54 protein-coding genes, 21 tRNA genes, 1 pseudogene, 1 riboswitch and 1 other annotated feature (1 of these 78 running past the window's edge) are annotated in these 54,171 nt (G+C 47.5%); of the genes and pseudogenes, 52 read left to right on the top strand and 24 right to left on the bottom strand.

What is annotated here, in order from left to right; translation table 11 throughout:
* Nucleotides 1-58: 58 nt before the first annotated feature.
* The 21 genes from GBH70_RS02065 (at nt 59) to GBH70_RS01965 (ending at nt 2,058) form a co-directional block, all read left to right on the top strand.
* A tRNA-Val gene (locus tag GBH70_RS02065) sits at nt 59-134 on the top strand.
* A gap of 27 nt (nt 135-161) precedes the next feature.
* Nucleotides 162-237, top strand: a tRNA-Thr gene (locus tag GBH70_RS02060).
* A gap of 144 nt (nt 238-381) precedes the next feature.
* A tRNA-Lys gene (locus tag GBH70_RS02055) sits at nt 382-457 on the top strand.
* Nucleotides 458-462: 5 nt separating this feature from the next.
* Nucleotides 463-544, top strand: a tRNA-Leu gene (locus GBH70_RS02050).
* 6 nt (nt 545-550) lie between these two features.
* A tRNA-Gly gene (locus tag GBH70_RS02045) sits at nt 551-625 on the top strand.
* Nucleotides 626-633: 8 nt separating this feature from the next.
* Nucleotides 634-719, top strand: a tRNA-Leu gene (locus GBH70_RS02040).
* Nucleotides 720-739: 20 nt separating this feature from the next.
* A tRNA-Arg gene (locus GBH70_RS02035) sits at nt 740-813 on the top strand.
* 14 nt (nt 814-827) lie between these two features.
* Nucleotides 828-904: transfer RNA gene (locus tag GBH70_RS02030), tRNA-Pro, on the top strand.
* Between the two features lie 13 nt (nt 905-917).
* Nucleotides 918-993, top strand: a tRNA-Ala gene (locus GBH70_RS02025).
* 17 nt (nt 994-1,010) lie between these two features.
* Nucleotides 1,011-1,084 (top strand) — tRNA-Met (locus tag GBH70_RS02020).
* A gap of 7 nt (nt 1,085-1,091) precedes the next feature.
* Nucleotides 1,092-1,168, top strand: a tRNA-Ile gene (locus GBH70_RS02015).
* A 25-nt stretch (nt 1,169-1,193) separates the two neighbouring features.
* A tRNA-Ser gene (locus GBH70_RS02010) sits at nt 1,194-1,286 on the top strand.
* Between the two features lie 20 nt (nt 1,287-1,306).
* A tRNA-Met gene (locus GBH70_RS02005) sits at nt 1,307-1,380 on the top strand.
* A 3-nt stretch (nt 1,381-1,383) separates the two neighbouring features.
* Nucleotides 1,384-1,456 (top strand) — tRNA-Asp (locus GBH70_RS02000).
* 10 nt (nt 1,457-1,466) lie between these two features.
* Nucleotides 1,467-1,542: transfer RNA gene (locus GBH70_RS01995), tRNA-Phe, on the top strand.
* 31 nt (nt 1,543-1,573) lie between these two features.
* Nucleotides 1,574-1,646: transfer RNA gene (locus tag GBH70_RS01990), tRNA-His, on the top strand.
* A 7-nt stretch (nt 1,647-1,653) separates the two neighbouring features.
* Nucleotides 1,654-1,727 (top strand) — tRNA-Gly (locus GBH70_RS01985).
* Between the two features lie 4 nt (nt 1,728-1,731).
* Nucleotides 1,732-1,805, top strand: a tRNA-Ile gene (locus tag GBH70_RS01980).
* Between the two features lie 6 nt (nt 1,806-1,811).
* A tRNA-Asn gene (locus GBH70_RS01975) sits at nt 1,812-1,886 on the top strand.
* 3 nt (nt 1,887-1,889) lie between these two features.
* Nucleotides 1,890-1,981, top strand: a tRNA-Ser gene (locus tag GBH70_RS01970).
* A 5-nt stretch (nt 1,982-1,986) separates the two neighbouring features.
* Nucleotides 1,987-2,058, top strand: a tRNA-Glu gene (locus tag GBH70_RS01965).
* A gap of 78 nt (nt 2,059-2,136) precedes the next feature.
* On the opposite strand, the gene GBH70_RS17730 is transcribed toward GBH70_RS01965, so the two are convergent.
* Nucleotides 2,137-2,481 carry an IS3 family transposase gene (locus GBH70_RS17730; RefSeq protein ID WP_151679458.1) on the bottom strand — a complete coding sequence of 115 codons (345 nt, stop codon included), beginning with the start codon at nt 2,479-2,481 and terminating at the stop codon, nt 2,137-2,139.
* Nucleotides 2,482-2,596: 115 nt separating this feature from the next.
* Entirely contained in the window at nt 2,597-3,265 is a 669-nt protein-coding gene (locus tag GBH70_RS01955) for a helix-turn-helix domain-containing protein (protein WP_151679457.1), read from the bottom strand.
* Between the two features lie 413 nt (nt 3,266-3,678).
* Here GBH70_RS01955 and GBH70_RS17580 point away from each other — a divergent pair, with 413 nt between their 5' ends.
* On the top strand, nt 3,679-3,993 hold the full coding sequence (locus GBH70_RS17580) for a response regulator (RefSeq protein WP_216643874.1): 315 nt from the start codon (nt 3,679-3,681) through the stop codon (nt 3,991-3,993).
* On the top strand, nt 3,990-4,370 hold the full coding sequence (locus GBH70_RS01945; protein WP_172967438.1) for a response regulator transcription factor: 381 nt from the start codon (nt 3,990-3,992) through the stop codon (nt 4,368-4,370). Before GBH70_RS17580 ends, GBH70_RS01945 begins: the two co-directional genes overlap by 4 nt.
* On the opposite strand, the gene GBH70_RS01940 is transcribed toward GBH70_RS01945, so the two are convergent.
* Nucleotides 4,367-5,290 (bottom strand): 1,4-dihydroxy-2-naphthoate polyprenyltransferase, encoded by a 924-nt coding sequence (locus GBH70_RS01940; RefSeq protein WP_151679464.1) that lies wholly within the window; start codon nt 5,288-5,290, stop codon nt 4,367-4,369. The two genes, GBH70_RS01945 and GBH70_RS01940, sit on opposite strands and share 4 nt — an antisense overlap.
* A 248-nt stretch (nt 5,291-5,538) precedes the next feature.
* Here GBH70_RS01940 and GBH70_RS01935 point away from each other — a divergent pair, with 248 nt between their 5' ends.
* The 6 genes from GBH70_RS01935 (at nt 5,539) to menC (ending at nt 13,066) form a co-directional block, all read left to right on the top strand.
* Nucleotides 5,539-6,906: an isochorismate synthase gene (locus GBH70_RS01935; RefSeq protein ID WP_253693338.1), complete on the top strand. Its 1,368-nt coding sequence runs from the start codon at nt 5,539-5,541 to the stop codon at nt 6,904-6,906.
* Nucleotide 6,907: 1 nt separating this feature from the next.
* Nucleotides 6,908-8,653 carry a 2-succinyl-5-enolpyruvyl-6-hydroxy-3-cyclohexene-1-carboxylic-acid synthase gene (gene menD / locus GBH70_RS01930; protein WP_151679454.1) on the top strand — a complete coding sequence of 582 codons (1,746 nt, stop codon included), beginning with the start codon at nt 6,908-6,910 and terminating at the stop codon, nt 8,651-8,653.
* On the top strand, nt 8,650-9,453 hold the full coding sequence (gene menH, locus GBH70_RS01925; protein WP_151679453.1) for a 2-succinyl-6-hydroxy-2,4-cyclohexadiene-1-carboxylate synthase: 804 nt from the start codon (nt 8,650-8,652) through the stop codon (nt 9,451-9,453). The genes menD and menH overlap by 4 nt, the downstream gene beginning before the upstream one ends.
* Nucleotides 9,454-9,493: 40 nt before the next feature.
* Nucleotides 9,494-10,312, top strand: a complete 819-nt coding sequence (gene menB, locus GBH70_RS01920) for a 1,4-dihydroxy-2-naphthoyl-CoA synthase (protein ID WP_151679452.1) — start codon at nt 9,494-9,496, stop codon at nt 10,310-10,312.
* 199 nt (nt 10,313-10,511) lie between these two features.
* On the top strand, nt 10,512-11,966 hold the full coding sequence (locus GBH70_RS01915) for an o-succinylbenzoate--CoA ligase (protein ID WP_151679451.1): 1,455 nt from the start codon (nt 10,512-10,514) through the stop codon (nt 11,964-11,966).
* Nucleotides 11,963-13,066 (top strand): o-succinylbenzoate synthase, encoded by a 1,104-nt coding sequence (gene menC, locus GBH70_RS01910; protein WP_151679450.1) that lies wholly within the window; start codon nt 11,963-11,965, stop codon nt 13,064-13,066. The genes GBH70_RS01915 and menC overlap by 4 nt, the downstream gene beginning before the upstream one ends.
* A gap of 163 nt (nt 13,067-13,229) precedes the next feature.
* Here menC and GBH70_RS01905 read toward each other — a convergent pair whose 3' ends face one another.
* The 4 genes from GBH70_RS01905 to yidD form a co-directional block, all read right to left on the bottom strand.
* A complete protein-coding gene (locus GBH70_RS01905) occupies nt 13,230-13,385 on the bottom strand; it encodes a DUF1540 domain-containing protein (protein ID WP_151679449.1) in 156 nt (51 codons plus the stop codon).
* A 67-nt stretch (nt 13,386-13,452) separates the two neighbouring features.
* Nucleotides 13,453-14,307 carry a metal ABC transporter solute-binding protein, Zn/Mn family gene (locus tag GBH70_RS01900; protein WP_371862160.1) on the bottom strand — a complete coding sequence of 285 codons (855 nt, stop codon included), beginning with the start codon at nt 14,305-14,307 and terminating at the stop codon, nt 13,453-13,455.
* Between the two features lie 169 nt (nt 14,308-14,476).
* A complete protein-coding gene (locus tag GBH70_RS01895) occupies nt 14,477-14,611 on the bottom strand; it encodes a DUF4021 domain-containing protein (RefSeq protein ID WP_151679447.1) in 135 nt (44 codons plus the stop codon).
* A gap of 64 nt (nt 14,612-14,675) precedes the next feature.
* The gene (gene yidD, locus GBH70_RS01890) at nt 14,676-14,912 is read right to left on the bottom strand and encodes a membrane protein insertion efficiency factor YidD (protein ID WP_151679446.1); all 237 of its coding nucleotides are present in this window, start codon (nt 14,910-14,912) and stop codon (nt 14,676-14,678) included.
* 117 nt (nt 14,913-15,029) lie between these two features.
* Here yidD and GBH70_RS01885 point away from each other — a divergent pair, with 117 nt between their 5' ends.
* Nucleotides 15,030-15,479, top strand: coding sequence for a Dps family protein (locus tag GBH70_RS01885; RefSeq protein ID WP_151679445.1), 450 nt, complete (start codon nt 15,030-15,032; stop codon nt 15,477-15,479).
* A gap of 127 nt (nt 15,480-15,606) precedes the next feature.
* Here GBH70_RS01885 and GBH70_RS01880 read toward each other — a convergent pair whose 3' ends face one another.
* Nucleotides 15,607-15,855 carry a DUF6154 family protein gene (locus GBH70_RS01880; protein WP_151679444.1) on the bottom strand — a complete coding sequence of 83 codons (249 nt, stop codon included), beginning with the start codon at nt 15,853-15,855 and terminating at the stop codon, nt 15,607-15,609.
* A 169-nt stretch (nt 15,856-16,024) separates the two neighbouring features.
* Between GBH70_RS01880 and ytkD the strand changes: the two genes are divergently transcribed.
* On the top strand, nt 16,025-16,489 hold the full coding sequence (gene ytkD / locus GBH70_RS01875) for an RNA deprotection pyrophosphohydrolase (RefSeq protein ID WP_151679443.1): 465 nt from the start codon (nt 16,025-16,027) through the stop codon (nt 16,487-16,489).
* Nucleotides 16,490-16,522: 33 nt separating this feature from the next.
* Here ytkD and GBH70_RS01870 read toward each other — a convergent pair whose 3' ends face one another.
* From GBH70_RS01870 to GBH70_RS01860, 3 genes are read right to left on the bottom strand one after another with little or no spacing between them, the layout of a single operon-like run.
* The gene (locus tag GBH70_RS01870) at nt 16,523-17,329 is read right to left on the bottom strand and encodes an ABC transporter permease (protein ID WP_151679442.1); all 807 of its coding nucleotides are present in this window, start codon (nt 17,327-17,329) and stop codon (nt 16,523-16,525) included.
* The gene (locus tag GBH70_RS01865) at nt 17,316-18,086 is read right to left on the bottom strand and encodes an ABC transporter ATP-binding protein (RefSeq protein WP_151679441.1); all 771 of its coding nucleotides are present in this window, start codon (nt 18,084-18,086) and stop codon (nt 17,316-17,318) included. Before GBH70_RS01865 ends, GBH70_RS01870 begins: the two co-directional genes overlap by 14 nt.
* A gap of 41 nt (nt 18,087-18,127) precedes the next feature.
* Nucleotides 18,128-19,144 carry an ABC transporter substrate-binding protein gene (locus GBH70_RS01860; protein WP_151679440.1) on the bottom strand — a complete coding sequence of 339 codons (1,017 nt, stop codon included), beginning with the start codon at nt 19,142-19,144 and terminating at the stop codon, nt 18,128-18,130.
* A 178-nt stretch (nt 19,145-19,322) separates the two neighbouring features.
* Here GBH70_RS01860 and GBH70_RS01855 point away from each other — a divergent pair, with 178 nt between their 5' ends.
* Nucleotides 19,323-20,651: a GntT/GntP/DsdX family permease gene (locus GBH70_RS01855; RefSeq protein ID WP_151679439.1), complete on the top strand. Its 1,329-nt coding sequence runs from the start codon at nt 19,323-19,325 to the stop codon at nt 20,649-20,651.
* Nucleotides 20,652-21,052: 401 nt separating this feature from the next.
* Complete coding sequence (locus tag GBH70_RS16615) at nt 21,053-21,196, top strand: hypothetical protein (protein ID WP_172967439.1); 144 nt, start codon at nt 21,053-21,055, stop codon at nt 21,194-21,196.
* An 8-nt stretch (nt 21,197-21,204) separates the two neighbouring features.
* On the opposite strand, the gene GBH70_RS01850 is transcribed toward GBH70_RS16615, so the two are convergent.
* From GBH70_RS01850 to gntK, 6 genes are all read right to left on the bottom strand, one after another.
* Nucleotides 21,205-21,681 carry a (2Fe-2S)-binding protein gene (locus GBH70_RS01850; RefSeq protein ID WP_253693334.1) on the bottom strand — a complete coding sequence of 159 codons (477 nt, stop codon included), beginning with the start codon at nt 21,679-21,681 and terminating at the stop codon, nt 21,205-21,207.
* A gap of 5 nt (nt 21,682-21,686) precedes the next feature.
* Nucleotides 21,687-22,520: an FAD binding domain-containing protein gene (locus GBH70_RS01845; protein ID WP_151679438.1), complete on the bottom strand. Its 834-nt coding sequence runs from the start codon at nt 22,518-22,520 to the stop codon at nt 21,687-21,689.
* Nucleotides 22,507-24,834, bottom strand: a complete 2,328-nt coding sequence (locus GBH70_RS01840) for a xanthine dehydrogenase family protein molybdopterin-binding subunit (protein ID WP_172968266.1) — start codon at nt 24,832-24,834, stop codon at nt 22,507-22,509. The genes GBH70_RS01845 and GBH70_RS01840 overlap by 14 nt, the downstream gene beginning before the upstream one ends.
* A gap of 75 nt (nt 24,835-24,909) precedes the next feature.
* The gene (locus GBH70_RS01835) at nt 24,910-25,767 is read right to left on the bottom strand and encodes an XdhC family protein (protein WP_253693331.1); all 858 of its coding nucleotides are present in this window, start codon (nt 25,765-25,767) and stop codon (nt 24,910-24,912) included.
* A 320-nt stretch (nt 25,768-26,087) separates the two neighbouring features.
* The gene (locus tag GBH70_RS01830) at nt 26,088-26,318 is read right to left on the bottom strand and encodes an aromatic acid exporter family protein (protein ID WP_151679437.1); all 231 of its coding nucleotides are present in this window, start codon (nt 26,316-26,318) and stop codon (nt 26,088-26,090) included.
* A gap of 63 nt (nt 26,319-26,381) precedes the next feature.
* Nucleotides 26,382-27,929: a gluconokinase gene (gene gntK, locus GBH70_RS01825; protein WP_151679436.1), complete on the bottom strand. Its 1,548-nt coding sequence runs from the start codon at nt 27,927-27,929 to the stop codon at nt 26,382-26,384.
* Nucleotides 27,930-29,044: 1,115 nt separating this feature from the next.
* Here gntK and GBH70_RS01820 point away from each other — a divergent pair.
* The 3 genes from GBH70_RS01820 (at nt 29,045) to GBH70_RS01810 (ending at nt 30,591) form a co-directional block, all read left to right on the top strand.
* Nucleotides 29,045-29,824, top strand: coding sequence for an alpha/beta hydrolase family protein (locus GBH70_RS01820; RefSeq protein ID WP_151679435.1), 780 nt, complete (start codon nt 29,045-29,047; stop codon nt 29,822-29,824).
* Between the two features lie 31 nt (nt 29,825-29,855).
* Nucleotides 29,856-30,098 carry a DUF2584 domain-containing protein gene (locus GBH70_RS01815; protein ID WP_151679434.1) on the top strand — a complete coding sequence of 81 codons (243 nt, stop codon included), beginning with the start codon at nt 29,856-29,858 and terminating at the stop codon, nt 30,096-30,098.
* Between the two features lie 97 nt (nt 30,099-30,195).
* Nucleotides 30,196-30,591: an NUDIX hydrolase gene (locus GBH70_RS01810; RefSeq protein WP_151679433.1), complete on the top strand. Its 396-nt coding sequence runs from the start codon at nt 30,196-30,198 to the stop codon at nt 30,589-30,591.
* A 67-nt stretch (nt 30,592-30,658) separates the two neighbouring features.
* Here GBH70_RS01810 and pckA read toward each other — a convergent pair whose 3' ends face one another.
* Nucleotides 30,659-32,245 (bottom strand): phosphoenolpyruvate carboxykinase (ATP), encoded by a 1,587-nt coding sequence (gene pckA, locus GBH70_RS01805; RefSeq protein WP_151679432.1) that lies wholly within the window; start codon nt 32,243-32,245, stop codon nt 30,659-30,661.
* Nucleotides 32,246-32,458: 213 nt separating this feature from the next.
* Nucleotides 32,459-32,609, top strand: a riboswitch (SAM riboswitch).
* A gap of 191 nt (nt 32,610-32,800) precedes the next feature.
* Between pckA and metK the strand changes: the two genes are divergently transcribed.
* The gene (metK, locus tag GBH70_RS01800) at nt 32,801-34,012 is read left to right on the top strand and encodes a methionine adenosyltransferase (protein WP_151679431.1); all 1,212 of its coding nucleotides are present in this window, start codon (nt 32,801-32,803) and stop codon (nt 34,010-34,012) included.
* Nucleotides 34,013-34,513: 501 nt separating this feature from the next.
* Nucleotides 34,514-36,424 (top strand): asparagine synthase (glutamine-hydrolyzing), encoded by a 1,911-nt coding sequence (gene asnB, locus GBH70_RS01795; protein ID WP_151679430.1) that lies wholly within the window; start codon nt 34,514-34,516, stop codon nt 36,422-36,424.
* Nucleotides 36,425-36,510: 86 nt separating this feature from the next.
* On the opposite strand, the gene GBH70_RS01790 is transcribed toward asnB, so the two are convergent.
* Nucleotides 36,511-37,035, bottom strand: coding sequence for a gamma carbonic anhydrase (locus GBH70_RS01790; RefSeq protein WP_151679429.1), 525 nt, complete (start codon nt 37,033-37,035; stop codon nt 36,511-36,513).
* Between the two features lie 217 nt (nt 37,036-37,252).
* On the opposite strand from GBH70_RS01790, the gene GBH70_RS01785 reads away from it, so the two are divergent.
* From GBH70_RS01785 to GBH70_RS01775, 3 genes are read left to right on the top strand one after another with little or no spacing between them, the layout of a single operon-like run.
* Nucleotides 37,253-38,059: an alpha/beta hydrolase gene (locus GBH70_RS01785; protein WP_151679428.1), complete on the top strand. Its 807-nt coding sequence runs from the start codon at nt 37,253-37,255 to the stop codon at nt 38,057-38,059.
* Nucleotides 38,060-38,071: 12 nt separating this feature from the next.
* The gene (gene tbcS, locus GBH70_RS01780; RefSeq protein WP_151679427.1) at nt 38,072-39,166 is read left to right on the top strand and encodes a tetraprenyl-beta-curcumene synthase; all 1,095 of its coding nucleotides are present in this window, start codon (nt 38,072-38,074) and stop codon (nt 39,164-39,166) included.
* Nucleotides 39,167-39,178: 12 nt separating this feature from the next.
* Nucleotides 39,179-40,183 (top strand): LLM class flavin-dependent oxidoreductase, encoded by a 1,005-nt coding sequence (locus GBH70_RS01775; RefSeq protein ID WP_151679426.1) that lies wholly within the window; start codon nt 39,179-39,181, stop codon nt 40,181-40,183.
* A gap of 2 nt (nt 40,184-40,185) precedes the next feature.
* Here the strand turns inward: GBH70_RS01775 and mnmM are convergent, their stop codons facing one another.
* A complete protein-coding gene (mnmM, locus tag GBH70_RS01770) occupies nt 40,186-40,758 on the bottom strand; it encodes a tRNA 5-(aminomethyl)-2-thiouridylate-methyltransferase MnmM (RefSeq protein WP_151679425.1) in 573 nt (190 codons plus the stop codon).
* A complete protein-coding gene (mnmL, locus tag GBH70_RS01765; RefSeq protein ID WP_151679424.1) occupies nt 40,755-41,723 on the bottom strand; it encodes a tRNA modification radical SAM protein MnmL/YtqA in 969 nt (322 codons plus the stop codon). The genes mnmM and mnmL overlap by 4 nt, the downstream gene beginning before the upstream one ends.
* Nucleotides 41,724-41,871: 148 nt before the next feature.
* On the opposite strand from mnmL, the gene GBH70_RS01760 reads away from it, so the two are divergent.
* From GBH70_RS01760 to GBH70_RS01730, 7 genes are all read left to right on the top strand, one after another.
* Complete coding sequence (locus tag GBH70_RS01760; RefSeq protein WP_151679423.1) at nt 41,872-42,147, top strand: YtzC family protein; 276 nt, start codon at nt 41,872-41,874, stop codon at nt 42,145-42,147.
* Nucleotides 42,148-42,163: 16 nt separating this feature from the next.
* Nucleotides 42,164-42,337, top strand: coding sequence for a glycogen biosynthesis protein GlgD (locus GBH70_RS01755; protein ID WP_151679422.1), 174 nt, complete (start codon nt 42,164-42,166; stop codon nt 42,335-42,337).
* A 313-nt stretch (nt 42,338-42,650) separates the two neighbouring features.
* Nucleotides 42,651-43,850 carry an MDR family MFS transporter gene (locus GBH70_RS01750; protein WP_151679421.1) on the top strand — a complete coding sequence of 400 codons (1,200 nt, stop codon included), beginning with the start codon at nt 42,651-42,653 and terminating at the stop codon, nt 43,848-43,850.
* A 47-nt stretch (nt 43,851-43,897) separates the two neighbouring features.
* Nucleotides 43,898-44,109: a binding site (T-box leader), on the top strand.
* 70 nt (nt 44,110-44,179) lie between these two features.
* A complete protein-coding gene (gene leuS, locus GBH70_RS01745) occupies nt 44,180-46,594 on the top strand; it encodes a leucine--tRNA ligase (protein WP_151679420.1) in 2,415 nt (804 codons plus the stop codon).
* A 134-nt stretch (nt 46,595-46,728) separates the two neighbouring features.
* Nucleotides 46,729-47,202, top strand: coding sequence for a hypothetical protein (locus tag GBH70_RS01740; RefSeq protein WP_151679419.1), 474 nt, complete (start codon nt 46,729-46,731; stop codon nt 47,200-47,202).
* Complete coding sequence (locus GBH70_RS01735) at nt 47,192-47,695, top strand: hypothetical protein (protein WP_151679418.1); 504 nt, start codon at nt 47,192-47,194, stop codon at nt 47,693-47,695. Before GBH70_RS01740 ends, GBH70_RS01735 begins: the two co-directional genes overlap by 11 nt.
* A gap of 48 nt (nt 47,696-47,743) precedes the next feature.
* Nucleotides 47,744-47,926, top strand: a complete 183-nt coding sequence (locus GBH70_RS01730) for a sporulation protein Cse60 (RefSeq protein ID WP_151679417.1) — start codon at nt 47,744-47,746, stop codon at nt 47,924-47,926.
* Nucleotides 47,927-48,020: 94 nt separating this feature from the next.
* Here the strand turns inward: GBH70_RS01730 and GBH70_RS01725 are convergent.
* Nucleotides 48,021-49,288, bottom strand: a pseudogene (locus GBH70_RS01725) (BaiN/RdsA family NAD(P)/FAD-dependent oxidoreductase).
* Nucleotides 49,289-49,510: 222 nt separating this feature from the next.
* On the opposite strand from GBH70_RS01725, the gene GBH70_RS01720 reads away from it, so the two are divergent.
* A complete protein-coding gene (locus tag GBH70_RS01720; protein WP_151679416.1) occupies nt 49,511-51,136 on the top strand; it encodes a putative polysaccharide biosynthesis protein in 1,626 nt (541 codons plus the stop codon).
* A 36-nt stretch (nt 51,137-51,172) separates the two neighbouring features.
* Here GBH70_RS01720 and GBH70_RS16610 read toward each other — a convergent pair whose 3' ends face one another.
* Nucleotides 51,173-51,331 (bottom strand): hypothetical protein, encoded by a 159-nt coding sequence (locus tag GBH70_RS16610; protein WP_172967441.1) that lies wholly within the window; start codon nt 51,329-51,331, stop codon nt 51,173-51,175.
* A 99-nt stretch (nt 51,332-51,430) separates the two neighbouring features.
* Here GBH70_RS16610 and GBH70_RS01715 point away from each other — a divergent pair, with 99 nt between their 5' ends.
* Nucleotides 51,431-51,673 (top strand): pseudouridine synthase family protein, encoded by a 243-nt coding sequence (locus tag GBH70_RS01715; RefSeq protein WP_151679415.1) that lies wholly within the window; start codon nt 51,431-51,433, stop codon nt 51,671-51,673.
* 175 nt (nt 51,674-51,848) lie between these two features.
* Here GBH70_RS01715 and GBH70_RS01710 read toward each other — a convergent pair whose 3' ends face one another.
* Nucleotides 51,849-52,070 (bottom strand): DeoR family transcriptional regulator, encoded by a 222-nt coding sequence (locus GBH70_RS01710; protein ID WP_151679414.1) that lies wholly within the window; start codon nt 52,068-52,070, stop codon nt 51,849-51,851.
* Between the two features lie 344 nt (nt 52,071-52,414).
* On the opposite strand from GBH70_RS01710, the gene pepV reads away from it, so the two are divergent.
* Both pepV and dat read left to right on the top strand, forming a co-directional pair.
* Nucleotides 52,415-53,842 (top strand): dipeptidase PepV, encoded by a 1,428-nt coding sequence (gene pepV / locus GBH70_RS01705; protein WP_151679413.1) that lies wholly within the window; start codon nt 52,415-52,417, stop codon nt 53,840-53,842.
* Between the two features lie 18 nt (nt 53,843-53,860).
* Nucleotides 53,861-54,171, top strand: partial view of a D-amino-acid transaminase gene (dat, locus tag GBH70_RS01700; RefSeq protein WP_151679412.1) — the start only. It continues 559 nt past the right edge of the window; 311 of the gene's 870 nt are visible here — the first part of the coding sequence; the start codon lies at nt 53,861-53,863; the stop codon falls past the right edge of the window.

The raw sequence follows: 54,171 nt of genomic DNA, 5'->3' as shown, positions 1-54,171 counted from the left end.
TGATGGTAGTTGGGGGGTTCCCCCTGCGAGAGTAGGACGTTGCCGGGCCTTTTCATCCGGAGGATTAGCTCAGCTGGGAGAGCATCTGCCTTACAAGCAGAGGGTCGGCGGTTCGATCCCGTCATCCTCCACCATCTATTTTTATATGCGAGTGCGAGACTGTCGGTCTAGCTCAATTGGTAGAGCAACTGACTTGTAATCAGTAGGTTGGGGGTTCAAGTCCTCTGGCCGGCACCATATTTGATGTAAAAAAGTAGAATTGGCTATGTACATATTTAACCTGATATAGTATAATCTTTTTTGTGACAAGCATGGTTTGTTGTTAAAAAAGAGATAGTGCAGGGTTAAATGTTATTTTAGGAAAATATGGCGGGCAAAAATGAGCCATTAGCTCAGTCGGTAGAGCATCTGACTTTTAATCAGAGGGTCGCAGGTTCGAATCCTGCATGGCTCACCATTTCCGCGGGTGTGGCGGAATAGGCAGACGCACCAGACTTAGGATCTGGCGCCGTAAGGCGTGGGGGTTCGACTCCCTTCACCCGCACTGTTTGCGGAAGTAGTTCAGTGGTAGAACACCACCTTGCCAAGGTGGGGGTCGCGGGTTCGAATCCCGTCTTCCGCTCCATATATCCCGCCGGGGTGGCGGAATAGGCAGACGCACAGGACTTAAAATCCTGCGGTAGGTGACTACCGTACCGGTTCGACTCCGGTCCTCGGCATCATTAACATTATAAAATATGCGCCCATAGCTCAATTGGATAGAGCGTTTGACTACGGATCAAAAGGTTAGGGGTTCGACTCCTCTTGGGCGCGTTTTAATTTCCTTCCGGGAAGTAGCTCAGCTTGGTAGAGCACGTGGTTTGGGACCATGGGGTCGCAGGTTCGAATCCTGTCTTCCCGACCATGATGACAAAAAAGGGGCCTTAGCTCAGCTGGGAGAGCGCCTGCTTTGCACGCAGGAGGTCAGCGGTTCGATCCCGCTAGGCTCCACCAAATATAGATTGGATAATGGCGGCGTAGCTCAGCTGGCTAGAGCGTACGGTTCATACCCGTGAGGTCGGGGGTTCGATCCCCTCCGCCGCTATGTTTCCGGACCTTTAGCTCAGCTGGTTAGAGCAGACGGCTCATAACCGTCCGGTCGTAGGTTCGAGTCCTACAAGGTCCACCATTTATATTTTTTTTGAATTCGTTACGGAGGAATACCCAAGTCCGGCTGAAGGGATCGGTCTTGAAAACCGACAGGCGGGTTACACCGCGCGGGGGTTCGAATCCCTCTTCCTCCGCCATATCATTGTTATCTTATTATCGCGGGGTGGAGCAGTCTGGTAGCTCGTCGGGCTCATAACCCGAAGGTCGCAGGTTCAAATCCTGCCCCCGCAATTTGGTCCCGTAGTGTAGCGGTTATCACGCCTGCCTGTCACGCAGGAGATCGCGGGTTCGATTCCCGTCGGGACCGCTTCATTTTTGGCTCGGTAGCTCAGTCGGTAGAGCAAAGGACTGAAAATCCTTGTGTCGGCGGTTCGATTCCGTCCCGAGCCACCATTTAGATATAATTTAAAATTACATGCGTATGGCGGTTGTGGCGAAGTGGTTAACGCACCGGATTGTGGCTCCGGCATTCATGGGTTCGATTCCCATCATCCGCCCTTTCATGCGGGTGTAGTTTAGTGGTAAAACCACAGCCTTCCAAGCTGTTGTCGTGGGTTCGATTCCCATCACCCGCTCCATTACGGGCCTATAGCTCAGCTGGTTAGAGCGCACGCCTGATAAGCGTGAGGTCGATGGTTCAAGTCCATTTAGGCCCATTCCATTCCGCAGTAGCTCAGTGGTAGAGCAATCGGCTGTTAACCGATTGGTCGTAGGTTCGAATCCTACCTGCGGAGCCATATGGAGAAGTACTCAAGTGGCTGAAGAGGCGCCCCTGCTAAGGGTGTAGGTCGCGATTAGCGGCGCGAGGGTTCAAATCCCTCCTTCTCCGCCATTCATGGCCCGTTGGTCAAGCGGTTAAGACACCGCCCTTTCACGGCGGTAACACGGGTTCGAATCCCGTACGGGTCATATTAGAAAATAGGGCTGTTTCAGTATTAATCTGAACTGCCCCCTGTCAAGTGGACAGTAGAAATAATAAAAAAATATCTAAACGGCTTTAGCTCTATATTCCATGAGGCTAAGGCCGTTTAGTCTTTTTTGATACCTTTCATAATTATAAAAATGGACGTACTCATCAATCGCAAGAGATAATTCTTCAAATGTCTGATACTTATGTAAATATTTCCTCTTTTTTCGAATAACAAATTGTATACCGGCAACTTTCATCAGTCTGTAAATACGTTTGTGATTGAAGAGCTGACCAAGCTTTCGATTTATATTCAAAGCCGTTCGACGGTAACCATAGATGCCGTCCACTTTCTCATGGAGAACTTTCATCTCTTTTATGATTTCTTTATTCTGAAGTTCTCGGGAGGAAGACGAACGTTTCAACCACTTATAGTAAGCAGCTCGTGAAATACCTGCGATTTCACATAATAAGATAATGCTTCGGTGCTCTTTCTCATGAAGTTCCCGGATACATACTTGTCTTCAAATCGGATTTGGTTTATTTTCGCCTCCTTTCGATTTCCTCTAACTTTTTTAAAAATAGATTCTCCGCACGTAAGCGTTCATTTTCTCTTTCTAACTTTTTCATCTCCCGTTTCATTTTCTTTTCTGGAGATAACTCTGCTTCTTCTTTTTTTCTTCCTCGTTTGTCTTTAAGCGCTTCTTCCCCACCATTTCCATACTTCTTCACCCATTGATATACTGGTTGATAAGAAACTTCATAAGTTTCTGCTGTTTTTTTATAGTCTTTTCCGTTCCTCAAACAATCAAGCACAATTTGTATCCGTTCATTCCAAGTCGTTTTTCTTCCTTTAGTCATAGAGCTTGTCTTTCCTTTCGACGTATCCTTTAATTCTCTATGGCTATTATACTCCTTAATCCATCGTTGAAGTACTGATCTACTTGAAATACCATATTTCCTAACAATCTCGTACTGTGAGAATTCACCAGATAAATAATCTTTTACAGCTGCTTCCTGAAGTTCTTTGGTATAACCTTTCCAAGTATTAGCACGTTCTAAACCCGCTTTTCCAAATTCCTTCAACCATTGTCTTAAAGAATATTTAGTAATTTTATACCTTTTACAAAGCTCTTGAATGGTACATTCTCGATTTTCATATGCAAGTAAAACTTCAAGCTTGAACTCTGTAGTATATTGCTTATACATAGAAAAACTCCCCTAAGGTAAAACAGATTTTTTATTTTTTAATCTGTCTACCTTAAGGGGAGCATATCAAACTGAGACAGTCCTTTTTTAAGATTTTATAAAGACATTTTGTTTTCTTTTTCTTGGTGAATACCAGCTCCTTTCCAAAATTATTCAAACTGTCCTTCAAAAATCCGATGAAACCCGTCACCCCGGTGCACTGTCTCCCATAGATGGCTCATATACACAGCAGCGAATTGCCTTAGAAACCAAGAGCTGATTCCCTTTGATTCGCCAAAGCCTCCGCTTTAGGATCAACCTGTGTACGTTCTTCGTATTAAGAACATTCAGATGTTTTGCGGAAAAGGAATTCGTCATCGAGGTCCTGTTTTAACGCTCGATTAGTTCCAATACCAGACAGAGATAAAGGGAGTTTGGAATGGGAAGAGTATTTGTTTACGGATGACGCCGTATTCATGCGGATGCAATTGAGAGACATGATTACAAAAGCCGTGTATGAAGTAAAAAACGGACAGACTGCGGTTGAAAAGTATGCGAAGCTGAATCCGGACCTTGTTACGATGGCGGGGGATTCCCTTATTCATTGCAGCGGCATCCAGCCTGTTTTTCGCTTAATCAATGATTTTACAGACGGAAAAATGGGCATCAGCCAACTTCTTTCAAAACTATTTGACCTTCTGCTTGGAAATATAGAAAGTTCTTGGTTATGCGGGGAAAATCGAAGATGAAGCGTATCAAATCCAAAAAACGAATATGCCTGCGCTGCTGGGAGAAACATTTTATATCGGCGAAGGTATTTTGGGGCAGGCGATGGCTTTGGAGAAAGAAACGGTTTGGCAGCATATCCGGATTTCCGTTAACGCCGAGGGAAAAAGATGTGCTTTATTTGGTGCTTGAACGCTGCAATAACCAGGAAGTTGGGGATTATTTGAATATCAGCGTCAATACGGTGAAGAACCACATCCCAAACATTTACAGAAAATCGGACCGCGTCCAGGCGATTGCGAAAGTCTACCGGACAAAGTACGGGCAGGTAGCTATAAAAACGGCGGGAGTATGCCAACAGCATGATCCCCGCCGCTTTTTTTGTTTTGATGGTATTTAGAAAAAGTGGTCGACTAAAAAGCTGATGGACAAAAGCAGCCCGAAAATGGTATTCGTTTGTGCCGTCGCTTTCATGGCAGGCAGCATTTGGATCGGTTCGCTTTTTCCGATAAATCCTTTAATGGCACGGACCGGTTTCGGCGCGCTGACAAGCACGAGCAGCACCCACGGGGTCACAACGCCGAATAAGACGAGCCCGACCATCCACAGGTAGGAAAGGGCAAACATCACGGCTAAAAGGATGATGGCGCCTTTCCGCCCGAGCAGGATCGCAATCGTTTTTCTGCCGTTTGCTTTGTCGCCGTCCAAATCGCGGATGTTATTGGACAGCATGATCGCACCGATTAGAATCATAATCGGAATCGAGACAAATACAATCGGCCATGTAATCGTTTTTGTCTGAATAAAAAATGATAGTAATATAATAATGACACCCATGAAAAAGCCTGAAATCAGTTCACCGAGCGGGGTGGATGAAATCGGGAAAGGCCCTGCCGTATAAAGATACGCAACAAGCATGCAGACAGACCCGATAAGTGCAATCCACCAGGAGCTTTCCGCGCAAATATAGGCGCCGAACAAAATGGCCGCGCCAAAAAACGCAAGTGCTAAATGCAGCACGGTTTTTGGCTTTACGTCGTTTCTGACGATCGCCCCACCGATCCCGACGGAATGCTCATTGTCGAGACCACGCTTAAAATCGTAATATTCATTAAACATATTGGCCGCAGCCTGAATTAAAAGTGTTGCCACCATCATAGCCGCAAACAGCATCAGATCTATGCGGGTTTTGCCCAAAGCCAGCACTGTACCAAGGATCACGGGCACAAATCCGGCCGTTAATGTATGGGGACGCGTCAATTGCCACCAAATCCGCCAGCCTTTATCAGGGTGGATTGCCGGAGAAGATTGCGCATTCATCATCTTTCTCTCCTTTATCTTTCTATCAAAAAATATATGACAAAATTAGTACATTTAAAGTTTAGGTAAATAATCATAAAGTGTCAATGTATTTGTAACAGAATCTTATTTTAAGCCGTTTTGCTGAATTCGGTTGACGGATTCTATATAATAGAGAAGGATATGTTCACAAAAATGTAATGTTTCTGCTCCGGAATACTGGAATAGATGGATTGGCCTTAAGTATGATTTTGTTTGGAGGAGATCTTTTGGCTAAAAATAACTCATATATATTAAAGGAGAAAAATCCGCCGGTCCAAAAACTGTACAGCAAGGTGGTGAACTGCCAAGCGGTGCCCGGACCATTTCAATTATTTAATGCGGGCGCTCATCTCTTTTACGGAAACCGGTTTTATTGGCAGGATCCACAGCGTGAAATTGTATTTATCGGATTCGGCGATGTGCGCACCTTTCGCGTCACGGAAGCGGACGGTTTTGCGCAGATTGAAAAAGAATGGAATGAACTGGCGGGACGGATGGAAATTGATCAGGAAATCCAGGAAATGGGGACAGGCCCGCTTCTTTTCGGCGGTTTTGCGTTTGATCAGACGCTCGGAAAACGGGAATGGGCAGCATTCGGGCAGGGGATATTCCGCATTCCGCAAATTCTTTTTACCTTTAAAAAAGATGCGGTCTACCTCACCGTAAATGCAATTTCAAATGGACAGGACCTGCCAGGCGGCATGCGGGGAGCGGAAGAAACCGCACGCAGGCTTTTAACAAAAAGTCCTCGTGATCCGGCTCTTCCGAAAGTAAAATATGTGCGGGAAATCAGCGCGGCAAAATGGAAAGAAAGTGTCGCGAATGCGGTAAGACTCATTCAAAAAGGTGAAATGGATAAAGTCGTGCTCGCAAGAAAAATGGAGATGGCTTATGACGGTGCCGTGAACCCTGATGCTGTGCTTTTAGCTTTGTCCGAACAGCAGCATGAAAGCTATTTGTTTGTGCTGGAAGAGGAAAATGAAAGTTTTGTGGGGGCCTCGCCGGAAAGACTGATCAGGAAAACGGACCGTGAAATTTTATCGACTTGCCTGGCCGGTTCGATCAAACGGGGCCGGGATGAAGCAGAAGATCTGAAATTGGGCGGAATGCTGCTTTCAGATAAGAAAAATTTAAACGAACACCGTTTTGTCGTTTCTATGATCCAAAATGTGCTCGCACCTTTTTGCAGCGAACTCATTGTGCCGGATGCGCCGGTATTGATGAAAATGCGCGATATCCAGCATTTGTACACGCCGGTAACGGGCACGGTTAAAGATAAAGAAACGACAATTTTTAAATTGGCAAAAGCGTTGCACCCGACGCCTGCCCTCGGGGGAATCCCGCGGAAATGCGCCTTGGAAGCAATCCGCCGCCTGGAAAAAATGGATCGGGGGCTTTACGGGGCGCCGCTCGGTTGGGTGGATTACAGGGGCAATGGCGAGTTTTGCGTTGGTATCCGGTCAGGGCTTTTGAAAGAGGACCACGCTTACCTCTATGCCGGCTGCGGCGTGGTCGCAGATTCAGTACCGGAAGAAGAGTATAAAGAAACGGGTGTCAAATTTACCCCGATGCTGCGTGCTTTAGGAGGAAAATAGAGTGGAACACCAGGAAATCATGACAACGTATTTGGCAACTTTTATCAGGCAGCTGTCCGCGATGGGCGTCCGCCATGCCGTGGTCAGCCCTGGATCGCGGTCCACGCCGATTGCGATGCTGCTTGCGGAACATCCCAATTTTCAAATTTATATCGATATTGATGAGCGGTCGGCGGCTTTTTTTGCGCTCGGCATGGCAAAAGAAATGCGGAAACCGGTCGTGCTCCTCTGTACATCGGGAACCGCCGCCGCCAACTATTTCCCGGCTGTTGCGGAGGCAAATATTTCGCGGGTGCCGCTGATTGTACTGACGGCAGACCGGCCGCATGAACTGCGCAATGTCGGCGCACCGCAGGCCATTGACCAGATCCGGCTGTACGGTCCGCATGCCAAATGGTTTGAGGAAATGCCACTGCCGGAAGCGGGGGGAGAAGTGCTGCAATTTGTACGGCAAACGGCAACCAGGGCGGTTGTAACGGCGGTGCAGCAGCCGGCAGGGCCCGTACATCTGAATTTCCCGCTTCGGGAACCTTTGGTGCCGGTTTTGGATCCTCCCCCTTTTGCCTGTAAGGAAGAAAACCAGGCAATTGGAAGCGCGATTGGAAAACTTGAGCTTGGAGGCGGCGAGATTCAAAAAATTGCCGCAGCCATCCGTCCTAAAGAACGGGGGCTGATTATTTGCGGAACGATCGATGAACCCGGGTTTCCTGAAGCGGTCCTCACGCTCAGCGAGAAAACCGGCTATCCGATTTTGGCAGATCCGCTGTCGCAGCTGCGGAGCGGAAAGCACGGGAAAGAACGGATCATTGAAAATTATGATTCCTTGTTAAAAGATCCAAAATGGGCGGGCTACCTTGCACCGGATGTTGTAATCCGCTTTGGGGCGATGCCGGTTTCAAAATCGCTGACGCTTCTTTTGAAAAAATTGGAAACAGTCGACCATTTTGTCGTGGATGGCGGAAACGGCTGGCGCGATCCGGTCAAACGCGGGACAACCGTCGTTTACTGTGATGAAATCGCTTTTTGCAATAAATTGGCATCTGCTGTTTCGATGGATTCCCATTCCTCATGGTTCACGATGTGGCACACGTTGAACGAACGGGCCCGGAGTATTGTGGAAATTGCGATGGAGACGGAAAAAGGGCTCGATGAAGGAAAAACGGTAACGGAACTTGCCAAACTTTTGCCGGATGGCAGCACGCTTTTTGTCGGCAATAGCATGCCGATCCGCGATGTTGACACATTTTTCCAGGTGAACAGCAAAAATATCCGGATTTTGGCCAACCGGGGAGCGAACGGTATTGACGGTGTTGTATCCAGTGCGGCGGGTGTAAGCGCAAGTGCCGGCAAAGCGTATTTGTTGATCGGCGACTTGTCTTTTTTTCATGATTTAAACGGCTTGCTGATGGCAAAAATGCACAAGCTCAATCTTTGTGTCATTTTAATCAATAATAATGGCGGCGGGATCTTCTCGTTTTTGCCGCAATCAAACGAGCCGAAAAACTTTGAAAGGCTGTTCGGTACTCCGACCGGCCTTGAGTTTGAATATGCGGTAAAGATGTACGACGGGCGCTATGTAAAGCCGCGTGATTGGAAGGAATTCCGCGGGGCGCTTTCCGGTTACGAAAACGGGCTGCAAGTCATCGAAGTACAGACGGACCGCGCCAAAAACGTCGAAAACCACCGGAGAATGTGGATGCAAGTTTCCCGGGAAATGGAAACTTATTTTCAAGGTGAAAATCAATGAAAATCAATGGCTTGGAATATCATGTGGAAACGGCCGGCAAGGGCGAGCCGCTGCTGCTTTTGCATGGTTTTACAGGAAATGGGGATATCTGGAAAGAAATAGCGACTTTGCTGCAGGATGAGTTCCGCTGTATTTTCGTCGACATTATTGGGCACGGCAAAACAGCCAAACCGGATGATGCAGGGCGTTATGCGATTCAAAAAGCGGCAGCGGATCTGCGTGCTGTTTTGGAACAATTTGGAATCGACCAGGCCTCCGTTCTTGGCTATTCTATGGGTGGGCGGCTGGCGCTCACATTCGCGGTGCTGTATCCGCAAATGGTGAAAAAACTTGTGCTGGAGAGCGCGTCCCCCGGCTTAAAAACAGAGGCGGAACGGGCGGCGCGCAGAAAGCAGGATGAACAGCTGGCGGACCGGATTTTATCGGAAGGGATCGAAGCGTTTGTAGATTATTGGACAAATATTCCGCTGTTTGAATCGCAGAAAAAGCTTGCGGCTGATGTCCGGGAGAAAATCCGTACGCAACGCCTGGAAAATGACCCGGTTGGATTGGCAAACAGCCTGCGCGGTATGGGAACAGGAGCCCAGCCGTCATGGTGGGATTGCCTCCAGAAACTTGACTTTCCTGTATTGCTTACTGCCGGCGAAGGGGATCCGAAATTTTGCCGGATTGCCGAAGAAATGAAAGCGAGGATGCCGCATGCGAAAAAAATTATTTTTTCGCATGCCGGCCATGCAATTCATGCGGAAGATCCACGAAAGTTTGGTACAATGGTAAAGGGATTTTTAAAAAATTGTTGATAAATTGTCAAAGAATGTACGTATAAAGGAGGAACACTTCATGGCAGTCGAATGGAAAACGGAACATGAGTATGAAGATATTTTATACGAATCTTACAACGGAATTGCCAAGATTACGATTAACCGTCCCCATGTGCGCAATGCTTTCCGCCCTGAAACGGTAAATGAAATGTATGACGCTTTTACGAGGGCGCGCGATGACTCCAAAATTGGCGTCATTATTTTGACGGGAATGGGGGACAAGGCATTCTGCTCCGGCGGCGACCAAAAAGTGCGCGGCAACGGCGGCTATGTCGGAAAAGACAATATTCCGCGTTTGAACGTGCTGGATCTTCAGCGTTTAATCCGCGTCATCCCGAAACCGGTCATCGCAATGGTTGCCGGCTATGCGATCGGGGGCGGCCATGTGCTGCATGTTGTCTGCGATTTGACAATTGCGGCGGACAATGCGATCTTCGGGCAAACCGGACCGAAAGTCGGCAGCTTCGACGGCGGTTACGGCGCCGGTTACTTGGCAAGAATCGTCGGTCACAAAAAAGCGCGCGAAATCTGGTACCTGTGCCGCCAGTACAATGCGCAGGAAGCATTGGAAATGGGGCTCGTCAATGCGGTTGTGCCGCTTGAAAAACTTGAAGAAGAAACGATCAAATGGGCGGAAGAAATCCTTGAGAAAAGCCCGATGGCGATCCGCTTCTTAAAGGCCGCGTTCAACGCTGATACGGACGGGCTTGCCGGCTTGCAGCAATTTGCGGGGGATGCGACGCTCTTGTATTACACAACGGATGAAGCGAAAGAAGGCCGCGACGCGTTCAAGGAAAAACGCAAACCGGACTTTGGCCAATTCCCGCGTTTCCCGTGATCGAAAAATGGGCTGTCTCTGATTGAGGCAGCCTAAATTCTTATCAATGTTTTTTAATCAGCAGGGAGAAAGAATATATAAGCGGCAGTTTTTGGGGCAATTGTCTTTTTGAAGGAATACTGAAGACTGTGTCATGAAAGGCGACTTCCTTTAACAAGCTGCTTTTTTCAAAATGAACGATTTCAATTCAGGTGATCATATGTTACCCAATTTTTTAAAACAACGGGCATACTTGACGCCGAACCGTACGGCGCTTGTGTTTAAAGATGGAATACTCACTTTTGTCGAGTTATACAAGCAGGTGAAAGAAACGGCACAAAAACTGGCTGGTCGCGGTATGCAGCCGGAAGATACAGCTGCCGTCTTATTAAAAAACCGCCCGCAAACAGTAGTCATCCTCCATGCCCTGCAGCAGCTGCGCGTACGCACGCTTTTTCTCAATCACCGTTTGACAACAGTTGAGATGCAGTACCAGTTGCAGGACAGCGGAGCAAAATGGCTGATTACGGAAAAAGATTTTCAGGAAAAATCGGTTGTGCTAAAAGAGAAAGTGCAGGTCATTCAACGAGAAACGCTTGCTGCTTTGCCTTCTGCCGATTACGAAGAAGCAGCAGAGTTTACACTCGATGATGTCTGCTCGATCATGTACACGTCCGGAACGACCGGCAAGCCAAAGGGCGTGCTGCAGACTTACGGCAACCACTGGTGGAGCGCAGCCGGATCTGCGCTGAATCTCGGCTTGAGGGAGGAAGATGTATGGCTGTGCGCAGTGCCGCTTTTTCATATCAGCGGTTTTTCTATCCTCATGCGTTCCGTTTTTTACGGCATGCCGGTCTATTTAATGGAAAAATTTAATGAAAAAGAGGCCGTCAAACTGCTGCAATCGGGCTGCATTACGATCATGTCGGTTGTGGCCAACACATTGCAGCGGATTTTAAACGAACTTGGGGAAAAATCGCTTCATCCGAACGTGCGCTGTATGCTCCTCGGCGGGGGGCCGGCGCCGCGCCCGCTTCTTGAGGCTTGCGCCGAAAAGCAAATTTCTGTATTCCAATCATATGGCATGACCGAAACGTCCTCCCAAATCGTGACACTTGCGCCGGAAGACAGCCTGCGGAAAATCGGATCCGCAGGAAAACCATTGTTTCCTGCACAGATTCGCATTGTTTCTGAAGGCAGGGAATGCAAGCCGTTTGAGCATGGGGAAATTGCTGTCAAAGGGCCGAATGTCACGATCGGATATTTGAACCGCCCGGATGCCAACGAAAAAAGCTTCCGAGATGGCTGGTTTTTTACCGGCGATATCGGCTATCTCGATGACGAAGGCTTTTTATATGTAATGGACAGGCGGTCGGATCTGATTATTTCCGGCGGGGAAAATATTTACCCGGCCGAGGTTGAGGAAGTGCTCCTGGCCCATCCGGATATATTGGAAGCCGGCGTCGTAGGGATGGAAGACGAAAAATGGGGCCAGGTGCCGGCGGCTTTTATTGTCACAAAAAAAGAAGTTTTAGAAAGCGAACTCCAGGCATTTTGTGAAGTACGCCTTGCGAAATACAAAATCCCGAAAAAATTTTTTACCGTATCGGACTTGCCGCGCAATGCATCCAATAAATTGATGCGCAGAAAACTTTTGGAGTGGCTGCCGTCATGATGAAAATTGAGAGGGTCCAGTTATCGGTCATAAAAATGGCGCTCAAATCCCCGTTTGAAAATGCACTTGAAAAAGTGGTGGAACGGGAAGCGATCATGCTTGAAGTAACGGACAAAGACGGTGTGACCGGATACGGGGAAGCCATCGCTTTTTCGACGCCGTGGTATACGGAAGAGACAGTACGGACGTGTTTCCATATACTGAAAGACGTCCTGATCCCGCTACTCATGAAAAAGCCAATCTTTCACCCGAAAGAAGTGAGTGAACGTTTCCGTGCAGTCCGGCGCAACCATATGGCAAAAGCCGGGATTGAAACAGCCATTTGGGATCTGTATGCAAAAAAGAAAGGCATTCCGCTATGGAAACTGATCGGCGGCACGCGGGAAACGGTGGCTGCCGGCGTTGCGGTCGGCAGCCATGATACAGCGGAAGCACTGCGGCAAATCGAATCATTTCTTGGCGATGGCTATGAAAGAGTCAAAGTAAAAATCAAGCCCGGCCATGATGAATCGTTCATCCGTGAGATCCGCCGCAACTTTCCAGATTTGGCGCTTATGGCGGATGCGAATTCCGCTTATACATTGGAAGATTTGCCCCAGCTTGAGAAACTGGACCGGTACGGGCTTATGATGATTGAACAGCCGCTTGCCGCCGATGATATTGTGGATCATGCCTTATTGCAAAAACAGTTGAAAACGCCGGTTTGCCTTGATGAAAGCATCGTGACGTACCATGATGCGGAAAGCGCGCTCCGCCTCGGCAGTTTCAGGGTGCTCAATATTAAAATCGGCCGGGTCGGCGGTTTGTGGCCGGCCATCCGGCTTCATGATCTTTGTGCGGCCCGAGGCATTCCGGTTTGGTGCGGCGGGATGATTGAATTCGGCATTTCGCGCGCCTTTAACCTTGCGCTCGCTTCTTTGCCGGGTTTCACTATTCCGGGCGATATCTCTGCTTCAAGCCGTTTTTGGGAAAAAGATATTATTGTTCCCGAAATCAAGGTAGAAAATGGAAAAATTCAGCTTTCGAATGAATCGGGAATCGGATTCGGGTTGAACCAGGCGTATATGGAAAAAGTCCGGATATACAAGGAAGTATTTTGAAAGAAAAAAACTGCTGTATCTTTATCTGCAGCAGTTTTTTGTTGGGCTTTCAGATGAGCAGGCTAGATTTGCCAAATGTCGACTCAAACTTAGAGATCAGCGTCGCCAAAAATATACGGGCAACAGAAAAAGCGCCTATCAAATGATAAGCGCCTTTTCCCGATCAATAAATCGACTCGAACGTTTTACAGTCTGTTTCGTACTGGTTTTCAGCCTGCTTCCCTGTATGGCTGACAATATAGATTGCTTCTGCAGAACAGAGATTCCCTTCCTGCCAAAATACGCAGTTTTTCACTTCGCATAAGACGTCTTTTGCCATGCTGCACCCCCCTTTAAGCATGTGGTACAAGCATTAGTTTCCGCAATCCGCCGCAAAAGATGCCCGCTTATTGCAAAGCTTTTTCCAATGCCTTTAGGTTGTCATTCACTAAAGTAAAATAATCTTTATGTTCTTTGATTTCTTTATTCGTCCGTACGCCGAGGTGGTGGATATAAACCGGTTTTGTATTCGTCTCCTGCTGCACGACATCTGCGATTTTAGAAGGAACATTTTTCTCAAAAACGATATAGGAAAGATGGTCTTGTTTTACTTTTTGGATGACCTTCTCCAATTGCTGTTGCGACGGTTCGTCCGACGTTGACAGCCCGGCGATCGGAATTTGCTTGATGCCGTAGCGTTTTACCCAATATCCGTAAGCTGCGTGCGAGACGACAATTTCTTTATTTCTTGATTTTTGGACGGCAGCTTTGTATTCGGCGTTTACTTTGTCGAGCTTTTGGGCCAGTTGTTTGTAGTTCTTTTCAAAATACGCTTTTTGTTTCGGCATTTTTTTCGACAGCTGTTCCGCGATCATGTCGGCCATCTGCTTCACATAGACAGGGTCGAGCCAGACATGGGGATCCACATTCGGGCTGTTTTTCTCCGGAACATTGAGGCGGTCCCCAAGCGCCATCATTTTGACATTCTGCCCCTGTAAAACTTGTTTTGCCTTATCCGCAAATCCTTCAAGCCCGAGGCCGATGTAGAAGAAAAAGTCGGAATCGGCAAGTTTTAAAATATCCTTCTGCGATGGTTCGTACGTATGTTCATCGGTGCCCGGTGGATAAATCGTTTGGACCGTGACATATTTCCCGCCAATTTGCTGTGTGACATATTCCAAAGGATACACGGTGGTGTAGACGGAAATTTTATTTTCCGGTTTACTTGGCTGCCCATTCGAACATGCTGAAAGGACGACCATCGTAAAGGCAAGCAGTATCAAAGAAATTTTTCTCAAAACGGATATTCCTTTCTTGTAAAAATTTAATTAGGAATGATTACGATTTACTCACAAAAAATATAATACTAAAAGCCGGCACGCATGGCAAGAAAAAAATAAGGGGCAGTATCTGTCTGCCCCCATTGCCTGTTTACTCGCTGCTTTTGTCTGCTTCTTCAGTTTCCAGCATGCCGTAAGATCCGTTCATGGCCAGCTCGTCGATATCCGCGCCAAAGTCGTTTTGGCTGTTGCTGTTTTTCTTCTGCTGCTCTTTATTTTCTTTCATAAAAAAGCACCTCCATCTGTACCGTTTTCAGAAAAAGAAAAACGTATGCAGCGGAGGCGTACATCTAATGTTTTTTGACAGGCCACTGTTCTGGAACGGGATCGTACCCGCCGGCATGAAACGGGTGGCACTTTAGAATTCTTCTTACGGTCAGATACCCGCCGCGGATTGCCCCGAACCGTTTAATGGCTTCCAGGCCGTAATTCGAACAGGTCGGCTGGAAACGGCAGTTTGGCGGCGTCAGGGGGGAAATCACCAGTTGATAAAAACGGATCAATTTAATCAAAATGAACTTCAGCATCGATCTGCCCCTTTCCTGCGTTTATTGTAGCATGTTTTAAAAAAAGATGCGCAACATATGTTTAGGCGTTTGAAGGCCCGGCAAAAGGGTACAAACTAAGCAGGAGGTAGATTGAACATGGCTGAAAACGATCAATTGCTGGAATTATTGAATAAGCAAGTGGCAAACTGGACAGTGCTTTATACAAAATTGCACAATTACCATTGGTATGTGAAAGGGCCGCAATTTTTAAGCCTCCATGCCAAATTTGAAGAATTATACGATCTTGCGAATGAATACATCGATGAATTGGCCGAACGTCTGCTGGCGTTAAACGGCAATCCGGTTGCAACATTGAAAGAGAGCCTGGCAACTGCATCAGTGCAGGAAGCAAGCGGCCGGGAAAGCACGGAAGAAATGGTGCAGGCCGTTGCCAATGATTTTGCAATGATTGCAAAAGAACTGGAAGAAGCGATCGGGCTTGCAAGCAATGCAGGCGATGACGCAACAGCCGACATGTTTATCGGCATCCAGGAAACATTGGATAAAAACATTTGGATGCTCAATGCGTTTTTGGGAAGACGTTAAGCGTTTGTCGGCCGGCGTTCGGTATTTTGAAAGGCAGGATTCGCCGGCCGGGCAACCGGGGCCTGGATTCCACAGGTGCCCTCATTATAGAAAAAATGCTGCTCCGGTGCGCCGAAACAGCATTTTTTCATTGCAAATATTTCGTTGACGGATAGGCGTCAAAGCCGGCGTAATCCGCAAACTTATCTTTTAAACTCTCCAATATGTATAACTCGATAAAATGTTCCAGTTCGGCGGTGCTCATCTCGTTGACGATCCCGAGCAGGTCTTTCCGGTTGTAGTTTTCGATGACGGCTGCTGTGATGGCGCCCAAATCTTCTTCGTCCCCTGTCAGCCGGTCCCGGTACAGTTCAAACAACTCATCGACTAACCTCATGGCATTTTCCTCCTTTATCCAGTTCTTATTTACTAGCCCTAAAAATATGCTTTTAAACATTGTATGGTTATGTTCACGAGATGTACAGCGAAAAATGTATGCGATTTCAATAATATTTTCGCCAATTTTTGCGCCTGTTTGCCGTATAATGTAAAATAGGAGGGATCGTATGTGCCAGTTTACGGACCTGAACGGCAATACTGTTACATTAAAATTTGAGAAAAAAGCATTTCCGGTTGAACCGCAGCATGTCCTTGTGATTGCGAAATATAGCGGGAGCTGGCTGTTGACCTACCATTCGGAAAGGGGGCTCGAATTCCCGGGCGGCAAAAGGGAAGCTGGCGAAACGATTGAAGAAGCGGCCTTACGCGAATTATATGAAGAAACCGGCGGCGTTTCGAAAAAGCTGGAATACATCGGCGAATATATGGTGGAAGACCGGAAGAACGGCCCGTTTGCCAAAGCGCTTTTTTATGCCGAAATCAGTCGGATAGACAAAAAGGATAATTATTTGGAAACAAAGGGGCCTGTCCTCGTGGAAGGGGATCTTCGTGAAAAATTGCAGTCACCTGCATTCAGTTTTTTAATGAAAGACGGGGTTGTAGAAAAAGTGATTGTGCGCCTGGAAAAATAAAAATCCGGCGCGTTTTTTGCGCACCGGAACAGCCTATCTGTCTTTCATTAATTTTTTCTCAAGCAAGTCGACAAGCTGATACATGATGGTTGCGACAATTGCGATCATGATCATTGAAAGCATCACAAGCGTAAAATTGAACACCTGGAAACCGTAAATGATCATATAGCCGAGCCCCTGTGAGGAGACTAAATACTCACCGACAATGACTCCGACCCATGCGAGCCCGACATTTACTTTTAACGTTGAAATCATGACTGGGACAGATGCCGGCAAAACCGCTTCACGGAACACCTGCATCCGGGTGGCGCCGAACGAACGCAGCACTTTGATGTAGTTCGGGTCGACATCGCGGAACGCCGTATAAATCACGATGGTCGTGACGATGACGGAGATGATAATCCCCATCGAAATAATGGATGAAAACCCCGGGCCCATGCTGACGATCAAAATCGGACCGAGCGCCACTTTCGGCATCGCGTTAAAAACAACGAGGTACGGGTCAAGAATTTTCGATAATAACGGCGACCACCAGAGAATGGCGGCCAGCACGGCGCCGAGCAGCGTGCCGAGAATAAAGCCCATGATCGTTTCAAACACGGTGATCCCCAAATGGATGTAAAGCGAGCCATCTTCAATTTTTCCCACAAATAGCGCCCACACTTTTGACGGCGAGCTGAAAATGAGCGGGTCGATCCAGTGGCGGCGGCTCGCAATTTCCCATAAACAGAAAAATACGATTAAAATCAACAGCTGGAAAAAACGGACTCGGCGTTTTTCTTTACGGATGGCGGCGAGATAGTCTTCGTGCAGGAGCGGAACATTTTTAACTGTTTTCAAGGGACTCCAGCTCCTTCCAAATTTCGTTGAAAAGAATGGAATAGGATTCTTTGCTGCGGGCTTCAAACGGGCGGATGCGGCGCAGATCTTCCGGGACCTCAAAAATTTTATGCAGCCGCCCGGGCTTTGCCGCAAACAGGAGAATCCGGTCGCTCATCGAAATCGCCTCGCCGATGTCGTGCGTGACGAGCACGGCTGTTTTGTGGAATTGCTTCAACGTTTTAAAGACCAAATCTTCAAGCTTTAACTTTGTTTGGAAATCGAGTGCGGAAAACGGTTCGTCAAGCAGCAGGATTTTCGGGTTGACGGCAAGCGTCCTTACCAATGCGGCCCGCTGCCGCATCCCGCCGGACAATTGCCGCGGGAATTGTTTTTCAACGCCATGCAGGCCGATGTCATGCAAAAGTTGAAGGGCGTTTTTTCTTGATTCTGCGTTGAGCTGTTTTTTCATTTTTAGCCCGAGAAATATGTTTTCTTCAATCGTTTTCCACGGGAATAAATAATCCTGCTGGAGCATATATCCGATCGACGACGCTTTTAGATCAGGCGCTTTACCGTCGATCCGCACCTCCCCTTCTGTCGGCTGCAACAGCCCCGAGATAATCGAAAGCATTGTCGTTTTTCCGCAGCCGCTCGGGCCAAGTAAAGATACAAATTCCCCTTCCCGGATGCTGAACGAAATATTTTCAAGCGCCTTTGTTGCCTGTTTAGCCGTGAAATAAGTATGGTTGACATTTTGGACGATCAAAAAACTCATGGCTGCAGCCTGCCGGATGGGCAGGGCACGCCCCCTTTCCATTATTTTGCAGCTTTTTTCACAATCGTTGTATTGACGAGTTTGCTGTAAGGCACTGTTTGGCCGAGTTCGCCGGCTTCTTTCATAATCTCCTGGATTGTGCTCCAGCCCGATTTGCTTAAAATCATGTCATCACTAAAAGAGCCCTGGCTGCGGTACCGTTCAATAGAGGAAGCAAGAATATCCGTTTTGGTGTCTTTAAAATAAGGCTGTACTGTTTTGGCGACGACTTCCGGATCGGTTTTCCGCACCCATTTGCCGGCTTTTAACAAGGCGCGCACAAATTTCACCGCGCTTGTTTCATTTTCCTTTAAATAGCTTTGTTTGGCCATGAACGTCGTGTACGGCACTTCGCCGGACTCTTTGCCGAATGAAGCGACAATATAGCCTTTTCCTTCTTTTTCCATCACTGTTGCATTCGGTTCAAACAATTGGACAAAATCCCCCGTCCCGGACGCATAGGCATTGGCGATGTTCGCAAAGTCGATATTTTGGATCAGCTTTGTGTCTTTGTGCGGGTCAATGTCGTGCTTTTTCAACACATACTCGCCGACCATCTGCGGCATCCCGCCTTTACGCTGGCCGAGGAAAGTGGAGCCTTTCAGCATATTCCAAGAGAAATGGTCAATTTTTTTGCGCGAAACAAGGAATGTGCCGTCCGTTGCGGTGAGTTGCGCAAAATTAATGACCGGATCGGCTGCCTGCTGTTTGTAAACGTAAATGGACGTTTCCGATCCGACAAGCGCAATATCTGTCCCGCCGGAAAGCAGGGCTGTCATCGTTTTGTCGCCGCCCCAGGTGGTTGTTAACTTGATATCAAGTCCTTCCTCTTTGAAATAGCCTTTTGCAAGCGCAACATAAAGTGGCGTGTAAAAGACGGAGCGCGTCACTTCGGCAACCCGTACATTTTGCAATGCTTTCTTTTTCGTTCCTGAACTGCCAGCGCCGCATGCGCCTAAGCTGAATGCAAGTATAGCAGTCATCAGCAACGTAAAGCCGATTTTCAACCATCTAACCATCGGGGAACCTCCTCATAATTGGGCTTTTTTCTTACAGCCTATGCCAGGGGGAGTGATTGTGTGAATGCCTAATGTTTAAAAATTTTTTACAGTAAAACTTGATTATTAAAAAATTTTTTCATATAATAAAAGTATCGCTGAAAGTGCTTTCATTTTGCGTCGAAAAGGGGTTGACATCATGGATGCTTATTTGCTGTTGATTACATTTTTGGCAATCGTCATCGTTATATTAGGAGTTTCATGGTTTAAGTGGCATGCGTTTATCAGTTTACTTGTTGCCAGCATGTTTCTTGCGATTTTTTCAGGAATGTCTTTGGATAAAATTGTTACCGCTTACGAAACCGGTGTCGGCGGTGTCCTTGGGCATTTGGTCGGAATTTTGGCGCTCGGCACAATTCTTGGCGAGATGCTTTCAAAATCCGGTGCAGGGATCCAGATCGCCAATTATTTCATAAAAATGTTCGGCGAAAAGAAACTGCCGTGGGCGATGTTTTTCTCCGGCTTTATTATCGGCATACCGGTCTTCTTTGAAGTCGGGATTTTGATTTTGCTGCCGCTTGTCATATCGATCCAAAAAGCGTCTAAACAAAATATTTTGCTGATCGCTTTGCCGGCCATTGCGGGATTATCAATCGTGCACGGCATTGTCCCGCCGCACCCGGGCGCAATTGCGGCAATCGGCATTTACAACGCTAATCTCGGAAAAGTATTGCTGTATTCTTTGATCATTGCCATTCCGGCCGGGATTTTAGGCGGGCCCCTGTTTGCCAAATGGGTGAATAAACGCGTTACTCCGGAAGGCGAACCGAAATTGATCCAGGTGGAAGATGTGTCGCAGTCGAAAATGCCAAGCGCAGGCATTTCTTTCTTGACGATTTTAATGCCGGTGATTTTGATGGTGCTCGGAACGGCTGCACCTTACCTGCGTGTGCCGAAACTCGTTGAAAAAATTTTCGCGTTTATCGGAAGCCCGCTCATTGCACTTTTGCTCTCATGCTTTTTTGCCTATTATTTCTTGGGTTTTCGACAGGGGATGGACCGGAAGCTGGTTAAAAAATTTACGGAAGAATGCCTGCTGCCGGTCGGGTCGATCATTTTGATCATCGGTGCCGGCGGGGGATTTAAACAGATTTTGATTGATAGCGGCGTCGGTGACGTGATCGCAAGAATGGCCGGGCATTTGTCCCTGTCCCCGCTTGTTCTCGCTTTCCTGATCGCCGCCCTGATCCGGATTGCGACAGGTTCGGCAACGGTTGCCTTGACGACAGCAGCCGGGATTATCTCGCCTGTCATCGCCCATACAACAAGCATCAACCTCGAACTGCTTGTCATTGCAACCGGTGCGGGCTCGCTGATTTTCTCGCATGTCAATGATGCAGGGTTCTGGATGGTAAAAGAATACCTTGGTTTATCGATTAAAGAAACATTCAAAACATGGACCGTGCTCGAGACAATCCTTTCGCTTGCCGGATTTGCCGGGGCGTTGATTTTGAATATGTTCCTTTGACGGCAGCAGCCGGGCATCCATATTTAAGGAGCGCCCGGCTGTTTTTCTTTTTAAAAAGTTGACGGCTTTGTTTTTGAGGTTGTATAACAAACCACTACCGACTAGTATTCGATAACGCTTTTGAAAGTCCGCTTATGGTAAGGGAGATGGGCATGGCGCATTTGTTAAAGGAAAAATCGATGAAATTTGCGTTCAAACTGGCTCATGGGCTGGGCAGGGCTTACTGAAAGCAGAAAATACTGGTCGGCCAGTCCCCTCGTTAAAAGACATCCTCCTCGAACAGGAGCGTGATCCAAACGCTGATGGTGGAAACCGAAGATTATCTCGAAGGAGCGCCCGGCTGTTATGATGAAGGCTCGGGCGCCCGCCGGCCATGAACGAACAGATCATAAAAATTAATTATGGAAAACTTGCACCCGGCCCATATTTTTGAAGACATTCTCCCTGCCCTGCGCGAAAATGGCATCACGGAAACGAAAACCGAAAAAATGCTCGGCACCAATGCGGTTGGGCTTTATGGCGGCGAGCCGGTGAAGGTGGGGTAGTTTTGACTTTAAGATAGGGGGTACAAGCCATTACGTTTTTTCATTGCCGCTTTTACCGCCTTTTCAATCTCCTTGTATCCTGTACACCGGCATATATTGGATTCAAGCCAGTTTTGTATGACTTCGGCTGTTGCATCAGGATGAGTTTCAATGAGTGCATGGCAATTCATAATGAATCCGGGTGTACAGTATCCGCACTGGAAGGCAAAGTTTTCAATAAATGCTTGCTGGATCGGGGTATTTTTCAATCCTTCAATGGTTGTGATCCGCTTTCCGACTGCCTCGGCACCCAACATTAAACATGACTTCATCGGACGGCCGTCAACCATCACCGTGCAAGCCCCGCAGTCCCCGTTCAAACATCCGGGTTTAGCACCTGTTAAACCTAAATGTTCTCTTATCACATCGAGCAGGATGTCAGAAGATCGGATCGTGACTGCTTTTTTTTCGCCATTTACATCCAACATGGCAGAAATCAAAGCCATGGGTTTCACTCCTCTCCCAAACCCGTTAAAATATCCGCCAAAGTATTTTTTAAAACAAATATCCGATACCCGGAAGAACCTTCAACATCATTTAATACAGGCGCCGGCACATGGCGGATGGCTTCTTGAACTTTTTCTTTTAAGGTTAAGCGCCCATTGTTTAATGCTTTTTCCATCTCAAATGCACGAAACGGATAAGGGGTTAAGCCGCTGATGGCCACTCTGATTTGATTCCCGGTTTTTAAGGCGGCAACTGTAATCAAGGGATAGCCGGTATTCCATTGCCTGCGCCTTTTGATGCTCATATGCGGCGCCCGGATAAATTCCTGCTGGGTACTCACTTGAACGAAAAATACCCCTTCATCGAGGTGCAAATGTTGCTGAAAAACTTGATGAATCGACAACACTTTGTCGCCGTACGGCCCGGCAACCATGATGAGGCTGTCGGCTAATAAAAAAGGCAGTACGGCTTCCCGGTAAAAAATTTGGCCGCAAATATTACCGCCTAACGTGATCTTCGTACGGGCTGTATGGTCTGCGATTTCGCGTACGGTTTTTGACAGCAATGGAAATGATCCTTCTTCTTCAATTTCAGCTAAAGAAAGGCCCCCGCCGAGGATAAGGCTGTCCTCAGTTGAAAAACGGACTTTGTATTCCGGTATTTCCTTTAGGTCAATTACAGCGTCCGTATACAATACATTTAATCTTCCAAGTGTAATCACTTCTGTTCCGCCGGAAAAATATTTTGGTGATTTTCCTTGATTTTTTAGCCATTGATAGAGAAAGACAGCTTCTTGAAGAGATTTTGGGCGGTAATAGTCAAATTCAAATGGTATCATTGGCTGCTTCTTCCTTTGCCCGCCAGATGTATTCCGGTGTTAGCGGCAGGCTGTACAGGGATACGCCGGCAGCACGAGATAAAGCATTTCCAAGCGCAGCCGGCATTCCTAAAATCCCATGTTCGCCAACTCCCCGCAAACCATATGGTGCTTCCAAATGCGGCGTTTCGATAAAATCAACCAGATACTCGGGATTTTCCCCGTAATAGATCGGCCGGTAAGTTCGCAGCTGCGGATTCAATACCCTTCCGAATGAATCGAAAATAAACGTTTCCCGCCCGCCGTACGCAAGCCCCATGCTCATTGCCCCCATCACTTGCCCTTTTGCTGTTTTTTCGTTTAATACTTTCCCGATATCTACAACTGTACAGGCTTTGATTATTTTATATGTGTAATCTCTGCGGTCAAATTCCACTTCCACAACAGACGCGCATACCGTCCACTCGGGTCCGGGCCTGCCTCTGCCGGTCTCCCGGTCCAGATACGTCATGCCGCGCAAGATATAGTTTCCTCTGCCGATAATCTGGCCACCGATGGCATTTCCATTTGGATACACATAGCCGTATACAATATCTTTAAAATGGAGGCCGGTTCGGGGGTTGCTTCTTTGGAATACACGGGAGTCCGCAACGGCTAAATCTTCCGGTGTGCATCTTAAGACAGCGGAAGTAATTTCCTTCATTTGCCTTTCCGCATCATCAGCCGCTTCCATCAATGCTCTTCCCGCCATAAAAGTCCCCCGGCTTGCAACAGTTTTCCAATGTTCCGGGGTTGTCTGCGTATCTACCTTCATCCGGACATGGATTTGATGGATATCCATTTGGAAACGTTCGGCGAGCATTTGTGCCAGCATCGTTTTTGTGGCTGTTCCGATTTCAATGACGCCGGAAATAATATTGACACTGCCATCAGAATTAAAAGTTAAAACGACGCCGGAACTTGCATTTGAATCAATCGTCGATGTTTTCCATCCGCAGCTTGCGCCTTTTACACGTACGTAACGTTCATCAATTTCTGTAATCTGCCCTTCTTCCCAATTCGCTAATTCTTTTACACGGCCAATGCATTTCCTCAAATTTCCGACCGTACTTTCATTCAGTTGAACTTGGGTGGGCGTTGTGTGGCCAGGGAGAATGGCGTTTAAATAACGCAAATCAAACGGGTCCATCTGCAGTTTTTGCACCAATATGTCCATTGTCCGTTCAAATGCAAATAAAAGTTCGGAATGGCTGAATCCTCGGAAGGGTGCGGGGTATGGATGATTGGTATACATACAGTAAGAATTGCATCGAATGTTTTCAATATTGTACGGGCCTGTACAGTCAACTGCTGCAGCTCTGCTTAAGTCAATGGATTTATCGGCATAGGCGCCGCCATCAAATAAAAAAGTCATTTCAGCAGCTGTTAATTTCCCATCACGGGTGGCGCCTAGCTTTACTTTTGCATCCAGTCCGATATGCCCCGGCGCACTTACCATATCTTCTTCGCGGGAATAAAAGAGTTTCACAGGTTTCCCACCAACAGCCTTTGAGGCGAGATAAGCCAGCAGTTCTGTATGCACCGAAGCTTTTCCTCCGTAAGCGCCTCCGACAAGCGGCGTATTGACGATGATTTTTCCTGGATTTTCGTGAAAATAACGGCCGATTAATTTTTTTACCATAAAAGGGGATTGGGAGGTGGTTGAAATGATCACCGTGCCGTCGGATTTTATTTCGACAGTTGAACAGCGTGTCTCCATTGCAGCGTGGTCGGAGGGTTTAATAGAAAAAGAGGCTTCTACAATCACCTCACTTTCACGCCATCCTTTTTCCATATTCCCTTTGCGGATTTTCTGGAGGTTTGCAATATTAGTTCCGGGTATTGGATAAACCATGTGCGATTTTTCATAGCTTCCCAGTTTTTCATGTACAAGCGGCGCATCTTGACGTAAGGCTTCTGTAGGGGAATGGACAACCGGCAATGGTTGATATGCGATTTTAATCAAGTTTGCCGCTTTTTTTGCAATCAAAAGGTTATCTGCTACAACGATTGCAACGACTTCCCCGCAATGCCTGACTTTATCGAATGCAATCGGGGGACGGTCCCGGATCTCTTCACCGGTTAAAGGAAGACCTTCCCCGGTAATGATTGCCCTTACCCCCGGTATCTTTTTTGCTTCTTTCATATCTATTTTCCGGATTTTTGCATGGCCGAACGGGCTTATAACTGTTGCAGCATGTAAGCCGTTATAGGATTGGTCATGGATGTATTTGGCTTCGCCTGTAACTTTTTCCAAAGCATCTTTCCGTATCATGCTTTTTCCTAAGAGAGTCAACCCATTTCCCTCCTTCGCAAAACGCGCAATTGGTCATAACTTTTTTGGCTGCGGAAGAAATGCCGATGATTTTTTTCATATTTTCTCCGGTTTTCTTAAAACTTTTATCATTTCGGCGATAATACTGATTGCAATCTCTTCCGCCCCTTTCGCATGTATATTAATTCCGGCCGGTGAGGAGATCCAGGGCGGAATTTCTTTTCCTTCAAGTAATCTTTCTGTTCTCCTACAGGGCCCCAGTATACCGAGATAAGATAATTTTTTGTGCATCAATATGCGAAGAAGTTCCTTATCTTTTTGAAAATTGTGGGTCATAATTACGGCAAAATCTTTTTCGACAATGTCAAGGTTTTGATCTGCACCATCTGGAAATCCGGTGATACACTGTTCGGCTTCAGGAAAGTTTTCACGGTTGCATAACGCCGGCCTATGTTCATAAACTGTTACGGAAAAACCGGTCTGAGCCGCAAATCGTACGAGCGGTTTTGCATCCGGCCCCGCCCCAAACAATATCAAGCGGGGGCGCGACCTGTAATGGTATGAATAAAATTGGCCGTTTTTATCTGTGCTTCGTGTGTCGCTTTTGCCAAAAAGTTTTTCTATCATAAAAGCCGGAAATGCATCGCCGAAGGGTTCACCGTTTTGGGGAAAATAACCACCCCGGAGGAACTCAAAATTCCCGTTAAACTGTTTAATATGAAGAACAGAAATCCCTGCATCCAAAAATGCTTTTAATTTCATTAAATTTTGCCTTAAAGTCCGGGTTAAAGGTTCGATGAATATATGCAAAATACCGTTGCACCCTGCGCCCTGCCCCCATGATAAGTCTGTTTCATCCTGCATATCATAGGTGTAGATTTGTGCTTTTCCGCTTTCCAGTACTTGTTTTGCTTTCCATTTCAGATCTTCCTCGAGGCAACCTGCGCTTAACATGCCGATTTGTGCCCCGCTTTCCCCATTAATATGCAGGAGCCTTCTTTTTTATAAGCGGAGCCTTCAACATGCAGTATTGTTGCAATCACACATCTTTCCGTTATAAAGGGGAGTTGCTCCAACATTTGAAAAATATCCTCCAAGCTGCTCACCACTTTCAAATATCATAATAAAGTTTATTCAGGTTTATGGATTTCATGAATTGTTCTGTGAGTACAGCCAAAGGTATAGAAAATTGATGTGTTCGGTTTTCTTTTAAGAAGGGTTGTACAGGGGAATCCAATTCAAAGGGGTCGCCTTCCAGCAACTGTTGGAACATTTTACTGAAGGCCGCCATTTGTGCCGATGACCATTGTACCAATCATACGATTAACTGCAAAACTTATCGTTTGATCCGGCATTGCTTTGATACATAAAATGACCGTTAAAGGCGCCAAATAGGGGTGATGGGAACCGGCTGATTTTGCGATCTCCCAGGATAATGAAGATGCAATGGCGATTTTCCAAATGATCAGCTGCTTCATCTCAAATAGCGGTTTATTTTGTTTCATTTGCATTGCCCATCCTTATATAAAGTTTGCTAAAAAGGGGCTTTTGGGCAGCCCCTGTTCTCATCAACCCTTCACCCATTTCCGCTGAAACGCCGCAATATTCCCGTACTCCGCTTCCAGCAGACGTGATACGCGGATGTAAATTGGGAGGATTTCTTCATAAATGGTGACATTTTCAGGGATCGGCCGGTGGGTGTGCGTGGAGCCGACCCATTCGGATACAATCGAGAAATCGTCAATTTTACCCAGTGCGTACATGCCGAGGACGATGGCGCCGAGGCAGGAGCTTTCGAAGCTTTCCGGAACGACGACTTCCTGGTTGAAAATGTCGGCGAGCATCTGGCGCCACAGTTCGGATCTGGCAAAGCCGCCGGTCGCCTGGATTTTCTGGGGAACGCCTATCATTTCCTGGAGCGCAAGCATGACGGTGTAAAGGTTATAAATGACACCTTCCAATACGGCGCGGACCATATGCTCGCGTTTATGGTGCAGGCCGAGTCCGAAAAATGATCCTCTTGCATTTGCATTCCAAATCGGTGCGCGTTCGCCTGCCAGATACGGATGAAAGATGAGCCCGTCTGATCCGGGGGCAACGCGCGATGCGATTTTCGTCAGCACCTCGTAAGGATCAAGGCCGAGACGTTTAGCGGTCTCCACTTCGGCGGAAGCGAGTTCATCCCGAACCCATCTGAACGTCATCCCGCCATTATTGACCGGCCCTCCGACGACCCAATGGTTTTCCGTCAGCGCATAGCAGAAAATCCTCCCTTTTGGATCGGTTGCCGGCTTGTCTGTGACCGTCCGGATTGCGCCGCTTGTCCCGATCGTGATCGCGACAACGCCGGGGTCGATCGCATTTACGCCAAGATTGGACAGCACCCCGTCGCTTGCCCCGATGACAAACGGCGTGTCTTGCGGAATTCCGATTTCGTGGGCATATATTGGATCCAAACCGGTGAGGAAAAAAGTAGTGGAAACCGGTTTGGACAGTTGATCCGCCGAAATGCCAGCCACTTTGAGCGCGCCTCTGTCCCAGTCAAGTGATTCAAGATGAAAGAGGCCGGTTGCAGAGGCAATGGAATAATCGACAACATATTGCCCGAAAAACCGGTAAAAAATATATTCTTTAATGCCGATAAACTTATATGTTTTTTCGAACAAATCCGGCTTATCGTTCTTCAGCCAGGTGATTTTCGCGAGCGGTGACATCGGGTGGATCGGGGTTCCGGTTCTTCTGTAAATGTCGATGCCGTTCCATTCATTTTTGATCTTTTTCGCCCATTTTGTTGACCGCGCGTCCGCCCAGGTAATGCAGCGGGTTAACGGTTTTCCGTCTGCATCCACCGCAATCAAACTATGCATGGCAGAGCTGAAAGATACGAGTTCAATATCGGATGGATTGATGCCGCCTTTTGCAATCGCCGTTTTCATCGTTTCTTTCACGGCGCGGAAAATTTCATCCGGATCCTGTTCGGCCACATCAGGTGAAGGGCTGTGCAGCGGGTAGCCGACATGGTGCATGCTGATTACTTTCCCTTGCGCGCCGAACAAAACGGATTTCGTTGTGGTGGTGCCGATATCGACACCTAAATAATAGGATGAAGCCGTCATTTTAAACAATCTCCTTTATCTTGGTGCAAAAATGTTTCGCTTTGCAGAAACGCTCTTTGAAAAATTTTTCCTTCATTTGTATTGTACTGAAACCGCTTAGAATTGGAAAGGTTTTTGCGTATGCGTAAAATATTTCTCGGGGGTTAAAGTGTGGAAAAAAATAGAAAGACACTCTATCATTTAAATGTACGCTTGTAGTCGAGTACATCTACGGCATGGACAGCCTCATAAAAGCAAAGAAACAGGTTGAGGGCTGGAAAGTCAGCAGGTCTGACAAACCCGCCCAGCTGCTAAAACAGCCTGTACGCACGTCAATCGGGGCAAAACAGGGATCTATAAGCCCGTATATGAGCATTCAATCAACAATAGGGAATTTGAGCAAGATTTTTAGGTTTTCATATCTTCACCTGGATAAGGGGCAATCGCAAAATCCTTTAAAAGGCTGAGAATATATGATGATCGCTAATTCCTGAGACTCCTGCGGGAAAAGCGAGCAAGAAGAGACCCAGTGTGTTTGAAGGACAAGCGAGTAAATTTCGCGATCATCAAAAATATGCCCAGTTTAACGGCTTTTTTGATTGCCCTTATCCAGGGAAGCAAGCAAAGTGCGGTAGCCAAAAGTGTACAAAAAGTGTTCACCGGAGGAACAGCCTACGGGTTAGAAGGTCGGGCAAAAACCTGTGGACGCAGACTTTTTAAGTAGTCAAAGCTACAGAGTGTTCTCAGCGTTAACCCAAATGATCCTAAGACCATTATCTAGGAACATCACGAAACGCCCAAGTCCCAAATTGATGTTTTCGGGGCTCGCCCCGAAAACATCAAAGATTCACTTGTCAAAGAACAATCATTCAACTGGATATTGACTCATTTAGTAGGATCGAAACTTATTATACGAGAGTGGCTGGACATCACTGATTTTTAAACGATGTCGAGAAAAACTTGACACATACGTTTTTGCTGGAAACTTGACAGGCACCTGAACCAAACGCCATACTAGCAACAGAAGCTGAAGGTGGAAGGATTTTAGGTATGTGAAGGAAACAAACCGGTAAGAGAACTAAGGGGCATTGTTTGGAGCAAGGCAAATCAATGAAAAACTGAAAAGGTGATGCGGCATGGGTTTGATTGTCGACAAGCAGCTTTTTCCTTCCCCGAGTCCGCGGGTGCGCATGTATCTTGTCACGTATTTGTCGGACGGCTTGAAAGTGAAAGGGATGCTGGCGGAACCGGATGATGGGCTTACATATGATGGGTTTTTGTATTTGCGCGGTGGCATCAAGAGCGTCGGGATGGTGCGGCCGGCGCGCATCGGCCAGTTTGCGTTGGAAGGATTTATCGTTTTTGCTCCTTTTTACCGCGGCAATTGGGGCGGGGAGGGGGATGAAGATTTCGGCGGATGCGACCGACACGATGCGTACTTTGGTTTTGACCTGCTGATGGAACACGATCGGGTTTCCGGAAAAGTGCATGTGTTCGGTTTTTCCCGCGGCGGCATTATGGCACTCAGTACCGCAGAAGCAAGGACAGCCGCATCGCTTGTCACCTGGGGTGGCGTTTCGGATGTTGCGCTAACGTATAGGGAACGCGTCGATTTAAGAAGAATGATGAAGCGCGTCATCGGGGGCACGCCGAAAAAATACCCGGACCGTTACCGGGAACGGACGCCTCTGTATGCGCTTAATCAAATTCAATGCCCGGTGCTTATTATCCACGGAGAGCAAGATCGGAATGTTTCAGTGGAACATGCGCGGCGCCTTGAACGCGGGCTTGAGGCTTTGGATAAGCGGGTGGAAACATGGTATTTCCCGCAGTTTGCCCATCATTTTCCGCCTGTTGTGAACCGCCGGATTGTGCATGATTTATGCGTGTGGATGAAAAGACGGGCATTGCCATGATAAAATGAAAATACTAACGGAGGTGAGCCGAATGGGAATGTTGATGGGACTGGATACGGTCCTCATTACAAACGGGGAAGAAGAACGGATTGAACAAAATTTATTTGTGCTGAAAAAACCGGGTTACTGCCTTTATCCGCTTGATATGCCAATTGAAGTCCGGAAAAAGAAGGAAAGCGAACCAAGCGGAAGTGCCGTAATCCGGAAAATGGAATGGGAACGAAATACGACCATCATCCGCTATGAACTCGTTTCTTTGAATACGCCGAATTAAAACATGCGCCGCGTTTCGAACTGCGGCGCATGTTTTTTGAATGAAAGAGGCACGAAAGCAAATACTATTTTGTAAAGCAGGAAAGGAGTGGCCTGTAATGGAAACGAAAGGGACCTATATGAAAGACTGCGGCGCCTATGCCGTTATTTTTGATGCAAAAAAAGAAAGGGTCGGGGCGGTTCTGAAATATAATGGTTATGTGCTGCCGGGAGGTAAAATCGGGCAGGGGGAATCGGATATTGCCTGCCTCAAGCGTACGGTCGGGGCGGAATTGGAAGTCGGGAGTTTTTTAGGAAAAGCTGCACAATTCACAAGGCAACATACGATAGACGAAGGGCTGTTTTATTTAGGAAAAATCGAACAGCCCAGTGAAGGAAGCCAAAAACTGGAATGGCTAAATCTTCACGAGGCTGCCGCAAAAATGAGCGGCGGCCACCACCAATGGGCCGTTCAGGAAGGGATCAACGCCGTCCAGGCAAGTATGTGGTTTTAAAGTCCGTTATTTGGATGCGTAAGGATAGCCGGATTACTGAGGCGCCTTTCTCGCGGCTCCCGCCGGTTTAAACGAGTGGACCGCCGAGTTTTTCGATCTCGCCCGGTATGGACGCGAATTTCCAGAAGTTCTCCTTGAAGCGTGCAGCAAGCTCAAGCGCTTTTTGGCGGTAAGCCTGTTTGTCTTCCCAAGTTTCTGCCGGAAACAGGACGTGATCCGGCACACCGTCGATATGGAGCGGGATGTGCAAACCGAAAATGTCATCCTGCTGCGTTGGTGCATCTTTCAGTTTTCCACCGATTGCGGCCCGGACCATTGCCCTTGTGTAGCTTAATTTTATGCGCGCCCCGGTGCCGTACGGTCCGCCAGTCCAGCCGGTATTGACGAGGAATACTTGGACATGGTGCTTTTCAATTTTTTCTCCAAGCATTTTCGCGTATACAGCCGGTTCAAGCGGCAAAAACGGCGCGCCGAAACAGGTAGAGAAAACGGCTTCCGGGCTGGTGACGCCGCGTTCGGTGCCAGCCAGTTTCGATGTATAGCCGCTTAAGAAATGGTACATCGCCTGTTCCTTTGTCAGCCTGCTGATCGGCGGCAGGACACCGGATGCATCGGCCGTCAGGAAGATAATTGTGCCCGGATGGCCGGCCATGCCGGAGCGGGCAATGTTTCCGATGTTTTCAATCGGATAAGCGGCCCTTGTGTTTTCGGTAAGCGTATTATTCTCAAACTGCGGACTGCGGGATTCCGGATCGACGACAACATTTTCAAGGACGGTTCCGAATTGGATCGCCCGGTAAATTTGCGGTTCTTTTTCTTCCGTCAACCCGATGCATTTTGCATAGCAGCCGCCTTCGATGTTAAATATGCCGCTGTCCGACCAGCCGTGTTCATCATCGCCCACAAGCGCGCGGTCCGGGTCTGCTGACAAAGTCGTTTTCCCGGTTCCGGACAAACCGAAAAACAGCGCCGTATCGCCATTTTTACCGGTATTTGCGGAACAGTGCATGGAAAGGATGCCTTTTTGCGGCAGCAAATAATTCATAATAGAAAAGATGCTTTTTTTCATTTCACCGGCATATTCCGTTCCGCCGATTAAAATGATGCGCCGTTCAAGCGAAATGATGATAAAGACTTCGGAATGCGTACCGTCTGTAGCCGGGTCAGCTTTGAACAGCGGCGCGGACAAAATGGTGAATTGCGCCTCGTGTTCCTGCAGTTCCTTCGCGTCCGGCCGGATAAACAATTGGTGCGCAAATAAATTATGCCAGGCGAACTCGTTCACGACCTGGATCGGAAGGCGGCTGGAAGGATCGGCACCTGCAAATCCTTTAAACAGAAAAATCTCGTTTCTGCTTTTTAAATACTGCACCATTTTTTTGTAAAGCTTGTTGAACACTCCGACAGAGATCGGCTGGTTGGCATTTCCCCAGTCGATGCGGCTTTTTGATTCGGAGTCGACAACGATAAATTTGTCTTTCGGCGATCTTCCCGTATATTTTCCCGTTACAGCGGAAACGGCCCCGGTAGAGGTCAGCACCGCTTCTTTCCTTACTAATATTTTTTCCATTAATTGTGGTACGGAAAGCTGAGTGCGTACATTTTTCCCCGAAAGCAAAAGTTTTAAATCATCAGAAGTGCCAATAAGATCCATTTCGATAAACCGCCCCTTTGAAAATCTTATTCTATCTTGTAAACGATATTAGTATAACATATTTATTTGATTGTCACATACTTGTGATTGAAATATGTGATGAAATAGGAAAGAAAGGGAAACAGGCTTTTTGATCGTGGAAACTTCCCGCAGACAATGAAAAAACATTGACACTGGCCGGTAAATTGCGTATGATTTTACTTTGAACGGATACTCTTATCCCGAGCTGGTGGAGGGACGGGCCCAATGAAACCCAGCAACCCGCCGCTGGAACAGGCGATGCGCTCGCAACGCAGCCGCCGCTTTAACTTCCAGGCAAAGGTGCTAACCTGCAGCAAGGAAAGGATTCCTTGAACGATAAGAGTGAAAGGCGCGATAAGCAATAGTCAAAACCTTTCCACTCTCCCATTGGTCGGAAAGGTTTTTATTATTGGCCGCTTTATTTCCTATAGGTATACTTGGAATTTGATATTTAATTTTGAGCCTGACATAATAAGGGTAATGAGTACCGTTAAAGAGGATAAAAACAGCAACCCATTTAAGGAGGAAAAGTGAATGTCAAAAAGACGGCATTTGTTCACATCGGAATCGGTCACGGAAGGCCATCCTGATAAAATTTGCGACCAGATTTCCGATGCAATTTTGGATGCAATTCTGGCAAAAGACCCGAATGCCCGCGTCGCCTGCGAAACTTCAGTTACAACCGGCCTTGTGCTTGTTACGGGGGAAATTTCCACGAATACATATGTGGACATTCCAAAAGTGGTGCGGCAAACGATTAAAGAAATCGGTTATACACGCGCGAAATTTGGATTTGATGCCGAAACGTGCGCGGTGCTGACTTCGATTGACGAACAGTCCGAGGATATCGCGCGGGGTGTCAACCAGGCACTGGAAGCGCGCGAAGGCCAGATGAGCGATGAAGAAATTGAAGCGATCGGGGCAGGCGACCAGGGCTTAATGTTCGGTTTTGCCTGCAATGAGACGGAAGAACTGATGCCGCTGCCGATCTCGCTCGCCCATAAGCTGGCGCGCCGCCTTGCCGAACTCCGTAAAAAGGAAGTACTTCCGTATCTGCGCCCGGATGCGAAAACGCAGGTGACCGTTGAATATGATGAAAACAATAAACCTGTCCGCATCGATACAATTGTCATCTCCACACAGCACAATCCGGACGTCAGCCTTGAGCAGATTCAGGCAGATATGAAAAAGCATGTCATCGAACCGGTCGTGCCTGCCCATCTCCTTGATGCGGACACGAAATATTTCATTAACCCGACCGGCCGTTTTGTGATCGGCGGACCGCAGGGGGATGCCGGTTTGACCGGCCGCAAAATTATTGTAGACACGTACGGCGGCTATGCCCGCCACGGCGGCGGCGCATTCTCCGGAAAAGACCCGACGAAAGTGGACCGTTCCGCTACCTATGCAGCCCGCTATGTCGCGAAAAATATTGTGGCGGCCGGGCTGGCGGAAAAATGTGAAGTGCAGCTTGCGTATGCGATAGGGGTGGCGAAACCTGTATCCATCTCCATTGATACGTTCGGTACCGGAAAAGTTTCTGAGGAAGTGTTGATTAAAGCCGTACAAGCCAACTTTGACCTGCGACCGGCCGGCATTATCAAAATGCTTGACCTGCGCCGCCCTATTTACCGGCAGACCGCTGCGTATGGGCATTTCGGCCGCAACGATTTAAACGTGCCGTGGGAAAAAACGGATAAAGCCGAAGCGTTGAGTGTGTTTGTGCACAATTATAAGGAAAATTAATGTAGATAAGGAGCGGGGCCTGATTTTGGCAGCCGCTCTTTTCTTATGTTTGAAAGAGCTGGACAAAAAGTTCTGCATTGGAGAGAATAATTAGAAAAATGTAAAGAAAAACCAATAGGTGAACCGGGGAGAATCCGGTTCGAAATGGGGAGAACCGCCAGACGAGTAAGCGCGGCACTTTGGGGAGAAAGATTGGCAAAACAGGGGAAAAACCGGTGCAACGGGGAGAACCTGATCCAAATCGGGGAGTCTCGGAATGCATCAACACGGCCCGGGCCGGTACGTTCCTCCCATGCAGTTTGTTTCTTTTTTAACAAATCGTATTTTTTCCTGCAAAAATGCCGGAAAAAATGCTAATATATATTACATGTGTTGAAAATGGCGCCGGAAAAGGGCTGCCATAAAAATGGTTTGTCAGAAGGTTTCTTCCTTCATTTGTTTTTTCACGAAAAAATTTTAAAATAAAATGTATCGAAACTATCAAAGTAGGTGACTTTCCTCATGTGCGGATTTATTGGCTGCGTCCATGACCATCCAATTGCATTATCAGATGAAGACAGGCAACTGTTTAAAAGCATGAACAATATGATTGTGCATCGCGGTCCTGATGATGAAGGCTACTACGAAGACGAACATATCCAGTTCGGATTCCGCCGTCTAAGCATTATTGACCTTGCCGCGGGGCACCAGCCTTTAACATATGAAAACGAACGGTATTGGATCATTTTTAACGGCGAAATTTATAACTATGTCGAATTGCGTGAGGCATTGCTAAAAGAAGGGCTTACGTTCGAAACAAATTCCGATACGGAAGTGATCCTCGCACTGTACAGCCATCTTGGCGAAAAAGCAGTTGGAAAACTGCGCGGTATGTTCGCCTTTGTGATTTGGGACAAGCAGGAACAGACGTTGTGCGGGGCACGTGACCCGTTCGGCATCAAACCGTTTTTCTATTACCAGAGCGGGGAAGAAATGTATTTCGGCTCCGAGAAGAAAAGCATTTTGCTCGCGATGGAAAATCCGGAACTTAATTACGATGCAGTCCAGCATTATTTAACGTATCAATTTGTCCCGGAACCTTACAGCATGACAAAAGGCGTTCAAAAATTGGAACCGGGCCATTATTTTATCAAGAAAATCGGTAAACCGATGGAAATTAAGCGGTATTTTAAAGCATCGTTCCATCCGGTGCAAAAAAGCGAAGACGAATTTATTAAAGAAGTGCGCGATGTGCTCGTTGATTCCGTCAAAGTCCATATGCGCAGCGACGTGCCGGTTGGGGCTTTCCTTTCCGGCGGGATCGACTCTTCGATCACCGCATCGATAGCGAAACAATTCCACCCGGCGATTAAAACTTTTTCTGTCGGCTTTGAACGCGAAGGCTACAGCGAAATTGACGTCGCCAAAGAGACGGCGGAAAAACTTGGTGTCGAAAATATCAGTTATGTGATCACGCCACAGGAATATATGAAAGAACTGCCGAAAATTATTTGGCATATGGATGACCCGCTTGCCGATCCTGCCTGTGTGCCGCTGTATTTCGTGGCGCGCGAAGCCAGGAAGCATGTCACGGTTGTCTTGTCCGGGGAAGGCGCAGACGAATTGTTCGGCGGCTACAATATTTACCGCGAACCGCAGTCTCTTGAAGTTTTCGATAAAATTCCTGTTGCCGGAAAATCGCTTTTGAAAGCTTTGGCAAAAGTGCTGCCTGAAGGGATTAAAGGGAAAAGTTTTATCGAGCGCGGCGTGACGCCGATGGAAGACCGTTATATCGGAAATGCGAAAATGTATACGGAAGAAGAAAAAAGGGACTTGCTCAGGACTTACCGCAGCGATCTCGATTACCGCGATATTACAAGGCCGCTGTACAATGAGACGAAGGGTTATGACCCGGTTGACCGCATGCAGTATATCGATATCCATACGTGGATGCGCGGCGATATTTTGCTGAAAGCAGACCGGATGACAATGGCCCATTCGCTTGAACTGCGCGTGCCGTTTTTGGATAAGGAAGTGTTCCGGGTGGCCTCGCAAATTCCGTCGAGTTTAAAAACGTCCCATAACACGACGAAGTATATTTTAAGAAAAGCGGCAGAAGGCATTGTGCCGGACCATGTGTTGAACCGGAAAAAACTTGGGTTCCCGGTTCCGATCCGCCACTGGCTGAAAGAGGAAATGCATGACTGGGCGGTACAGACGATAAAAGAAAGCCCGACCGATGATATCATCAATAAACAATATGTCTTAAAACTGTTGGAAGACCATTGCGCGGGCAAACTTGACTACAGCCGGAAAATCTGGACCGTCCTGATTTTCATAGTATGGCATGCTGTATACGTGGAAGACAAATATGATTTTCAAAAACAAGCCCGCGGCCAGCTTGCCGGAGCTTCACTATACAGAAGGCGCTAGGCAAGAAACCGCACGACACGTTAACCGCTGCGGGAAAGCGGAAAAAATTGCAGGAACAAATAGGGGGGTCTGCCCCGCTTCCGGAATCAGCTTTCGGAAACGGGAACAGACCCTTTGTAGTATTGCGCTTTTTCCGCATATTCGTGGACAATCCGGCGCATGTCCTGTATATCTTCTTCTGTCAGTTCGCGGATCACTTTGGCGGGGCGTCCAAATGCCAGCGTACGGGGCGGGATCTTTTTCCCCTGCGGCACAAGGCTGCCTGCGCCGATAAACGCACCTTCCCCGATTTCGGCGCCGTCCAGGATAATGGATCCCATGCCGATCAGGGCTTTCGGATGGATGTGGCAGCTATGTAAAATGGCCTGGTGCCCGACTGTCACTTCATCTTCCAAAATGAGCGGGGTGTTAGGGCTTTGGTGCAGGACGCAGTTATCCTGGACATTCACTCTCCGGCCGATTCTCGTTGGGGCGACATCGCCGCGGATTACGGTGTTGAACCAGATGCTGGATTCATCGCCGATTTCAACATCCCCCGTAATCGTCACATAGTCAGCAATATAAGCAGTTGGCGAAATGACAGGCGTTTTGCCGTGAAAAGGGTAAATCATCAAATCCACTCCTTGTTCAAAGAACTGATTTCAACAGGCTTTTTTCTGTTGGTTCCTGCAATATCTGCTTTGTTTTTTTCGCTAGTTTGCCTTATAAAGAATTGTAAACAAATTATGAATAAATTGGAATGGAAACGGCATATGTTTTTCAGAATGGGAGGATTATGGGTAAAATAAAGGAAGGCGATCGTATCGCAGTTTTGAAGGAGGCAATAAAATGTGGAAATGGGAAGCAGATGAAAATCCGAAAGCAGTCATCGTCATGGTCCATGGCGCGATGGAGCACCACCGCCGCTACAGCTGGCTGATCGAGATGTGGAGATCGAGCGGCTTTCATGTGGTGATGGGCGATCTTCCCGGTCATGGCATGACATCAAGGGCACAAAGAGGGCATATCGAATCCTTTGACGAATATACAACCGAGATTAAAGACTGGGTGACGGCGGCTTACCAATTTGAATTGCCGATTTTTCTCCTCGGCCACAGCATGGGCGGGCTTGCGGTGATCCGGCTGCTTGAAAGGGAGCGCTTGAAAATCGCAGGCGCTATCCTTTCCGCACCGTGCCTCGGGCTTGTCACTTATCCTTCAAAGCTGCTTGGCCTGCTTTCGATCGGATTAAACCAAATTGCGCCAACCATACGCTTTAATAGCCCGCTGACTGTACAGATGGCGACGCGGAACCAGGAAATTCAGATGAAGACGGCAAATGATTCATTGATGTTAACGAAAGTTTCCGTCCGCTGGTACCGCGAGCTGATTGCGGCGATGCGTCTGGCTCATGCCGATGTGATCCGGCTGCCGGATGTGCCGTTTCTCGTGATGCAGGGCGGCAATGATAAAATCGTGGACAAGGTAGCGGTTTTGGATTGGTTTAACCAAACAACGCTGTCGGAAAAATTATACAAAGAATGGCCGAAATGCTATCATGAAATTTTTAATGAACCGGAAAGGGAAGATGTTTTTCTTTATGCGAAAAACTTCGTGGAAAACCGGCTCCGCGCTTTAGGCTATATCATTGATTGAGGTGAACCGCTGATGACAATCCCATCCTGCCCTATATCGTTAATGGCCCAAGTTTACCGCAGGGTGATGCCGGCTGTCCACCGCGAATTGCGCTACTGGCGGGAAAGGGCACGGCAAATTCCAAATGAAGAATTAAAGGCGCAGGCGCTTGCAAGCATCAAATATAAAACGTTCCATTGTGAGGGCGGGTCGATCCTGGGGCTTTTGGCAATGGAAGAACGTGCACAGGCTTTTCAGTTTATTGTCGCCTACCAAACGATCAGCGATTATTTGGATAATTTGTGTGACCGCAGCACATCGCTCGATCCGGATGATTTCCGGGCATTGCATGAATCAATGTGCGATGCGCTGACGGTTGGGGCAAATTTAAAAAATTATTATCGGCTCCGCGAAGACCAAAACGACGGTGGTTATCTGCACGAGCTCGTGACGACTTGCCAATCCGTTTTAAAAGCAATCCCCCATTACGAAGCGATCAAACCTTATTTGCTCGAACTGTGCCGTTATTATTCGGATTTGCAGGTACATAAACATGTGCGGGTTGAAGAGCGGGTGCCGCGGCTTGAGAATTGGTTCGCACAATTTAAAGCCGATTTTCCGGATATGGGATGGTATGAGTTTTCGGCTTGTTCCGGTTCGACCCTCGGGATTTTCTGCCTCGTCTCTTATGCGCTCCGGGATGATTTCCGCCCCGAATATGCAAAAATTATCCGTGACGGCTACTTTCCTTATATACAGGGGCTGCATATTTTGCTTGACTATTTTATTGATCAGGATGAAGACAAGAAAGGCGGAGATTTGAATTTTTGCTTTTATTACCCGAATGAAGAACAGCTTTTCCGACGGCTGAAGCATTTTTTACGGGAAGCGGACAAACATACAGGGCAACTTCCGAATGAAAAATTCCATAAACTGATTAACCGAGGGCTGCTAGCCGTATATTTATCCGATGATAAAGTAAGGAAACAGCGGAGCGTCCGGAAATTGTCGCGGAAAATGATCAGATCTGCGGGTTCCATCAGTTTATTTTTTTATTTCAATGGAAAAATGTACCGGGCAATTAAAAACATGATTCCGGCCGGGCTTGCAAAAATACTTGTGAAATAGGAGAGATGAAAATTGGCGGAATTAAGTTTGAGCATTTTGGACCAGTCTCCGGTTTCGGAAGGAATGGCGGCGGAAGAAGCGCTGCAAAATACGGTGGAATTGGCAAAACATGCGGAAAAATGGGGATACCGCCGCTTTTGGGTTTCCGAACACCATGATTCCGCGGCGCTTGCCGGTTCATCGCCGGAAGTTTTGATTTCCTATATTGCTGCGAAAACATCCCGGATCCGCATCGGTTCGGGAGGGGTGATGCTGACGCATTACAGCGCATTTAAAGTTGCGGAAAATTTCCGGGTGCTGTCAGGCCTCGCGCCGGGGCGAATCGATCTTGGGGTCGGCAGGGCGCCCGGGGGCATGCCGCGTGCGACGTATGCCCTGCATAACGGGGAAAGGAGAAACATTGACCGGTTCCCGGCGCAAATCGATGAGCTGCAGATGTATTTGCACGATGCGATTGATCCGGAAGATAAACTGTATGGGTTAAAGGCGACGCCCGTAACGAACACAAACCCGGAAGTGTGGTTGCTCGGGTCAAGCCAGAAAAGCGCCGCACTTGCCGCAGAAAAAGGGCTGCCGTATGCGTATGCCCAATTTATCAACGGGGAAGGCGGCCCGGAGGCAATGCGCACCTATCTCAAACAGTTCAAGCCGTCCCCCTATTTAAAGGAGCCAAAAAACATAGCGGCTGTTTTTGTTTGCTGTGCCGAAACGGATGAGGAAGCACAGCGGCTGAATGCGAGCATGGAACTGGCGAGGATTTTGCTTGAACAGGGGATACCGTCAGACGGTCTCCCGAGCCCGGAAAAAGCGTTCGCCTATCCGTACAGCCGTTTCGAGCGGGCCCATATCGAGGAAAACCGCAAGAATATGGTGATCGGCTCGCCGAAAAAGGTGAAAGATACGCTGCTCAGGCTCGCCGATGTTTACGGGACGGATGAAATCATGCTCGTTTCCAATATGTACCGGTTTGAAGACAAGCTGCGGTCTTTTGAACTGATCGCAAAAGAAATGCTGTAATCTTACCTTTTTTCAATTGCAATCAGAAAAGGCGGATGGTTTTCCTGGTTGATAAAACCGTATTGCAGCACATGCGCCTGTTTTTGGTCAAGTTTTTTCACATACTCAAGGAGCCGGTCGCGTTCAAAAGCACCGCCTTCATGGCCGTGGTAAACGACAATGGCGATGACCCCGCCGGTTTCAAGCATGGCAAAAATTTGCTCTACTGCGGCAATCGTTGTTTCCGGCCGGGTAATTACCGATTTATCGCTGTTTGGCAGGTAGCCGAGATTAAAAATCGCCCCGCTGATTTTCCCGTGATATCCAGCCGGGATGCATTCGCCCGCATGCTCGTGGCCGGTTCGGAACAGCTCCACGCGCGTGTCCAGCCTTTCTTTTTGCAGGCGTTCTTTTGTCCGGATGACCGCTTCCGGCTGGATATCAAAGGCGAACACTTTACCGCTGTCCCCGACAAGTTTTGCCAAAAACACGGTGTCATGCCCGTTCCCGGCGGTCGCGTCAATCGCAAATCCGCCTTTTTTGACTGCTATTTCCATCAGGGAATGGGCGAACGGAATAACAGGAAGCATGTTCATTTTGCCGATGCCTCCAAAGTATTTTTGTAAAATTTCCCCTGCCAGCTGTCTCTTCTTTTTAATTCTGCATCAATCGCATTTAAAACTTCCCATTTGTTCACGCTCCACATTGGGCCGATCATCAGGTGGATCGGGCCGTCGCCGGTAATGCGGTGGATCACCATTTCCGGCGGCAAAATTTCAAGCTGGTCGCACACGAGTTTTACATAGTCTTCAAACGAGAGGAATTTCAGCATCCCTTTTTCATATTGCTTTACCATCGGCGTTCCTTTTAACAAATGGAGCAGGTGGATTTTGATGCCCTGCACATCGAGCTTCGCCACTTCGCGCGCCGTTTCCATCATCATATCGTAATCTTCCATTGGCAGGCCGTTTATAATATGGGTGCAGATACGGATGCCTTTTTTCCGGAGTTTGTCCACGCCTTCTACATAGCACTGAAAATCATGGGCGCGGTTTATGAGCTGCGCCGTGCGCTCATGGACCGTCTGCAGGCCGAGCTCCACCCAGAGGTATGTCCGTTCATTCAGCTCCGCCAAATATTCTACGACATCATCCGGCAGGCAGTCCGGCCGGGTGGCGATGGACAGCCCGACAACCCCGTCCTGTTTGAGCACCGTTTCGTATTTTTCACGCAGCACATCTACCGGCGCATGTGTATTGGTAAAGGCTTGGAAATACGCCATATATTTTCCTCCTTTCCATTTATGGTGCATTTGTGCTTTCACTTTTTGAAATTGCGTTTCCAAGTCATCCGTGCGGTCGCCGGCAAAATCACCTGACCCTGCTGCGCTGCAAAACGTACAGCCGCCGTATGCCACAGTGCCGTCCCGGTTTGGGCAATCAAACCCGCCGTCAAGTGCAATTTTAAACACTTTATGGCCGAAATGTTTTCTTAGATGGTAATTCCATGTATGGTAACGTTTATTGTCATTTGAATATTGAAATGGATTTGATTCCGCCATTTTAAACGGCCTCCTTTTTTCGCCTCTTTCGTGCGGTTCCTTAAGCATTTTACCATGAAAGATCGTTTGTTAAAAGGAATGGCGGGCGTGCGGCTGGGCACAATACAAATGGAGCATGCATGCTTCAAAGAAAAAGGGGGAATTGGTGATGGCTACACGGGAAGCAGTCGAAAATTGCATCAGCCGCTGCGAAAATGCCATACATTCGGCGCGCGAGCAGTATATGGAAGGCATCCGTGAAGAAAACTATGGCTATTATGATTTTTCCGCGCCTTTGAAAGAACTGGAAGATGCCTATAACGAGCTTTGCAAACTAGCGATCAGCGCCAACTCCCAGCAGCGTGAGCGCCTCCACCGCATGCGCCTGCAAATCCAGCAGTTGCAGAACCAGATCATTTTACAGGAACACGAACCGATTATGTAAGCACGGGGGTAACGGTATGCCAAGGAAACGTTCAAAACAGCAAAATCCGGAGCAGAAAACGAAAAACGGCGTGAACAATCAGGACATCGAAGCCGTCCTAGATTACGACCCGGTGAAGGAACTGAAAAAGAAAAACAGCAAAAAGAGCCAGCCGGTAAAATCGAAACAGCATAACGAAAATCCGAATTAATGGAGAAAAGCGGGATGAAAAGCAGTTCATCCCGCTTTTCAAGGGGTATTGGACCTGCAGCAGACTAAAGTTTTGAAAAATATCAGCGGAAATGGAGAAGAAATCAGCGTAAAACTTGAAATATCAGCGGAACCGGCAAAAATATCAGCGGATGGTTTAAAAATACCTCTGATGGTATAGATGCTGAGCCAACTAAGTTTGCGGAATATTACTTCTTTCAGTCTCAGAGCAAATCTTTCTTGCCCCAATACAAAAAAACACATAAAATGCTGTTTGGAAGATTAATATTGAAGAAACGAAAGGGAGCATGGCCATGCCAAAGTCCTTTTGGCTCCTTGTGATCGGGATGGCAATCAATATTACCGGCTCTTCTTTTTTATGGCCGTTAAATTCCATCTACATCCATGATCATCTTGGAAAAACATTATCCGTCGCAGGGGTTGTATTAATGCTCAATTCATTGGCGAGCGTGATCGGCAGTCTTGCGGGGGGAACTTTATACGATCATATCGGCGGATACCGCGCAACGATGATCGGCATTGTGATCACCGTAGCCGCCTTAACCGGGCTTACCTTTTGGCACGGCTGGCCGCAGTATGTTATTTTTTTGTCGTTAATCGGCCTCGGTTCCGGAATCATCGGGCCGGCGATGTTCGCCATGGCGGGATCGGTGTGGAAGAACGGTGGGCGCAAGGCATATAACGCCATCTATGTTGCGCAAAACATCGGCGTTGCGGTCGGTTCGGCACTCGGGGGCGCGATTGCCTCTTATTCATTTGATTACATTTTTCCGGCCAACTTGCTGATGTTTATTGTTTTTGGGCTGATTGCGGCGTTCGGCTATAATAAAATGTCTAAAGAACAATTGGCGCGAAAGAATCAGGGACGTACCGGCATTTCAAGTGGTACCCGTTCACAACTTCTGGCGCTGATCATATTATGTACATCATACCTGCTTTGCTGGATCGCATATGTACAGTGGCAGGCGACGATTTCAGCTTATACGCAGAAACTTCATATTTCACTTCATGAGTACAGTTTGCTCTGGACGTTGAACGGGTCAATCATTGTGCTCGGGCAGCCTTTCCTTATTCCGGTTACGACAAAATGGCTGTCCAATGTAAAAGCGCAAATCATGGCGGGGATTGCCATTTTCATGGTTTCATTCGGAGTTGCAAGCATCGCGGAACAGTTTCAGGGCTTTGTTGCCGCGATGGCTATCCTCACTTTAGGGGAGATGCTCGTCTGGCCGTCGGTTCCGGCAGTTGCAGGCGAGCTGGCTCCTAAAGGGCGGGAAGGATTTTACCAAGGGATTGTCAACAGCGTGGCAACGGCCGGGCGCATGATCGGGCCGGTCATTGGCGGATTGCTTGCCGATTTGTACGGCATGAACGTGCTTTTTGCTGTGTTAATTGTCCTGTATGCGGTGGCGCTCATGCTTACCGCGGCCTATAACCTCCCGTTAAAGTCAAAAAAAGCGGAGCAATCGGTGCCATTAAGAAAATCTTGTTGAAACGATGTATAAATTTCTGTACAATAGTAAATAAAATGAATAAATATGGAAGAACGTTGACAAGGAGCAGTAATGGCGGGACTGAAAACAAGAGAATTGGCGGAGGGTGCAAGCCAATCAGAAACCCCCATGAACTCGCCTTTGAGTTGCAAATATGAACGGATTCATTAGTATTTGCCGTTTTCCGCGTTAAGGATAATGAAGTGAGTGCTTGCACTAATCTGGGTGGTACCGCGGGAGTGGCCCTCTCGTCCCAATTCCTTGGGATGGGGGGGTTTTTGCATTGCTTTTATTGTCAATCGGGATACATACAGAAGGAGGAGTTTCAGATGAGTTTTGATCACCGGAAAATCGAAAAGAAATGGCAGAAGTACTGGGAAGAGCATAAAACTTTCCGTACGGACGAAGATTCAAATAAACCGAAATTTTATGCGCTCGATATGTTTCCGTATCCTTCAGGCGCCGGCCTGCACGTCGGGCATCCGGAAGGTTATACGGCAACCGATATTTTGGCGCGCACAAAACGGATGCAGGGGTACAATGTGCTGCATCCAATGGGCTGGGATGCGTTCGGGCTTCCGGCTGAGCAATACGCGCTTGATACGGGAAACGACCCGGCCGTTTTCACGGAAAAAAATATTAACACGTTCCGCCGTCAGATCAAGTCGCTCGGTTTCTCCTACGATTGGGACAGGGAAATTAACACAACGGATCCGGAGTATTACAAGTGGACGCAGTGGGTTTTCCTGCAGTTATGGAAACGGGGGCTTGCATATGTGGATGAAGTGCCTGTCAACTGGTGCCCGGCGCTCGGGACCGTACTTGCCAACGAAGAAGTGATCGACGGCAAGAGTGAACGCGGCGGGTATCCGGTAATCCGCAAGCCGATGCGCCAATGGATGCTGAAAATCACCGCTTATGCGGACCGGCTGCTTGAAGATTTGGAAGAGCTCGATTGGCCGGAAAGCATTAAAGACATGCAGCGCAATTGGATCGGCCGTTCGGAAGGGGCGGAAGTGATATTCAACATCGACGGCACCGATGAAACCTTCACCGTCTTCACGACCCGCCCGGATACGCTGTTCGGCGCGACTTATGCGGTACTGGCGCCGGAGCATCCTTTGGTTGATAAAATCAAAACGCCGGAACAGGCAGATGCGATCGCGGCTTACTTGGAACAGATCCAATCGAAGAGCGACCTTGAACGGACGGATCTCGCAAAAGAAAAAACCGGCGTGTTCACTGGCGCTTATGCGGTCAATCCGGTCAACGGCGAAAAAATGCCGATCTGGATTGCCGATTATGTCTTGATGAGCTACGGGACAGGCGCGATCATGGCGGTGCCGGCCCATGATGAACGCGACTACGAATTTGCGCGCAAATTTAATTTGCCGATCAAAGAAGTTGTAGCCGGCGGCAATATTGAAAAAGAAGCCTATACCGGTGACGGCGAGCATATTAATTCCGGATTTTTGAACGGGCTTGACAAACAAACGGCAATCTCACGCATGATCGAATGGCTAGAAGAAAAAGGCATCGGGCAGAAAAAAGTGACATACCGCCTGCGTGATTGGTTGTTCAGCCGCCAGCGCTACTGGGGCGAACCGATCCCGATCATCCATTGGGAAGACGGCACGACCACCGCTGTGCCGGAAGAAGAACTGCCGCTCATGCTGCCGAAAACGACCGAAATCAAGCCAAGCGGCACAGGCGAATCGCCGCTTGCCAATATCGAAGACTGGGTCAATGTGGTGGATCCTCAAACAGGCAAAAAAGGTCGCCGCGAAACAAACACAATGCCGCAATGGGCGGGAAGCTGCTGGTACTTCCTCCGTTTCATCGACCCGCATAATAAAGAAACGCTGGCAGATCCGGAAAAACTGAAAAAATGGCTGCCGGTTGACATTTACATCGGCGGTGCCGAGCATGCGGTCCTCCACTTATTGTACGCCCGTTTCTGGCATAAGTTTTTATACGATATCGGCGTTGTGCCGACGAAAGAACCGTTCCAAAAACTGTTCAACCAAGGCATGATCCTCGGCGAAAACAATGAAAAGATGAGCAAATCGAGGGGGAACGTCGTAAATCCGGATGACATTGTCGAATCGCACGGGGCCGATACGTTGCGTTTGTATGAAATGTTTATGGGGCCGCTTGATGCCTCTATCGCCTGGTCAACAAACGGCCTTGATGGATCGCGGCGCTTCCTTGACCGGATTTGGCGACTATTTGTTGACGAAGATGGCAGCCTCGCGGCAAAAATCCAGGACAAAGCGAACCCGGCGCTTGAAAAAACGTACCATATGACTGTGAAAAAAGTGTCGGAAGATATCGATGCTCTCCATTTCAATACGGCCATTTCGCAATTGATGGTGTTCATCAACGAATCGTATAAAACAGATATTTTGCCGAAAGCTTATGCGGAAGGCTTTGTGAAAATGCTCTCGCCGTTTTGCCCGCATATTGCTGAAGAACTTTGGGAAAAACTTGGGCACAAGGGCACGATTACGTACGAAGCATGGCCAACGTTTGATGCGTCAAAACTCGTTGACAATGAAGTTGAAATCGTCCTGCAAGTGAACGGCAAAGTGCGCAACAAAGTGATGATTGATCGCAATATGGGCCGTGAAGAGATGGAAAAACTCGCGTTGGCGGATGAAAAAGTAAAAGAATTTACAGAAGGGAAAATCGTCCGCAAAGTGATTGTCGTTCCAGGCAAACTGGTGAATATTGTGGCGAACTAACCGCTTTAAAAAACAGGCCTTTGCATCGATTGGGCTGCAAGGCCTGTTTTTTATATGAAGGCAGATTCATAATTTTTCATAGGAAACGGCAAACTATGCTTAACATTTATTTCATAAAAAAGGGGAACGGGCAAATGGTCATTTTATTCCCAGTTTTTGCAGGGGTTGTTCTGTTCTTATTTTGTTGTCGTACGGCCAAAAAAGAAAAACTGAAAACAATGGGGCTTTACTTATGGCTTTACTGCTGGACGGTCAATATCCTGAGGATAATGGAACTTAATCTGCGCTGGATCCATGACCGCCATATACCGATCATTTTTATTTCAAGACAGCTCATCCTGTTTCAGTTCCCGTTCTTGTTTCTCCTTTATTTACATTTTTGGCATCGAACAAAGTTTCCTGCATTGAAATCCGGAACAACAGCCGCTTTCTTCCCCGTATTTGCGGCCTATTTGGCGGTATTGCAATTTTCCGGCGTCCTGTTTGCACGGGAATGGTCTTGGAGGTATTTGTTTGTTTTCTTTTTTTTCGGGCTTGCTGCAGCCCATACCGGGGATGTGCTATTTAAGCTTTTTGGAAAAAAGGGGGCGGCCCAGAATGCTTCCTGAACGATTTGACCAAAATGAAATTTATGTCCTTGTATCCCTTGCTGCACTCATTTTTGCCGTATGGATTTTGCCAAAATCCGTATCACGCACAGCTGGTATCACGACCGGTTTGTTTTTCTCGGCTGTTTCCTGTTTTGCCGATGAAGTCATCGGCGTCACGTACCCTGGAAATTTTTATGACACATTTGATTCCCACCGGCATGAATTATTCGATATCATTATGTATTTTTCGGTGTACATTTTATATGGCTATATATTTATCAATTTACTGAAAATGTTTTTGCCGAGGTTTTCATCAAAGCAGTTTAAAATTTTTTACCTGTTGGCCTGGATTTCCGCTTCTACGATACTGGAAGGCATTTCCGATTTGTTCGGCGTGTTCCATTATTTGAATGGGTGGAACCTTTTCTGCTCATTCCTTATATACTGCCTTAGTTTCCCGTTATTTTTTTCTTTTTCAAAATGGGTCTTAAAAATTGAAGATTCAGTTTAAAATGTTCTGAAATTGGAAAGAATGGATCCTGATAAAGGAGGGATCACAATGGTGCAAGTAAAGCTTTTCGACTGCGAGCATGAAAAAGACCTTGAAGAAAGCATGAACGAGTTTTTGCAAAAAATGGATGAAGATCAGCTCATTGACATTAAATACAATATTGCGGCCATGATGGAACCCGGCGATGAGCAAATTTACTGCTTTTCAGCCATGATCCTGTACCATAAATGATTTCGGGGATTTTGGAACAGCAAACATTTCAGGCAATGTGTCTTTAAAAACATATCAAACGAGGCTGCCTTAACCATTGGGCAGCCCCGAATTTTCACTTTTGTAAAGCATAGGTGCCGGCACTCATTCCGGCAAGGCGGCCCGTGACAAGCGCGGCAGTAATGTTGTAGCCGCCTGTGTAACCGTAAATATCAAGCACCTCGCCGCAAAAATAAAGCCCGGGCATGAGCTTTGAGGCCATTGTCTTCGGCTCGATTTCTCTGACGGATACGCCGCCGCCCGTTACAAAAGCTTTTTCAAGCGGCAGTGTCCCGTTCACCCGGAAGCGGAAATGCTTCATTTTCCCCGGCGAGCGTGCGCAGCGCCTCGCGGGAAACGGCGTAAGCGGGAGCGTTCGGGTCTATACCGCTTTTTTTTAAGTAAAAATAGCAAATATCTTTCCGGTAAAAACCCTTTTAGTCCATTTTTGATTGCTTTCCTCGGATCCGCCTTGGTAAGTTCTTGAAAAATTTGTTCTTCATTTTTTTCAGGCATTGCATCAATAGACATTTCTACATGATCAAGCTTCCACTTTTTCATCGCTTTTACGACAAACTGGCTGCAGCGGAGGACGGCCGGCCCGCTAACGCCAAAATGGGTAAACAGCATATCCATTTGATGGGTGATGATCGGTTTTCCTTTTGGATTCAGTACGCTCACGCCGACATTGCGGAGCGAGAGGCCCTGGAGCGTCTTGTCGCGGATAAACGGTTCGTCCGATGTGACCGGCACTTCAGTCGGGAACAGTTCGGTAATGGTATGACCGGCTTCTTTCGCCCACGGGTAGCCGTCGCCTGTTGAACCGGTCTGCGGAACGGATTTGCCGCCTGATGCGACAATCACTGCTTTTGCCCGGATTTTCCCGCCGCTTTCAAGCAGGATGCCCACCGCCGCACCGTTTTCAAACAATACTTTTTTCACCGGGGAATTTACCTTGATCTCAACATGCAGTTCTTTTAACTTTTTCAATAGGGCATCGACAACCGACTGGGCTTTATTCGAAACCGGAAACATTCGTCCGTGGTCTTCTTCCTTGAGGGCTACGCCGAGTTTTTCAAAAAAAGCAATGATATCTTCATTATTGAAAACGGAAAATGCGCTGTAAAGAAAGCGTCCGTTTCCCGGGATATTTTTCACGATTTCATCTATCGGCAGTTGGTTTGTCACATTGCAGCGGCCGCCGCCGGAAATGGCCAGCTTCCGGCCCAGTTTATTGCCTTTATCCACAAGAAGCGTGCGGCTCTTTGTTTCCCCTGCTGCAATTGCGGCCATTAACCCCGCAGGCCCGCCGCCCACTACAATGACATCATAATCGCTTTTCATGTCCAAACCTCTTTTACTTTTTTGTCCACATTATTGTAAAATATAAGGAATGTCTGTGCAAATCTTGATTTGCAGAAACAACTGCCGCAAAATGCCGGAAAAATTTCTTCATAAAAAAATTGTCAAGTGAAGGCGTTCGCGGTACACTACATTATAGTGTGTGAAAAAAGGTCCGTCCGTATATGGGCGGCCGGAAGATCATTTCGGTCGGGAAGGGATTCTATGTCTTCAAATTTGTTGCGGGGCACGTTTATTTTGACGCTTGGGACCATTATTTCGAAAATTCTCGGGGTGTTTTATGTTATCCCATTTGATGCGATTGTCGGCGGCTCGGGTCCTGAGGCACTGTACCAGTTTGGATACGTCCCTTACAATATTTTTATCAGCATTTCCACGGCAGGCGTCCCGCTTGCTGTTGCAAAATATGTAGCAAAGTATAATGCGCTCGAAGAATATGCGGTCAGCCGCAAACTCTTCAGGACAAGCGTGTATTTGATGCTTGCGACCGGCATTTTGGGCTTCCTTGTGATGTATATTTTTGCGCCATATTTTACGGATTTGGCAATGGCCGGGAAACAGGATGCACAAGCATTTACAAAAGCCGATGTGACAACAGTTATCCGTGCGGTCAGTTTTGCGCTGATCATTATTCCGGTGATGAGTCTGATCCGCGGCTTTTTCCAGGGCCACCAGTCGATGGGGCCTTCCGCTGTTTCGCAGGTGGTGGAGCAGTTTGTCCGGATTTTGTTTATGCTGATCGGCGCATATGTGATCTTGCATGTCCTGCACGGAAGCATCGTATCCGCGATCAGCGCGGCGACTTTTGCTGCTTTTGTCGGAGGTATTGCAAGCCTCCTCATTCTGATTTGGTACTGGGTCAAGCGCAAGCCGCACCTTGATCGGCTTTTGAAACAGGACAGGGGAACAATGCATGTTTCGGTATTCAGTATGTACAAAGAAATTATTCTTTCGGCGCTGCCGTTCGTGTTCGTCGGGATCGCCAATTCTCTTTACCAAATGATTGACCAGCTGACGGTGAAACGCGGGATGGAAGCGATCAATCTCGGGAAAGTGTGGGAAACGCAGCTTGGGATTTTAAACTTCCAGTCACATAAGTTGGTCATTATTCCGGTATCGCTTGCCACCGCTTTTTCGATGACACTCGTCCCGATGATCACGGAAGCATTTGCGAAAAGGCAGCGGGATATGCTGATCCGTTCCGTCGACCAAACGCTGCAGGTCCTTTTATTTATTACGGTGCCGGCCGCGCTCGGGATGTCGCTGTTGGCCAGGCCAATTTTTGCGATTTTTTACAATACGGACAACGCCATTTCGGTCAGTGTGCTCATGCATTATGCACCTGTCGCGATTTTGTTTTCTCTCTATTCCGTTACGGCCGCAATCATGCAAGGGATTAATGAACAGCGCTGGACGATTTTGAGCCTCCTTGTCGGGCTGCTTTTTAAACTAAGCTTGAATATCCCGTTAATTAAGATGTACGGGATTATCGGCGCGGTTTATGCGACGGCGATCGGGTATATGGCGTCCATCCTGATCAGCTTTATCGTGATTAAAGTTTTTGCCGCCTATCCGTACCGGACGGTGATCCGGCGCACGATCCTGATTTTGATTTTTAACGCCGTTATGCTGGCGGTGGTGGGCGTCATCTACAAAGGATTGACGCTTGCCATCTCCCCGTCCTCAAGATGGCATGCCTTTTTAATCGTTGTGATCTGCGCATTGGCCGGTGCCGCCGTGTACGCCTACCTCGGCTTAAAATCGAGGCTTGCCGACAAACTGTTTGGGGTCAGGGTACAAAGGGTAAAGGCACTCCTCCACATGCGGTAAAAAGAAATGCGGAGGGGGACCACTTTTTCCTCCTCCTTACCGTGGCAATATATCCTGTTCTTGTAAATAGAGGATGTAATGTTCGATTTGCGTAATACGCAAATTCGTCCTGTTCAGCCGTTTGTCCAGTTCATCCAGCTGACGGATGATTTCCCGGAGCATCTGCGCCAGGGCAGGATCCATTTGGCAGTTCATACGGTTCACTCCTATCAAGCGGGATACTCCAGATTATGCGAAAATCGTGCAGGGGGCACAAACAGAAATGGGGGATCGGGCAAGAGGCTTGCTAAGTTTTTGACAAAACGCAAAAAGCATGTCCCAAAAACGTATCGCGGTTATCAAGGCAGGGCCGGCGAAGAAGATGCTGGCATTTTCCTTAACAGTGTTCTCCTTGATGATGGTTATACGGAAAAATCGGCTGAACTAAAAATTTTAATAACAGGAGAAATTTCAGAAATCGAACGAACGATTACGGAAGGAAAATGCCATCATGTGAAGCGGATGTTCGAAGCGGTTGGGAAAAAGTGGGAAATTTAAAAAGGCTGTCAATCGGGCCCATGATGCTGGACGCATAACTCGGGCCAGGGGCGTACCGTGAATTGACGGAGGCGGAAATGGCGCTCTTGGAGCTGTACCGAAAGAGCCCGTAACATGCCAAAAGCGGCAATGCATTTGTCCGCTGCCGCTTTCCAAATATGTTTTGTTTCTTTCTTTAAGATGACATCTTAACTTTCTTATCGGTTGTTGTCCATATCCCTCTGTGTGTGCTTTTGACTAAGTCGTTGTATGCCAGCACATTCAAATCTCTTTGAATCGTGCGAGGAGTGATGCCGAACTCATCCACCAGTTCCTGGGTCGTCACTGTCCCTTTCTCTTTAATAAACACATAAATCGATTTAATACGAGTAAGCATGCGGTCTGTTGATGGTTTCAAAATACCACTCCCTCATCTTTTTTCCAAAGACAAAGACGACAAACAGCTTCACAACATGATAAGGTTTTAGGAAACTTTTACCGTTCAGACAACCCCTTTTCTTCATAAAATTTTTTCTAAGATGTCAAACAATTATATTGTAACTCTTTTTGTGAGAATTGACAAATATTTTAGTGGGTTACTACACAATATGTAGTGTCACCCTGATTTATGAACACAATTGGTAGCGCTTTCTTTTAAGGCGTACTTCCAAGATTAGCGATTTTCGCCTATAATGTTATTTTATAAAAAATAAAAAAGAAGTAAAATAAGAGCGATATGGTTTATAAAAAGGAGGGAAAACCATGGCCGATATCAAGTGGATGGATGAAGTGTTAAAACGAAAAGACGATCTCATTCAAGACCTGCAAGGGATTTTGAAAATCAGGAGCGTCCTGGATGAAGAACACGCGACGGATGAAGCCCCGCTTGGCCGGGGGGTGAAAGATGCGCTGCAGTATATGCTGGACTTGGGTGATAAGGACGGTTTTACAACAAAAAACGCCGGAAACCTGGCCGGGCATATTGAAATGGGTTCGGGAAAAGAAATCGTCGGGATCCTCGGGCATGTCGATGTCGTACCGGAAGGGGATGGCTGGACTGTCGATCCGTACAGCGGGATTGTAAAAGACGGAAAAATTTATGCACGCGGCTCCAGTGACGACAAAGGCCCGACAATGGCAGCTTATTACGGGATGAAAATTGTGAAAGAACTCGGGCTGCCGCTTGAAAAAAAGGTGCGCCTCATTGTCGGTACGGACGAAGAAAGCGACTGGAGATGCATGGACTATTATTTTGCGCATGAGGAAATGCCTGCCATCGGATTTTCGCCGGATGCAGACTTTCCGATTATTTACGCGGAAAAAGGAATTTCCGATTTTGATATCATTCAGGAGCCGCAAATGAAAGAAGATACGCAGGCGTTTGCAGAAATTTTGTCTTTTGAATCGGGGCGCCGTTACAATATGGTGCCGGATTATGCCGAAGCCCATTTGACCATCCGCGGCGAACAAGCGGAACTTTTGCAGAAGTTCCAGGATTATCAAAAGGAAACAGGCCTTTCGGGTAAGGATTTTGTGGATGGTGGCGTATTGATTTTAAAATTGGAAGGCATATCGGCCCACGGCGCCGAACCGCGGAACGGGAAGAGTGCAGGACTTTACCTGGCGAATTTTTTAAGCCGGTTTGGACTGGATTCGCAAGGCGCCAAATTTATCGGGACGTTGAACCAATTTTTTGACAAGTCGCGCGGCGAAAACTTCGGCATCCAGTATGAGGATGACATTTCGGGGGATTTGACTATCAATGTTGGCATTATGAACTATCATCGGGAAAAGGGCGGACGCATAGGATTAAATATGCGCTATCCCGTTACTTTTGATATTGAAGCAGGAAAAACGAAAATTGAGTCGAAATTGAAAGAGGACGGGTTGCTTTTCGGCAATTTTTCGGATAGCAAACCACATCATGTCGACAAAAATGATCCATTGATCAAAACGCTTCAAAAAGTATACGAAGAGCAAACCGGAGAAAAAGCCGAACTGCTGGCGATCGGCGGCGGTACATATGCGCGCGCGCTCGATAAAGGCGTGGCGTTCGGGGCGCTGTTCCCGGGGCGCGAAGATGTGATGCATCAAAAGAATGAATACATGTATGTGGAAGATCTGCTCAAAGCAACAGCGATTTATGCGCAGGCGATTTATGAATTGGCGGGAAAGCAACAGCAAAAATAATGGCAAAGGGGTTTCGAGATGGAGAAACTGATTTTAAACGGAAGGCTGATGGACAGGGAAAATGCAAGTATTGATATTGAAGACCGCGGTTATCAGTTCGGGGATGGCATTTACGAAGTGGTGAGGGTTTACCACGGGAGGCTTTTTACAAATGAATTGCATTTGAACAGGCTTTTTTTGAGCGCCGAAAAACTTTCACTCCGTATCCCGTATACAGCGCAGGAATTGACCGCGCAATTGGAGAAGCTTGTGGAGGCAAACGGGGTCGGCACGGGAATCGTGTATTTGCAGTTTACGCGCGGCGCCGCCAAGCGGAAACACCATTTTCC

The organism is Weizmannia acidilactici (genome assembly GCF_008974225.1).
Taxonomy (GTDB): domain Bacteria; phylum Bacillota; class Bacilli; order Bacillales; family Bacillaceae_C; genus Weizmannia; species Weizmannia acidilactici.
The sequence above is the reverse complement of the archived record's forward strand: the minus strand, read 5'-3'. Positions and strand labels throughout refer to the sequence as shown.

What these genes read in the sequence shown, in the direction of transcription:
- GBH70_RS01955 (WP_151679457.1), bottom strand. Translation starts at nt 3,265, where the DNA reads ATGTATAAGCAATATACTACAGAGTTCAAGCTTGAAGTTTTACTTGCA.
- GBH70_RS01945 (WP_172967438.1), top strand. Translation starts at nt 3,990, where the DNA reads ATGAAGCGTATCAAATCCAAAAAACGAATATGCCTGCGCTGCTGGGAG.
- GBH70_RS01940 (WP_151679464.1), bottom strand. Translation starts at nt 5,290, where the DNA reads ATGAATGCGCAATCTTCTCCGGCAATCCACCCTGATAAAGGCTGGCGG.
- menH (WP_151679453.1), top strand. Translation starts at nt 8,650, where the DNA reads ATGAAAATCAATGGCTTGGAATATCATGTGGAAACGGCCGGCAAGGGC.
- menB (WP_151679452.1), top strand. Translation starts at nt 9,494, where the DNA reads ATGGCAGTCGAATGGAAAACGGAACATGAGTATGAAGATATTTTATAC.
- GBH70_RS01915 (WP_151679451.1), top strand. Translation starts at nt 10,512, where the DNA reads ATGTTACCCAATTTTTTAAAACAACGGGCATACTTGACGCCGAACCGT.
- menC (WP_151679450.1), top strand. Translation starts at nt 11,963, where the DNA reads ATGATGAAAATTGAGAGGGTCCAGTTATCGGTCATAAAAATGGCGCTC.
- GBH70_RS01905 (WP_151679449.1), bottom strand. Translation starts at nt 13,385, where the DNA reads ATGGCAAAAGACGTCTTATGCGAAGTGAAAAACTGCGTATTTTGGCAG.
- GBH70_RS01900 (WP_371862160.1), bottom strand. Translation starts at nt 14,307, where the DNA reads ATGGTCGTCCTTTCAGCATGTTCGAATGGGCAGCCAAGTAAACCGGAA.
- GBH70_RS01895 (WP_151679447.1), bottom strand. Translation starts at nt 14,611, where the DNA reads ATGAAAGAAAATAAAGAGCAGCAGAAGAAAAACAGCAACAGCCAAAAC.
- yidD (WP_151679446.1), bottom strand. Translation starts at nt 14,912, where the DNA reads ATGCTGAAGTTCATTTTGATTAAATTGATCCGTTTTTATCAACTGGTG.
- GBH70_RS01885 (WP_151679445.1), top strand. Translation starts at nt 15,030, where the DNA reads ATGGCTGAAAACGATCAATTGCTGGAATTATTGAATAAGCAAGTGGCA.
- GBH70_RS01880 (WP_151679444.1), bottom strand. Translation starts at nt 15,855, where the DNA reads ATGAGGTTAGTCGATGAGTTGTTTGAACTGTACCGGGACCGGCTGACA.
- ytkD (WP_151679443.1), top strand. Translation starts at nt 16,025, where the DNA reads ATGTGCCAGTTTACGGACCTGAACGGCAATACTGTTACATTAAAATTT.
- GBH70_RS01865 (WP_151679441.1), bottom strand. Translation starts at nt 18,086, where the DNA reads ATGAGTTTTTTGATCGTCCAAAATGTCAACCATACTTATTTCACGGCT.
- GBH70_RS01860 (WP_151679440.1), bottom strand. Translation starts at nt 19,144, where the DNA reads ATGGTTAGATGGTTGAAAATCGGCTTTACGTTGCTGATGACTGCTATA.
- GBH70_RS01855 (WP_151679439.1), top strand. Translation starts at nt 19,323, where the DNA reads ATGGATGCTTATTTGCTGTTGATTACATTTTTGGCAATCGTCATCGTT.
- GBH70_RS16615 (WP_172967439.1), top strand. Translation starts at nt 21,053, where the DNA reads ATGGAAAACTTGCACCCGGCCCATATTTTTGAAGACATTCTCCCTGCC.
- GBH70_RS01850 (WP_253693334.1), bottom strand. Translation starts at nt 21,681, where the DNA reads ATGGCTTTGATTTCTGCCATGTTGGATGTAAATGGCGAAAAAAAAGCA.
- GBH70_RS01845 (WP_151679438.1), bottom strand. Translation starts at nt 22,520, where the DNA reads ATGATACCATTTGAATTTGACTATTACCGCCCAAAATCTCTTCAAGAA.
- GBH70_RS01835 (WP_253693331.1), bottom strand. Translation starts at nt 25,767, where the DNA reads ATGTTAAGCGCAGGTTGCCTCGAGGAAGATCTGAAATGGAAAGCAAAA.
- GBH70_RS01830 (WP_151679437.1), bottom strand. Translation starts at nt 26,318, where the DNA reads ATGAAACAAAATAAACCGCTATTTGAGATGAAGCAGCTGATCATTTGG.
- gntK (WP_151679436.1), bottom strand. Translation starts at nt 27,929, where the DNA reads ATGACGGCTTCATCCTATTATTTAGGTGTCGATATCGGCACCACCACA.
- GBH70_RS01820 (WP_151679435.1), top strand. Translation starts at nt 29,045, where the DNA reads ATGGGTTTGATTGTCGACAAGCAGCTTTTTCCTTCCCCGAGTCCGCGG.
- GBH70_RS01815 (WP_151679434.1), top strand. Translation starts at nt 29,856, where the DNA reads ATGGGAATGTTGATGGGACTGGATACGGTCCTCATTACAAACGGGGAA.
- GBH70_RS01810 (WP_151679433.1), top strand. Translation starts at nt 30,196, where the DNA reads ATGGAAACGAAAGGGACCTATATGAAAGACTGCGGCGCCTATGCCGTT.
- pckA (WP_151679432.1), bottom strand. Translation starts at nt 32,245, where the DNA reads ATGGATCTTATTGGCACTTCTGATGATTTAAAACTTTTGCTTTCGGGG.
- metK (WP_151679431.1), top strand. Translation starts at nt 32,801, where the DNA reads ATGTCAAAAAGACGGCATTTGTTCACATCGGAATCGGTCACGGAAGGC.
- asnB (WP_151679430.1), top strand. Translation starts at nt 34,514, where the DNA reads ATGTGCGGATTTATTGGCTGCGTCCATGACCATCCAATTGCATTATCA.
- GBH70_RS01790 (WP_151679429.1), bottom strand. Translation starts at nt 37,035, where the DNA reads ATGATTTACCCTTTTCACGGCAAAACGCCTGTCATTTCGCCAACTGCT.
- GBH70_RS01785 (WP_151679428.1), top strand. Translation starts at nt 37,253, where the DNA reads ATGTGGAAATGGGAAGCAGATGAAAATCCGAAAGCAGTCATCGTCATG.
- tbcS (WP_151679427.1), top strand. Translation starts at nt 38,072, where the DNA reads ATGACAATCCCATCCTGCCCTATATCGTTAATGGCCCAAGTTTACCGC.
- mnmM (WP_151679425.1), bottom strand. Translation starts at nt 40,758, where the DNA reads ATGAACATGCTTCCTGTTATTCCGTTCGCCCATTCCCTGATGGAAATA.
- mnmL (WP_151679424.1), bottom strand. Translation starts at nt 41,723, where the DNA reads ATGGCGGAATCAAATCCATTTCAATATTCAAATGACAATAAACGTTAC.
- GBH70_RS01760 (WP_151679423.1), top strand. Translation starts at nt 41,872, where the DNA reads ATGGCTACACGGGAAGCAGTCGAAAATTGCATCAGCCGCTGCGAAAAT.
- GBH70_RS01755 (WP_151679422.1), top strand. Translation starts at nt 42,164, where the DNA reads ATGCCAAGGAAACGTTCAAAACAGCAAAATCCGGAGCAGAAAACGAAA.
- GBH70_RS01750 (WP_151679421.1), top strand. Translation starts at nt 42,651, where the DNA reads ATGCCAAAGTCCTTTTGGCTCCTTGTGATCGGGATGGCAATCAATATT.
- leuS (WP_151679420.1), top strand. Translation starts at nt 44,180, where the DNA reads ATGAGTTTTGATCACCGGAAAATCGAAAAGAAATGGCAGAAGTACTGG.
- GBH70_RS01740 (WP_151679419.1), top strand. Translation starts at nt 46,729, where the DNA reads ATGGTCATTTTATTCCCAGTTTTTGCAGGGGTTGTTCTGTTCTTATTT.
- GBH70_RS01735 (WP_151679418.1), top strand. Translation starts at nt 47,192, where the DNA reads ATGCTTCCTGAACGATTTGACCAAAATGAAATTTATGTCCTTGTATCC.
- GBH70_RS01730 (WP_151679417.1), top strand. Translation starts at nt 47,744, where the DNA reads ATGGTGCAAGTAAAGCTTTTCGACTGCGAGCATGAAAAAGACCTTGAA.
- GBH70_RS01720 (WP_151679416.1), top strand. Translation starts at nt 49,511, where the DNA reads ATGTCTTCAAATTTGTTGCGGGGCACGTTTATTTTGACGCTTGGGACC.
- GBH70_RS16610 (WP_172967441.1), bottom strand. Translation starts at nt 51,331, where the DNA reads ATGAACTGCCAAATGGATCCTGCCCTGGCGCAGATGCTCCGGGAAATC.
- pepV (WP_151679413.1), top strand. Translation starts at nt 52,415, where the DNA reads ATGGCCGATATCAAGTGGATGGATGAAGTGTTAAAACGAAAAGACGAT.